The sequence below is a fragment of the Desulfobacula sp. genome, assembly GCF_030145145.1.
In the GTDB taxonomy this organism is placed as follows: Bacteria; Desulfobacterota; Desulfobacteria; order Desulfobacterales; family Desulfobacteraceae; genus Desulfobacula.
Map to the genome: position 1 here is coordinate 57,672 of NZ_JAQYWD010000020.1, position 48,776 is coordinate 106,447.

Annotated in this window: 44 protein-coding genes, 1 tRNA gene and 2 riboswitches; of the genes, 10 read left to right on the plus strand and 35 right to left on the minus strand. The window is 46.8% G+C overall.

Annotation, left to right across the window (positions count from 1 at the left end; translation table 11 throughout):
- Positions 1-118 precede the first annotated feature (118 nt).
- The 12 genes from Q1Q15_RS12845 to fdnG form a co-directional block, all read right to left on the minus strand.
- Entirely contained in the window at positions 119-1,063 is a 945-nt protein-coding gene (locus tag Q1Q15_RS12845) for a LysR family transcriptional regulator (RefSeq protein ID WP_300460462.1), read from the minus strand.
- Between the two features lie 213 nt (positions 1,064-1,276).
- On the minus strand, positions 1,277-2,875 hold the full coding sequence (locus tag Q1Q15_RS12850; protein WP_300460465.1) for a CoA-transferase: 1,599 nt from the start codon (positions 2,873-2,875) through the stop codon (positions 1,277-1,279).
- A gap of 408 nt (positions 2,876-3,283) precedes the next feature.
- Complete coding sequence (locus tag Q1Q15_RS12855) at positions 3,284-3,715, minus strand: hypothetical protein (RefSeq protein ID WP_300460468.1); 432 nt, start codon at positions 3,713-3,715, stop codon at positions 3,284-3,286.
- Between the two features lie 184 nt (positions 3,716-3,899).
- Positions 3,900-5,459 (minus strand): peptidoglycan-binding domain-containing protein, encoded by a 1,560-nt coding sequence (locus Q1Q15_RS12860; RefSeq protein ID WP_300460470.1) that lies wholly within the window; start codon positions 5,457-5,459, stop codon positions 3,900-3,902.
- Positions 5,452-5,802, minus strand: a complete 351-nt coding sequence (locus Q1Q15_RS12865; protein ID WP_300460472.1) for a hypothetical protein — start codon at positions 5,800-5,802, stop codon at positions 5,452-5,454. Before Q1Q15_RS12865 ends, Q1Q15_RS12860 begins: the two co-directional genes overlap by 8 nt.
- Before the next feature lie 11 nt (positions 5,803-5,813).
- Positions 5,814-6,089: a hypothetical protein gene (locus Q1Q15_RS12870; RefSeq protein WP_300460475.1), complete on the minus strand. Its 276-nt coding sequence runs from the start codon at positions 6,087-6,089 to the stop codon at positions 5,814-5,816.
- A 177-nt stretch (positions 6,090-6,266) separates the two neighbouring features.
- Positions 6,267-6,770 (minus strand): cupin domain-containing protein, encoded by a 504-nt coding sequence (locus Q1Q15_RS12875; protein ID WP_300460477.1) that lies wholly within the window; start codon positions 6,768-6,770, stop codon positions 6,267-6,269.
- A 225-nt stretch (positions 6,771-6,995) separates the two neighbouring features.
- Positions 6,996-7,592, minus strand: coding sequence for a peroxiredoxin (locus tag Q1Q15_RS12880; protein ID WP_300460479.1), 597 nt, complete (start codon positions 7,590-7,592; stop codon positions 6,996-6,998).
- Entirely contained in the window at positions 7,585-8,193 is a 609-nt protein-coding gene (locus Q1Q15_RS12885; protein WP_300460481.1) for a redoxin domain-containing protein, read from the minus strand. Before Q1Q15_RS12885 ends, Q1Q15_RS12880 begins: the two co-directional genes overlap by 8 nt.
- Entirely contained in the window at positions 8,174-9,052 is an 879-nt protein-coding gene (locus Q1Q15_RS12890; protein ID WP_300460483.1) for a formate dehydrogenase accessory protein FdhE, read from the minus strand. The genes Q1Q15_RS12885 and Q1Q15_RS12890 overlap by 20 nt, the downstream gene beginning before the upstream one ends.
- A 74-nt stretch (positions 9,053-9,126) precedes the next feature.
- Positions 9,127-9,840 (minus strand): 4Fe-4S dicluster domain-containing protein, encoded by a 714-nt coding sequence (locus Q1Q15_RS12895; RefSeq protein WP_300460486.1) that lies wholly within the window; start codon positions 9,838-9,840, stop codon positions 9,127-9,129.
- 16 nt (positions 9,841-9,856) lie between these two features.
- Positions 9,857-12,949 (minus strand): formate dehydrogenase-N subunit alpha, encoded by a 3,093-nt coding sequence (gene fdnG, locus Q1Q15_RS12900; protein ID WP_300460489.1) that lies wholly within the window; start codon positions 12,947-12,949, stop codon positions 9,857-9,859.
- 301 nt (positions 12,950-13,250) lie between these two features.
- Here fdnG and Q1Q15_RS12905 point away from each other — a divergent pair, with 301 nt between their 5' ends.
- The 3 genes from Q1Q15_RS12905 to Q1Q15_RS12915 are packed head-to-tail and all read left to right on the plus strand — an operon-like array spanning position 13,251 to position 17,576.
- Entirely contained in the window at positions 13,251-14,201 is a 951-nt protein-coding gene (locus Q1Q15_RS12905) for a MoxR family ATPase (protein ID WP_300460491.1), read from the plus strand.
- Between the two features lie 7 nt (positions 14,202-14,208).
- Positions 14,209-15,564 (plus strand): DUF58 domain-containing protein, encoded by a 1,356-nt coding sequence (locus tag Q1Q15_RS12910; RefSeq protein WP_300460493.1) that lies wholly within the window; start codon positions 14,209-14,211, stop codon positions 15,562-15,564.
- Positions 15,565-15,614: 50 nt separating this feature from the next.
- A complete protein-coding gene (locus tag Q1Q15_RS12915) occupies positions 15,615-17,576 on the plus strand; it encodes a transglutaminase-like domain-containing protein (protein WP_300460495.1) in 1,962 nt (653 codons plus the stop codon).
- On the opposite strand, the gene Q1Q15_RS12920 is transcribed toward Q1Q15_RS12915, so the two are convergent.
- On the minus strand, positions 17,543-18,202 hold the full coding sequence (locus Q1Q15_RS12920) for an MBL fold metallo-hydrolase (RefSeq protein WP_300460497.1): 660 nt from the start codon (positions 18,200-18,202) through the stop codon (positions 17,543-17,545). The two genes, Q1Q15_RS12915 and Q1Q15_RS12920, sit on opposite strands and share 34 nt — an antisense overlap.
- Before the next feature lie 193 nt (positions 18,203-18,395).
- On the opposite strand from Q1Q15_RS12920, the gene Q1Q15_RS12925 reads away from it, so the two are divergent.
- The 4 genes from Q1Q15_RS12925 to Q1Q15_RS12940 all read left to right on the plus strand — a co-directional run bounded on the left by Q1Q15_RS12925 (position 18,396) and on the right by Q1Q15_RS12940 (position 22,562).
- Complete coding sequence (locus Q1Q15_RS12925) at positions 18,396-19,049, plus strand: S24 family peptidase (protein ID WP_300460499.1); 654 nt, start codon at positions 18,396-18,398, stop codon at positions 19,047-19,049.
- Between the two features lie 69 nt (positions 19,050-19,118).
- Positions 19,119-19,439 (plus strand): hypothetical protein, encoded by a 321-nt coding sequence (locus tag Q1Q15_RS12930; RefSeq protein ID WP_300460501.1) that lies wholly within the window; start codon positions 19,119-19,121, stop codon positions 19,437-19,439.
- Between the two features lie 95 nt (positions 19,440-19,534).
- Positions 19,535-21,169: a sensor histidine kinase gene (locus Q1Q15_RS12935; RefSeq protein WP_300460503.1), complete on the plus strand. Its 1,635-nt coding sequence runs from the start codon at positions 19,535-19,537 to the stop codon at positions 21,167-21,169.
- 13 nt (positions 21,170-21,182) lie between these two features.
- A complete protein-coding gene (locus Q1Q15_RS12940; protein WP_300460505.1) occupies positions 21,183-22,562 on the plus strand; it encodes a sigma-54 dependent transcriptional regulator in 1,380 nt (459 codons plus the stop codon).
- A 74-nt stretch (positions 22,563-22,636) separates the two neighbouring features.
- Here Q1Q15_RS12940 and Q1Q15_RS12945 read toward each other — a convergent pair whose 3' ends face one another.
- Positions 22,637-24,595: a TonB-dependent receptor gene (locus Q1Q15_RS12945; protein WP_300460507.1), complete on the minus strand. Its 1,959-nt coding sequence runs from the start codon at positions 24,593-24,595 to the stop codon at positions 22,637-22,639.
- 124 nt (positions 24,596-24,719) lie between these two features.
- A riboswitch (cobalamin riboswitch) is annotated at positions 24,720-25,007 on the minus strand.
- A 108-nt stretch (positions 25,008-25,115) separates the two neighbouring features.
- Between Q1Q15_RS12945 and Q1Q15_RS12950 the strand changes: the two genes are divergently transcribed.
- On the plus strand, positions 25,116-25,298 hold the full coding sequence (locus Q1Q15_RS12950; RefSeq protein ID WP_300460509.1) for a hypothetical protein: 183 nt from the start codon (positions 25,116-25,118) through the stop codon (positions 25,296-25,298).
- An 80-nt stretch (positions 25,299-25,378) separates the two neighbouring features.
- Here the strand turns inward: Q1Q15_RS12950 and Q1Q15_RS12955 are convergent, their stop codons facing one another.
- The 19 genes from Q1Q15_RS12955 to Q1Q15_RS13045 form a co-directional block, all read right to left on the minus strand.
- Positions 25,379-26,263, minus strand: a complete 885-nt coding sequence (locus tag Q1Q15_RS12955; protein ID WP_300460512.1) for an RnfABCDGE type electron transport complex subunit B — start codon at positions 26,261-26,263, stop codon at positions 25,379-25,381.
- A complete protein-coding gene (locus tag Q1Q15_RS12960; protein WP_300460515.1) occupies positions 26,260-27,072 on the minus strand; it encodes an Rnf-Nqr domain containing protein in 813 nt (270 codons plus the stop codon). Before Q1Q15_RS12960 ends, Q1Q15_RS12955 begins: the two co-directional genes overlap by 4 nt.
- 78 nt (positions 27,073-27,150) lie before the next feature.
- A complete protein-coding gene (gene rsxE, locus Q1Q15_RS12965; protein ID WP_300460517.1) occupies positions 27,151-27,774 on the minus strand; it encodes an electron transport complex subunit RsxE in 624 nt (207 codons plus the stop codon).
- Entirely contained in the window at positions 27,774-28,451 is a 678-nt protein-coding gene (locus tag Q1Q15_RS12970) for an FMN-binding protein (RefSeq protein ID WP_300460520.1), read from the minus strand. The genes rsxE and Q1Q15_RS12970 overlap by 1 nt, the downstream gene beginning before the upstream one ends.
- 1 nt (position 28,452) lies before the next feature.
- Entirely contained in the window at positions 28,453-29,445 is a 993-nt protein-coding gene (locus Q1Q15_RS12975) for an RnfABCDGE type electron transport complex subunit D (RefSeq protein ID WP_300460522.1), read from the minus strand.
- A 16-nt stretch (positions 29,446-29,461) separates the two neighbouring features.
- Positions 29,462-30,829, minus strand: coding sequence for an electron transport complex subunit RsxC (rsxC, locus tag Q1Q15_RS12980; protein WP_300460525.1), 1,368 nt, complete (start codon positions 30,827-30,829; stop codon positions 29,462-29,464).
- 65 nt (positions 30,830-30,894) lie between these two features.
- Positions 30,895-31,791, minus strand: coding sequence for a universal stress protein (locus Q1Q15_RS12985; RefSeq protein WP_300460528.1), 897 nt, complete (start codon positions 31,789-31,791; stop codon positions 30,895-30,897).
- Between the two features lie 153 nt (positions 31,792-31,944).
- On the minus strand, positions 31,945-32,886 hold the full coding sequence (locus Q1Q15_RS12990; protein WP_300460530.1) for a patatin-like phospholipase family protein: 942 nt from the start codon (positions 32,884-32,886) through the stop codon (positions 31,945-31,947).
- 12 nt (positions 32,887-32,898) lie between these two features.
- Positions 32,899-35,754, minus strand: coding sequence for a transporter substrate-binding domain-containing protein (locus Q1Q15_RS12995; protein ID WP_300460532.1), 2,856 nt, complete (start codon positions 35,752-35,754; stop codon positions 32,899-32,901).
- Between the two features lie 131 nt (positions 35,755-35,885).
- Positions 35,886-37,082, minus strand: coding sequence for a tetratricopeptide repeat protein (locus Q1Q15_RS13000; protein WP_300460535.1), 1,197 nt, complete (start codon positions 37,080-37,082; stop codon positions 35,886-35,888).
- On the minus strand, positions 37,082-37,768 hold the full coding sequence (locus Q1Q15_RS13005; RefSeq protein ID WP_300460538.1) for an energy transducer TonB: 687 nt from the start codon (positions 37,766-37,768) through the stop codon (positions 37,082-37,084). The genes Q1Q15_RS13000 and Q1Q15_RS13005 overlap by 1 nt, the downstream gene beginning before the upstream one ends.
- A gap of 4 nt (positions 37,769-37,772) precedes the next feature.
- Positions 37,773-38,192: a biopolymer transporter ExbD gene (locus tag Q1Q15_RS13010; protein WP_300460540.1), complete on the minus strand. Its 420-nt coding sequence runs from the start codon at positions 38,190-38,192 to the stop codon at positions 37,773-37,775.
- 33 nt (positions 38,193-38,225) lie between these two features.
- A complete protein-coding gene (locus Q1Q15_RS13015; RefSeq protein ID WP_300460542.1) occupies positions 38,226-38,825 on the minus strand; it encodes a MotA/TolQ/ExbB proton channel family protein in 600 nt (199 codons plus the stop codon).
- Positions 38,826-38,828: 3 nt separating this feature from the next.
- The gene (locus tag Q1Q15_RS13020) at positions 38,829-40,268 is read right to left on the minus strand and encodes a MotA/TolQ/ExbB proton channel family protein (protein WP_300460545.1); all 1,440 of its coding nucleotides are present in this window, start codon (positions 40,266-40,268) and stop codon (positions 38,829-38,831) included.
- Positions 40,265-41,101 (minus strand): DUF3450 domain-containing protein, encoded by an 837-nt coding sequence (locus Q1Q15_RS13025; protein ID WP_300460547.1) that lies wholly within the window; start codon positions 41,099-41,101, stop codon positions 40,265-40,267. Before Q1Q15_RS13025 ends, Q1Q15_RS13020 begins: the two co-directional genes overlap by 4 nt.
- Positions 41,082-41,921 carry an ABC transporter ATP-binding protein gene (locus Q1Q15_RS13030; RefSeq protein WP_300460550.1) on the minus strand — a complete coding sequence of 280 codons (840 nt, stop codon included), beginning with the start codon at positions 41,919-41,921 and terminating at the stop codon, positions 41,082-41,084. The genes Q1Q15_RS13025 and Q1Q15_RS13030 overlap by 20 nt, the downstream gene beginning before the upstream one ends.
- Entirely contained in the window at positions 41,918-42,925 is a 1,008-nt protein-coding gene (locus Q1Q15_RS13035; protein ID WP_300460553.1) for an iron ABC transporter permease, read from the minus strand. Before Q1Q15_RS13035 ends, Q1Q15_RS13030 begins: the two co-directional genes overlap by 4 nt.
- Positions 42,918-43,805: a helical backbone metal receptor gene (locus tag Q1Q15_RS13040; protein ID WP_300460555.1), complete on the minus strand. Its 888-nt coding sequence runs from the start codon at positions 43,803-43,805 to the stop codon at positions 42,918-42,920. The genes Q1Q15_RS13035 and Q1Q15_RS13040 overlap by 8 nt, the downstream gene beginning before the upstream one ends.
- Positions 43,783-45,834: an adenosylcobinamide amidohydrolase gene (locus tag Q1Q15_RS13045; protein ID WP_300460557.1), complete on the minus strand. Its 2,052-nt coding sequence runs from the start codon at positions 45,832-45,834 to the stop codon at positions 43,783-43,785. The genes Q1Q15_RS13040 and Q1Q15_RS13045 overlap by 23 nt, the downstream gene beginning before the upstream one ends.
- A gap of 144 nt (positions 45,835-45,978) precedes the next feature.
- A riboswitch (cobalamin riboswitch) is annotated at positions 45,979-46,170 on the minus strand.
- A 178-nt stretch (positions 46,171-46,348) separates the two neighbouring features.
- Between Q1Q15_RS13045 and Q1Q15_RS13050 the strand changes: the two genes are divergently transcribed.
- A complete protein-coding gene (locus Q1Q15_RS13050) occupies positions 46,349-47,491 on the plus strand; it encodes a methionine aminotransferase (RefSeq protein WP_300460560.1) in 1,143 nt (380 codons plus the stop codon).
- Between the two features lie 207 nt (positions 47,492-47,698).
- Positions 47,699-48,172, plus strand: coding sequence for a hypothetical protein (locus tag Q1Q15_RS13055; RefSeq protein WP_300460562.1), 474 nt, complete (start codon positions 47,699-47,701; stop codon positions 48,170-48,172).
- On the opposite strand, the gene Q1Q15_RS13060 is transcribed toward Q1Q15_RS13055, so the two are convergent.
- Positions 48,073-48,351 (minus strand): hypothetical protein, encoded by a 279-nt coding sequence (locus Q1Q15_RS13060; RefSeq protein WP_363320966.1) that lies wholly within the window; start codon positions 48,349-48,351, stop codon positions 48,073-48,075. The two genes, Q1Q15_RS13055 and Q1Q15_RS13060, sit on opposite strands and share 100 nt — an antisense overlap.
- A gap of 59 nt (positions 48,352-48,410) precedes the next feature.
- Positions 48,411-48,503 (minus strand) — tRNA-Ser (locus Q1Q15_RS13065).
- Between the last annotated feature and the right edge of the window lie 273 nt (positions 48,504-48,776).

The window sequence follows — 48,776 nt, forward strand, 5'->3', positions numbered from 1 at the left end:
TTTAATATTCATAAGGGTTTCATTGTCTTTCGGGCTCCGCACAAAACCATTACGGGTAATGCACGCGGAAATAGTGCGTAATGACCGTGATTTGTAGAAACCTGGATTGCGGTGACCTTCATCTGGACGATTCCGTTTCGTCGGCAGCACCGTCAGGAAAGACATGTGTCTTTAATGCATCCCAGGCCGTTCTGGCGGCTCGTGAAAAATACCGTTTTTCGACCTGCGCTGCAAAGCGTTGCGTCATGGAAAAATCTTTCGGCAGGCTGCAGACAAGGCATGACTCACGGATGCGGTCGGGCACTTCGCTGTCCGGCACGAGGGCCATGGCCTGGAGCCCGCTTTCAAGCAAAGCGAGCATGGTTTTACTGCTGGGGCTATCCATGATGATGTGCGGGGCGATCTTGTGGGACCGAAAGAGTTCTAAAACTTGTTTGTGTAAGCCTCCGCCGCCATGTTTTCGCAAGATAATCAACGGTTGCTCGTGGAGCGCCTCTATTTCCAGTGGTTTGTTTTCCTGCACCGCCCTGGTGATCGAATCCGTAGCAATGGACCGTGGAACAACCAGACAGGGGCGGAAAGCGGGAAGAGGAAGACAGGTAAGTCGCTCATCTTCCGAAGAACCTGCCATGATGCAGAAATCAAATGCATGCTCCAGAAGCTTTATCATCAGGGCGGCGCTGTCTTCCACAATCAACCGGATGGAGATGTTGGGATAGTTGCGGTTGAGTTCGGGGATGAACTGTTCTAACAAAGATAGGGCGAGCGTTGTACAGCCGATGGTGACCATCCCCTCGACTTCTTGTTTAGACGCGTGAATCTCTTCAGGGATATCGTTTACCAGGTCGAGAATGTGCAGAGCCCTTTGGTAAAGCACCTTACCTTCCGTTGTCACGCTCCAGTTGGTTCCTGTGCGCTCGATGAGAGTGACACCAAGGTCCTCCTCCAACTCTTTGAGCCGCTGGCTCAGTGGGGGTTGAGACATGTGCAGAACCCGTGCTGCGCGACTGATCTGTCCCTGTTCCACAATGGTTTTGAAGTACAGCAGTTTATTGAAGTTCAATGCCGATGCCTCTGATCGCTTGTTTCCGCAGGTATATCGAAACAATATACCGCAGTGTGCTTGCCGGAAGTTATCCTGATATTCCAGACAGAGACAAGTGTATACCAAATAGGTATAATTGATCAAGACAAATGGTATGTCTGATTGACTCTTTCGAGTCCCTTAATGGCCAACCCCGAAAGAGTACCAGTTGAGTTATTGAACATCACACCTTTAAGATACCAGTTTCATCTTCTGTTCATTGTTAGCAAAATATTTAAATATCGAATCATTTGTATCAATCATTCTGGCAGGATTAAAAATGGCCGGATTCATTACGGTCAACTCATCCGCCAGCACGGGTTCAAATTCCATTTGATTCAAAATGTCTTTTTCGAGATCTATACCCGGAGCGATTTCAGTCAGAACAACTTTTCCGTCTCTCAACTCAAAAACCGCTCGTTCAGTAACATACATAACTGTTTGACCCTTTTGGGTTGCATATTCTCCACTAAAGGAAATTTGACCGACTTTACTGACGAATTTTTTTTGCTGACCCTCTTTCAGGATTTTTAACCTGCTATCTTTAATTTCAACTTCAAGTCCTTTGTTGGTAAAAGGGCCGCAGAAGACAACTTTTTTTGCGGTTTGTGAGATATCAATAAATCCACCGCTGCCAGGTATCTTATTGTTCAATCGACTGACATTCACATTACCGGACTGATCCATTTCTCCCATGCCTAAACATGAAATATCCAAACCACCGCCATGATAAAAATCGAATTGCGAAGACATGCTGTGAATACATTCAGGATTCCATGCTGCTCCAAAAAGGACCCCTTTTGTGGGAACCCCCCCGCTGACTCCCATTTCAATACTAAATGTAAAGTCATTGATAATGTCCTCTTCAGCAGCAATATTGGCCACACCATCGGCGATACCGATTCCTAAATTGACAACCGCATTCTTCTTTAGTTCAAATGAAGCCCGCCTGGCGACTATTTTTCTCACTCCAAATTCAAGCGGTGGAATAGAATTCATCGGGGTATTGTTAAGGCCGCACACACTGAAATTATGTTCCTCGTAACTTGTTTGCCATTGTTTTTCATCCTGTACCACAGCGGTTACCATAAATCCTGGAACTCTGACCATACGAGGATTCAATGTCCCCTTTTTTGCCAGCCGCTTGACTTGAGCGATGACAATCCCCCCACTGTTATAAGCCGCCTGGGCAGATGATAAAATATCCAAATCAAGCCCTTCGAGTTCTGTTGAAATGTTACCATCCTCATCAGCAGTGGTCCCTCTGATAATCGACACATTTATGGGAAACGTTTTATAAATTAACATTTCTTCCCCTTGGAAATTAACCCGATCAACAAGGGATTGAACTGCGCTTTTATTAAAACGGCCGCCTTCATTTTTGGGATCAATAAAGGTATTCATCCCCACCGTTGTTAAGACACCGGGCCGGCCCGCTGCAATTTCACGAATCAGCAGTGTGAGTATCCCCTGTGGTAGATTATACGCTTCGATCTCCTCATCAACGGCTAACTTTGCCATTCGTTTAGACCATAACCAATGCCCCCCGACGACTCTTTTCACCAGGCCTTTGTGGGCGAAACACCCAACCCCGCTCTCATCTCCACTACCCACACCCGTAACATGCATCAACGTTAAATTATTGGGCTTCCCCGTTTCTAAAAACCTTTTTTCAATACCGCGGTATAGGAAATCAGCTTCCATGTAACCACCACCAGAGGCCATAATATTAACGGTGTCATTGTTTTTGATTAAATCAACGGCTTGATCCAGCGAATGTAATTTTTTCATGGTTTAGTACTCCAATGGTCTAAAATTGATTCTTTACCTGAGGGCCGAGGCATACCCGCCGGCTCAGGCCTGGCGGCATTGCAATCGTAGTGCATCATGATTTGTGACCCCCAATTTAAGTCGTCCCCGTATAAAACAAAAATGAATTGAACCCAATGGACAATAGTCAATTTTTTCGGAGACAGGAAATACTATTTTGCGAAGCAGGTTATACCGAAAAAATATGCCGCAGGTTTATTATGGATTATATTGATTATGGGTTATTATGGGGTGGATTATGGGGTCGGGCCAGGCTAAGTATCTGACATTTTGTGAAATGTACACCATTTGTATGCGATTTTTTGGGCTATTTCAACGGTTTCAGCATCAAAATCAACGTTATAGGACAAAGTGATCTATCCTTGTTCGTTAAATATCAAATAGTTTATTCGTTTTTACATAATCAGTAAACTCTTTTGACCAAGGTAAATCAATTGTCATTTTTTGCGGGTCATTGAGTCGTAGTTGGCAGTATTCGAAATCGATGGGTGGTTTATTTGATTTGGATAACAACGGTGTGCTTAAAATACTATTAATTGAATGTGTTGTATCTGAAAAAACAATTTCCAGCACTTTAGCCCAAGGTATTAATGCTGAGGAAGTAAACCAGTTTAATGGTATTGTATCGGAAAAAACAACCCCTTTTAGGGAAGGGGATACTTTTTGCGTTCTAATTTGATAGGCATTAGCGGTAGAAAACCTGCATTTACCGATAAGATACTTGGGGAAGCTTAGTTCAAAATTCATTTGAATTTTTGTAGAAAGCCTGTATCTATTTTTAACAATTGTCCAGATATTCATAATAGACCTTTCATCAGAGTGAATGTGTAGCTGAAATCTCCAGACTTGAGGGTCCAGTCCCGGAAATCAGTCTCAAAACAATTGCGTTGAACAAAAAAGGTAATTTATAACTGCAACATTGCCAATTGTACAGAATTATAAATTTGAATTTGCTCATTTCATCGGGAATTATCCTATCGACAGATCAGCTGACTGGGTTTGAAAAAGGAGATTGGGCCAGTTCCACCTCAAACGCCAGCACCGCTTTAACTTCCTTTGTAATGTCAGCAATCCGGCGTCCCAGGCGCGTCAACGCCAAAAGGATACTGAACCATCCAGCAGTACCGGCGGCCAGCCGGATCACAACGCCCTTGAAAATAGCGGTCAAATGACCCAAAATTCTGCAGGCAGCTTTAAAACATCTGGATTCCAACCTTAGTTGCCTGAGAACCCTGCGGGTTCTTGTGGGGTCTCCCCTGGAATTGGCGATGGCCTTCATGTCAAAATCCTTGTCATGAAATATCAGCATGTGTTCAGGCCTTGACGCAGGGAATATCTGCTGCCGGAAAAAAACAACGCCTCTGTGAACAATTTCAAACGCTTTTCTTACAAGTTGGAAATGAATGCTGGCCCGTCGGGAAATATACCGGGCTAAATTTTTTAAAGTAGAGGTCACTTTTGAAAACAGTTTTTTGATGCCTTGAAAAATCCAGCGGGTAACCCTTTTTATCCCATCCCAGATACTGGTGGCCACCTCTTTAATCTTTGCCATTAAATCCTGTTTCTGGCGGATCGAAAATGAACAGACCTGGTCTACAATATTCGGATCGACCGATTCCGGCTTAGCATCAACCCCGTTTTCAAGCATAATAAGCCGGGTAAAAAAGGAAGGTGTTATTTTCTTTCGCCCCGCGGCCTTGGGTCTTTGTTTCTCGGGCTGCTGCATCCAGAATTCTTCCAGCGCCCGCGACAGACCAAGACTTCTCTGTTTTTTATCATTGCTTTGGCGTTTTTTCAGTCTGACCAGAGGATTCCCGACATTTACATCAAATCCCACCAGCCAGAGTTCTATTCTGGCAATTGCCTCGATAAACGGCTTGCTCTCAGCAGCATTTACAATTTCAGGATGGGTTGCAATGCCTTTGATGAGGTCATCCTGAGAAAATAAAGGTCCCATCGTTTCAAGAGAAATTTCTGGATCAAGGCGTTCCTTTGTTAATCCCAATTGCCAGGCCATCTCAAGAAACTTATCCAGCGCCTGTTTGAAGTGAGGGTTGGTATGAATTGAAATATCAGTGTTATGCATTAGTTTTTCCGACCAGCTAAAAAAGCCTAGAACATAGAGCCGCAGATATACGGCGCGCAGCAAAGCGGGGCTGCCAAATCCCATTGGGTTTGTTGGCATGAGAACCTGCCAGGCGCCGGGGTTCTGTTCCTCCTCAAAACTGACCAGTTGCTGGAGACAATTCCAGGTCAACGGTCCTGCCCATTTATCCCGCTTCAACCCCGCATCTGTTTGAAAATGACCCAGTGCATTTCTAACGTAGGGGTCCATTTTTGATTTAGACCGGTTTTTAGTTGTATCCCGAAGATATCCCAGATCAATAAGCCGGGAGACCAATGCGATAATATAGGCTTTTGAACTGGCCAGATTAAAATCCTGTGTCTGCTCAATTTTCAGACCGGGATCCGGCAGGTATCCTTTTTGTGACGTCTGGTCCAGGGCTGACCCCAAGTCGTCGAATATGGCCGTGGGATCAGCCACTGATCTTTCCCACGGCAGTTTTGATCCCTTCCTTAAACAGGTCTACCATGGCCTGACGATTACTCCTTGCCGCTTCCACCAAACCATTGTGGGCATCCATTTCTTCCTGGGAGATCTCTTTATCGTAGAAGACCTGGGTATCCCCATCCAGTTCACTTTTTGTGCAGGCGGTAATCCTGAATTCTGCATCAGCGGCGGCCCCTTTTATTATGGTGGCAAAATTAATGGGGTGTGCCTTATCCGCTGTCACCGTTATCCGCCCCTTATAAGAGACCACCTCCAGCGAGGCCATGTCCTCTGCTGCTTTTCCGATTTTTTCAAACGCAGTTTTAAATGCACTCATCATTTTCTCCTTTATTTTTTGGGGGTGAATATTTGAATTTTTTCACGAATGACTGACAATACGGTGCGAGACGCGTCTAAAAAGCAAACGCCATTGAAATGGATGGTTTGATCTAAATGGATCTGATCAGGGACTTTTGAAATGGCCTGGGCTAAAATGTCGGAAGCAAAAAGGCGGATGCGGCCCGGGTGAATTCTGCCCCTATAAACCTTGAGATCAAACCCATTCATCTTCCGGGCCTGCTTCTCTTTATCAAGCAGGGCAATGACAGCTTGTTTAAAATTCATGGGATATATACTCCAAAAAAATTTATCAGCCGCGATCAAGGCGATTAATCAAGGTTGTATTTTTGTTTATCCTTGTCGAACCAAGTTAACACAAAGCTGAGTGGTCGAAAGATTTATGCCGACACTGTTGTGAGTCCCTCAGCAGCAACCGATCCACTCAGGCGAATTGTTAACAGTTTATTTCTTTTTTAACCGTTCTTTTGGCCACTGATTCTTAACATTTTTCTCTCCAGTATAATAGGGCACTTTTGATCCTTTTTGAAAAATGTCCATTGCAGGCAGGATATTAATTTTTTCTGAATCAGGATATTCACACACATCAATATTCGCTTTTGTACACAGATCTATGTAGCGTAGTTTGTCATCGCTGTGATTGTAAAGTTGATGTGCACCAGAAGACCCTTCTTCAAAAAAAATAATGTCTCCTTTTGATATTGTCTGATAGCCTTCAGGAGAACGTAAGGTGCCTGTCCCTTCTAAAATCACAAAAAGTTCTTCGGCATTTCGATGAAAGTGATAAGGGTAAGAAAACTTACCAGGCAATAACGATTTTATATCAAAATGCAAATACTTTGATTTGGATATTTCGCCTAATGGCCGACTCGCTTCCCAAGAAAAATCAGGAATTGGTGATTTATTTTTTTTAAATTCTATTTCAGAAATTTTGTGTATCAACGGCATTTATTTGTCCTTTTTTTAACAGAACGTTTAACTCAATTAGCGAATCCTTTTGCGGTCAGCTGGAGCGCCTGGGTTTCCCTATTTGTATGTTATGATTTTCTAACTAAAAGCGGTTTATCAATCATCCGTTTATCAGTGTAAGGCTGTGGCAATCATCAGCGGGTGATGTTAATTTCGGTGGGATATCGTTCAGATTACTTGTTCCGATGGTGCAAAAAGATACGATCAATTTAGTTTTTTTAATTCATTCACAATCATTCCCAGATCAGGGCGAAGGTTGATATCCCCTACATGAATAAACCGGAGGATCCCTTTTTTATCAATCAGAAAAATGGCCCGCTCAGACACGCCATCGGTTCTTAAGACACCATAGGTGCTGCTGACCGATCCATGGGGCCAGAAGTCCGACAAAACATCAAACCAGAGTCCGCCCATTTCCCGGGTCCAGGCAAAAAGGGTGGGCAGGTTGTCAACACTGATACCAATCAGGCTGGTGTCATATTGGTCGAACAAGCCTTTTGCAATGTTATATCCTGGCCATTGATCCGAGCAGACCGGGGTCCAGGCAGCAGGAATAAAGGTCAGCATGACGTTCTTTTCTCCAAGGAAACTGCTCAATCGAACCGGTTTGCCCGAGAGGGAGGGCAGGGTAAAATCAGGGGCTTTTTCACCGATTTTTACGGTTAACCGGCTGTCCACGGGTTTTAATTGTCCCGGGTTATAGAGTCTGTTTCCATAGACTGCAGACCCGGCAATGGCGGATTCACTAAATCCGATCAAAAAAATAAGGATACCTGCTATAATTATACGGATATCATTCATGGCTGTTTTTTAACCCGGAGTCTTTTAAAAGTGTTTCAAGAAATTTTTCAGGATCAGAGACCTCTCCGGATTGAGAATAAAAAATCGTATATTCACAATCTCCCTTTAGGGCCAAACCAAAAAAATGGGGGGTTCGAACCTCCCCGATTTTTTTATGGATGGAGAAGTCAGTGTCACTGAAAAGAGGGAATTTAATGGTATATTTTTCTTTGAAAAAATCAACTTCAAAATCGGAATTGCCGGCACCGATACCGATCAACTTGACTTTTTCCCTTAGCGAACGGTTGTTTTGAATCAGATCAAACAAGGTGTTCACGTTGGCTGCCTCACGCTGGCAGACGGGACAATACATGGAAAAAATTTCAATGATCACGATCTCGGCTTTGATCTGTCCCAGGGAAAACCGGTCATCCCTGGTCAGCCCCAAATAGGTTTTGTGGTCCGCATTTTTCGGGGCAGAAAGGGTGAAATCAAGCGGTTTCTCCTTGTCCGTGCACCCCCCCTGCCCGGGAAGACAAAGGTTCCCAAAGAACAGAAAACAGATAAGCACCAGGGGGTGCAATCGTTTTTTTAACAAAAAGTCATTCAATAGAATCCTCATTGGTCAGTGCTCCTGAATCAATATATCCTTTTTCCCTGGCTTTTATGTCAAGGTGAAGGGTTGTTATCTGTTCAAGTCTTGGATAAAATGCGCGGTCCATTTGTCTCAAATCAACGACTTTTATATAATGATGGCAATGGTCGCACAGGTTTACCCGGTATTCTTTTTCTTCATCCGTGAAAAAATAATGCTGCAGTTCCGGGTCATTGTTCCCACAAAAGGCACATCCTATCCGTTTTGTTGCCCATTCATGGGCGCAAAAACAGCATTTTAAATGGCGTTTGCCTTCTGAATCCAGAAATGCCATATCCGGATGATGGCCGCAGATGGGGCAGTATCCTTTTCCCAGCTCCGGCATACCGGTCAGATAGGGGGTAAGCTGTTCTGAGCAAACCTGGATACTCGGGGCAATACTGGTATACCCCAAAAAGACAAGGTCGTTTTCAGGCACATTCAAGCGTTTGGCCAGATCCTGCAGGACTGCGTCCTGGTTATCACGGATCGCTGAAAAAAGCGCTTCCAGATCAAACGATGATGAAGATGTGGCTGTTTTAAGGCAACGGGCGCTGGATGACAGTTTCGGTGCAAATTTAATCGCCAGATCGCAGATCGTATCAAATAATCGACCGGCTGCTGTTACGTCAATTAAAAATTCGGATGGATCAATTAAAGGCAGGTTGTTTTTTTGTTTTATCCGGAGCAGATCCGGTTCAATCACGATAGGGGACAATACAATGTCCTGCCGGCTTTGTTCCTGGGCAAGAAAAACCTTGTCATAGAAATCAAGAATAGGTTCATAAGTGGGTCTGATTTTTTTAATCCGGTCAGAAGACTGTTTCAATTGTTCTAGGGTTATCATGTCCGTATCCTTGGGGAAAAGGCCCGGGAGATCCGTCTTAAAGGTCTCCCGGGCAAATAGATGATCTTAACCGCTTATACCTTCAACAATTTGGCAAAAGGTCCCATCATTTTACGAAGGGCCACACCACGGCTCAAACCGCCCCTGTCCGCACTGGCCACGGCATATTCCGAATAAAGTTTCGGGTCAAACGCGACCAGATAGATCACATTCACCTCATTCGGGTCCAACAGCATGGCTTTTGGAAATTTTTGTCTGACTTTTTCAAGGCGTTTGTTTGCAGAGGCCAGTATCTCATCCCGGTCACCGAATGTCATTGCACCGGTGGGGCAGGCAGTGACACAGGCGGGTTTCAGGCCGTTGCGAACCCGGTCATTGCACATATCACATTTCCCAAGGGTGCCGTCTGCAGCTTTCCTGGGAATGTTATAGGGGCATGATCCAATGATCTCATCAGCGTCAAGCTGTTTGGTGTTCCGGGTATATAAAATTGCACCGGTGGCAGGATCGCGATAGATGGCTGTCTCGTCAAATGCGGTTTCAAGACAGGGCGCATCCACACAATGCCGACACTGATCCGGGAAAAACAACCACTCAAGTCGGCCGTTAATCATTTCTTCAGTCATCCGGACAAGCTTGTAGGTGGAAAAAGAAAGATCCGGGGGATTTTGAAAGCTTCCCATGTTTTTCGTCGTTTCCGCAGGCAGGTCATGCCATTGCTTGCAGGCAACCTGGCATGCTCTACAGGCCGTACAGATACTGGTATCGATAAATATTGATTTAGACATGTCGTCATCACCTCCCTTAAAGCTTTGTTACATTGACCATGAAGGCCTTGGTTTCCGGAATCCGGGTATTGGGGTCTCCGGCCGGTGGTGTCAGAAGGTTGGCACTCTCTTCTGTTCCGGTGGAAGGCCAGCGCCAGCCATAATGCCAGGGAATGCCCACCTGGTGTACGGTGGAATATCCAATGGTAAAGGGTTTAAATCGTTTGGTGACCATGGCGGTGCACTCAACACTTGCCCTGGCACTGGAAACATTTACCCGCTCACCATTTTTAATTCCCCGGAGTTTGGCCAGTTCTTCGCTCATTTCCACAAACATATTGGGTTGCAGTTCCATGAGCCATTCCTGGGGTCGGGTCATGAGGCCTGTCTGCCAATGCTCTGAAACACGATAAGTGGTCCCCACAAACGGGAATCGTGGGTCACAGGTGGCATGGGAATCTGCCTTTGTACTGTACACTGCTGCCGTGGGGCTGATCATCCGGGAACTGAAATAGTTCTTTTCCACTGGACATTCAAGGGGTTCATAATGTTCCGGGAAAGGACCATCAGCCCTTCCGGGGCCAAAGATTTGCCCATGCCCGTGTTTCTGCATGATAAAGGGCTGTTTTGCATCTGCTCGTTTGGACCCGTCCGGATTTTCGAGGGGATACCATCCACCATCCGGCACATCTCCCAGCCATTTATTGGAAACATATTTGCCGCCGACTTCCTTACCGGCAAATTTGATGACCCAGTCTTTCTCATCCCAGGGACGGCCTTTGGGATCCACCGATGCCCTGTTGTAGATGATTCTTCGGTTGACCGGCCAGCACCATGCAAATTCCGGGTAGAGACCGATGTTGTTGGCAGCATCCTTCTGGCTTCTTCTGGCAGCCATGTTGCCTTTTTCCGTATAGGAGTTACAATAGAGCCAGTTGCCTGAAGAGGTAGATCCGTCCGCCTGGAGAAAGGCAAAGCTGGGGACCAGGGTGCCTTTTTTGTAGAGTTTGTCTTTGATGGTAATGTCTCGTGTGAAATACCCGTTAATTTCTTTGGCCGCTTTATGGGGATCATAAACGCCATTGGTGTCATAATCCCATTTTAAATTAACAATGGGCTCTTTAAAGACACCGCTGGAAGTCTTGTAGGCCTCTTTGATGCGATGACCCAGTTCCATGATGATGTCTCCGTCAGGGCGGCTGTCACCCAGGGGCTTGGGCCCTTGATAGCGCCATTGCATCCAGCGGCCGGAATTGGTGATACTGCCTTCTTTTTCAACAGAAACAGCTGCCGGAAGCATGAAAACTTCGGTTTTGATCTTTGAGGCATCCGTACCGGGTCCTTTCCAGAAAGAACCGGTCTCATTGTCAAAGAGGTTGACGTTGACCATCCAGTCCAGATTTTCCATGGCTTTCCTGATTTTTGAGGCATTTGATCCGGAACAGGCCGGGTTCTGTCCCCAGGCGAAAAAGCCCTTGATCTCCTCCTTATACATGGCATCAAACAGATCAAACCAGGAATATACGCCGTTGTCATCCACTTTGGGCAGCCAATTGTATCCAAACTGGTTGGATGGAGTGGCGGCCTCGCCAAAGAAAGATTTAAGAAGGCTCACAGAATATTTGGGATAATTGCTCCACCAGTTGGCAGACAAGGGATCATTGGTTTTGGGGGTCCATTTGGCATTGTATGCGTCAAGGCTGTCATTGGACGCCCGGGGGGTTTTAAGGTAACCCGGCCAGATATGCCATAACAGACAATGGTCCGTAGACCCCTGAACATTGGATTCCCCCCTGAGTGCGTTTACACCGCCGCCGGCCATTCCCATGTTGCCCAGCAGCAGCTGGATCATGGCCATGGTACGAATATTCTGGGTCCCCACCGTATGCTGGGTCCATCCCATGGCATACATGATGGTACCGGCTTTGTCGCGTTTTCCGGTTGCGGCATAGGTTTTGTAGACGGTCAACAGATCTTCTTTCGGGGTTCCGGTCACCTTGGAAACCGTATCCAGATCATACCGCTTGTAATGGGTCTTCAGGAGCTGGAACACACATTGTTCGTGGGTCAGGGTCCTGTCCATTTTGGGAACCCCTTTGTCATCCATTTCAAAGGCCCATTTGGATTTGTCATAACTTCCCAAGGATGGCCCTTCTTCGTTTTTCTGATAACCGGAAAAGAGACCGTCTTCAAATCCATATGATTTTCCCACGATAAACGGTGCATTGGTGTAGGCTGCCGTATATTCTTTATTGTAAAGGTCATTGTCTAAAATGTATTTAATCATGCCGCCCAGAAAGGCAATATCGGTTCCGGATCTTAAAGCGGTGTAGATATCGGCCTTTGAAGAGGTCCGTGTGAATCTCGGGTCTACATTGATCAGTTTTGCCCCTTTGTCCATGGCCTGGGTAACATACTTAAAGGAGATGGGGTGGTTTTCAGCGGCATTGCTGCCCATGATGAGAATACAGTCGCTGTTTTTAATATCGATCCAGTGGTTTGTCATTGCGCCGCGTCCAAACGACTCTGCCAGAGCCGCTACCGTTGCACTATGTCAGATCCTGGCCTGATGTTCGATATAGACCAGCCCCAGAGATCGCATCAAGCTCTGATAGATCCAGCATTCCTCATTGTCCATGGCAGCGGATCCCAAAGAGGCAATACGGGTGGTCCGGTTGACGGTCTGGCCCTTTGCATTGGTTTTTTCAAAGGTCATATCCCGGGTTTTTTTGACTCGGTCGGTAATCTTTTCAAGGGCCCAGTCCCAGGAAACCGTCTGCCATTTGTCCGAGTAAGGTGCCCTGTACATGGGTTCGGTCAGACGGTTTTCATTTTCCGTGAGTTGTTTGAGTGCAGACCCTTTGGAACACAGGGAACCCCGGTTAATGACGTGGTCAGGGTCTCCTTCAATGTTGATGACCCTGCCGTCCCCCCGTTTGCTGGTATGGACAATGGCACCACATCCCACTGCACAATAGCAGCAGATGGTCGTGGTTTCCTTGGCATACTGGGTTTTCAGCATGCTGGCATGGGATTTGACCTGTGACAGGTCAAATCCCAAACCGCTAACGGCAACACCGGCAGCCGTGGCACCTGAAATTTTGATAAAGTCTCTTCTGTTGAGTTCCATCGAAAAACCCCTCCTTGGCGAATGAGTAAGATTAAAATGAGTTGTTGTTATTTCATCAGACTTTAAAAACCACTCGATTTTTAAAAAGGAGTGCCCGTGAAAGGCGATTAAAAAAAGAGTACTTTTCACAAAACCCAATGAATCCTCTTTAATTTCTTAAACTCAATACCACAAGGGGGTTACAAAAAGGTTACAAGCCCTTTCATCCCCTGTAAATTACTTTTTGGTGATGTTGTGGAAGCCATTGAAAAATGATAATTTAAACGGACGTGGTGCATTGTTTTGTTCAAAGGAAACGCATATGGAAGAATCAAACATCCGCTGGGCCCATGACATTTTCAACCGATTATCCGTCAACATTGAAACGGTTATTAAAGGTCAGAAAGCCTGTATACGATATATCCTGGCAGGATTTGCCAGTGGCGGGCATATCCTGTTAGAGGATAACCCCGGCACCGGAAAAACAACGCTTGCCAAGGCCCTGGCAAAAAGTATTGATGCCGATTTTAAACGAATCCAGTTTACGCCGGACCTGCTGCCATCCGATATTCTGGGGGTGTCGGTTTTTGATCCGTCTCAAAAGGTATTCACACTTCATAAAGGACCGGTGTTTACCCATATTCTCCTGGCGGATGAAATCAACCGGGCTTCGCCGAGAACCCAGTCTGCCTTGCTGGAATCCATGGCAGAAGGACAGGTGAGTATTGATGGAAACCAGTTAAACCTGGCCGGGCTGTTTTTTGTCATTGCCACCCAGAACCCCATTGAATCCCGGGGGACGTATCCGCTTCCCGAAGCCCAGATGGATCGGTTCGCCATGCAGCTTCAACTGGGATATATCGCCAGGGAGGATGAAGTGGCGGTATTAACCGAACAACGACAAACCCATCCGATTCAGACCCTCACCCCATGTGTAAGTCTGGAAGAGGTTTCAAGACTTCGCCACATGGTCAATCAGGTGTTTATTTCCCGGGAATTAAAGGAATACATGGTTGACCTTGTCACCGCCACCCGGGAAGCGCCGGGGGTTCTGCTGGGTGCGAGTCCCCGGGCATCCATCACGTTAATGCGGACCGCGTCTGCCCTGGCGCTTTTTGATAACCAGGCCTTTGTAACCCCGGACCACATACAGGAGATTGCCGTCAGTGTTATTGCCCACCGGTTGGTGCTGGATTCCCAGTTACGGTTTTCCGGGGTGACCGCCCGGTTTCTGGTGGAAGATATTTTAACGTCCATACCCGTGCCGGTATAGGCCCTTTATGCTGGCACGATTCTTATATGCCGCCTACAAAAGGGGGTATGTCTTCACCCGATGGCGTAAACGGCATGTTACGCCCCCGGGTGTGACCCTGGTGGCCATCAGTGTTTTGGCCGGCATCTTCGGGGTGAATATTTTTAAGACGTCCCTGTACCAGATCATGGCAGCCGGGGTTTCCGTCATGGCAGTTTCTCTTCTGGGAAGTGTGGTGCCATTTCGATTAAAGGTCAGAATTCATCGGATACTGCCGGATTATGCGACATGCGGTGACCCGGTAACCTATGAAATCGACATCACAAATTTATCATCAAAGCCCCAAAAGGGACTGATACTTTATGAAGATATCCAGGACCCGAGGCCGGATTTTGAAACATTGTTGTCTAAACGAGAACCCTTTGAGCATCTCAGAAATGCCTGGGACAAGAACACGTTATATTACAGATGGTTGTGGCTGTTACAAAAGAACCAAAAAGCCCGGTTCCGTCAGGTTTCACTGCCGGATCTGCCGGCCGGTGGAACCACCCGGGTAACCGCTGGTTTCATTCCCAGATATCGGGGATATGTTCATTTCTCAGGCGTTACCTTTGCCCGGCCGGATGTCATGGGGCTGTTCTGCCGGTTGTTTCAGATTAAAAAAGCCCAAACCGTTCTGGTGCTGCCAAAGCGTTATCTGCTTGCCCCCCCGGACCTTTTGTCAACCAGACACTATCATCCCGGTGGAATCCGCCTGGCCTCTTCCATTGGAGATTCTGACGAATTCATGTCTTTACGTCAGTATCGTCCGGGTGATCCCCTGCGCAATATTCACTGGAGAACCTTTGCCAAAACCAATGAACTTGTGATCAAGGAATTTGAAGATGAATATTTTGTAAGGCATGCGTTAATTCTGGACACCTTTTCACCCCCGGGCAATGAGCGAATTTTTGAAGCGGCTGTCAGCATTGCATCTTCCTATATCGCTTCATTGCAGATCCATGAATCCATTCTTGATTTGATGTTTGTGGGCAACCTGAGTTATTCTTTTTCATCGGGCAGGGGGCTTGCCCATTCCGGGAAAATGCTGGAACTCATGGCATGTGTGGAACCGTGTGAGGATAAAACCATTTTTGAACTGGTGCCGGCCTTACAGGCCAGTATAAAAAAAATTTCCTGTTCCATTTGTGTTTTTTTAGGGTGGGATGCCGGTCATAAAAAAATTTATCAGATGTTCAAACAATTCCGGGTAAAGGCGTTTATCATTGTGGTGGCAGTGGATAAACTTAAAATGGAACAAAAAATGGTTCAGGAACTGACCGCCACCGACCGGATAACGGTTGTGGAAATCGGTCAGATCCAGGAAACACTGGGGGCTGAATGAAAGCGCCACCCTTTTTTTTAGGTGCGATCCTTTTGTTTTGGGGGGGGCAAATGAAGACCCTTTGGTTTGCCCTGATCGTTGCTGTCATACTGGAATCTGCCCGTTTGGTGAAGGTCAAATTTGAGCTTACCCCTTCTGATGTGAATAAATTTGTGGATATCAGTATTATTCTTTTAGCCGGGACCATTGTGATGGCCTTAACCATTGAAAACCAGAAAGCCTTATCCATACTTTTAAAATGGCTTCCCCTGATTTTTTTCCCGATAATGGCCGTCCAGCAATTCAGTACAACCGGTAAAATAGATCTTCGGTCCTTTTTTCTTGGGGGTCGAAAAAAGGTGGAAGACCTTTTTTATGAGCCCAAAACAATTGATGTGTCTTATATTTACAGCCTTTTTTGCCTTTTTTCTGCGGGAACGGCAAAGCCGGAAGGACTTGTGTTTTATAGTGCGGTCTCTTTGTTCTTTACCTGGGCACTGTGGCAGGTCAGATCAAAACGATTCTCTTGCTGGGTATGGGCAGGCTGCATTCTGGGTATCCTTATTTCCGGCTATGGTGTGCAAAAAAGCCTTCGCATGGCCGCTTGGACGATCAACCGATGGATGATACAGTATTATGCCGATTATTATACGACCAATCCGTTTAAGACCCATACTGCTTTGGGTGAAATCGGAAAATTTAAATTATCGGACAAAATTATGTTACGGGCATGGAGTGACGCGGTTATGCCCGGTGAAACCTTTCTGCTCCATACGGCAACCTATAATAAATTTATCCTTTCAAACTGGTTTATCCGGTCCCGGTTTGAATCCATTGTGCCCTCAGAAGATTTCCCCAGCCTGTGGCAGATACATCCCCCGGTAAACGAGACAAAAAAAATGACGATCTATTTTCGCCAGGGTCAGAAAACAATCGTTTTAAGTCTGCCTTTCGGGGTCATCTCCATATCTGAAATGAAGGTTGGCCAGTGTGAAAAAAATGAACTCCAGGTCATCCGAATAGCGGGCGGGCCCTCCCTGATCAAGGGGGTTGTCTCGTATACGGGTCAACTGACCTATGATGCCCCCCCGGATGACCATGATTTTCTGATCCCCAAAAAAGAAAAAAACGCTTTGGCAGCCATCGCAGCAGAACTGTCCCTTGAGAATAAATCGGACGAGGAGATCTTAACCTGTATCAAGCAGTATTTTTTAACGCACTATACCTATTCTCTGGATTTAAAAGGAAAAGGAGAGGCACAAACCCCGCTGTTGAATTTTTTACGCCATACAAAGGCAGGGCATTGTGAGTTTTTTGCCACGGCAACCGCACTCCTTCTTCGCCAGGTCAATATACCGGCCCGGTATGCTACAGGATACATGGCCCACGAATATTCCCGGCTGGAAAACCAATTGGTGGTAAGGAAAAGAGATGCCCATGCCTGGGTAAAGGTCTATGTTGATGGCCAATGGAAAAATTTTGATACCACACCCCCATCGTTTATAAAGATTGACAGCCAAAATATAGCTGTCTCCCGGGTCACAGACCTATTTTCTTTTTTGGGGTTTAAATTATCGCAATTGAGACATGAAACCGGGGAAAAGCTGATGAATCAGTATGGGGTCTGGTTGATTGTTCCCCTGGCAGGGATATTGTTTTTCCGGCTGAGAAAAACGAACCGAATCAAGCGCGCCAGGATGCCGGGTACGCCTGGGGAAAATAAAAAGCAGCGCCCTGGTGACCTCTCTTTTTTTCCGGTAGAAACCCTGCTGTCACAAAAAGGGTTTCCCCGGTATCCCCATGAAACCTATTCAGCCTGGTTTGGGCGGATTGATCCCTATTTTGGCAGCAGGGACATCATGGATCATCTTCAGCCGGTTTTGTTGCTTTTAAACCGGCATCGGTTCAGCAAACACGGGCTCAACAAACAGGAGAAAAAAAAATTTGAATCCTGCCTGAACCGCCTGTTAAAAACAGTAATCCAAGACCTGCCCCTGGCTCAAGTGGACGGGGATATAAAATCCGTAATATAGATATTTTCTTTTATTTCCCGCCCAATGGTTGAAACCGGCGTGGGGCCATAATCATGCCCGGGATAAACAATGGTATCCGGGGGCAGGGGAACCAGTCTCTGATGAATGGAACGGATCAGGGTATGAAAATTTCCGCCCGGCAAATCTGCCCGGCCCGCACTTTCCACAAAAAGGGTGTCCCCGGAAAAAAGGCAGTTGTTGATATGCAGGCAGACAGAGCCGGGTGTATGTCCCGGCGTATGGATCACCTTTACCTTGAGGGTTCCCACGGTAAGAACATCATCGTGATGAAGGGCGATATCAATGTCATATGTCTTCCGGGTTTCAGGCGCCTGGGATGCCGCCCGGTCCTGGAAAAAGGTTTTATCATCCACATGCATGCACACGGGTATGTCATAGTGGGTGGATATGGCGACATTGGACTGCACATGGTCACGGTGGCCATGGGTGTTGATGAGGTATCTGGGATGGATGTGATGGTCCTCTATGACGCGATGGACCTTTTCATCCTCTCCCCCGGGATCAATAATAATGCCCTCCAGTGTTTCGGGGCAGGCAACGATATACGTGTTGACTTCATAGGGACCGACATTCAGTCGTTGAATGAACAGAGGGTTGCTTTGCATGGTATCCTTTTTATTTTCAGGTCAATGCCAGGTTTTTTAAGTGTGGAATAGTTTAAATTAAATGAAAGGGTTTGGCAATCCTTGGAAGGGGTAAGGCGGCTCCCCAAAAAAAAATAAATAAATGTTGCAATTTTTCATCATGTGTGGAAAAAAGGAAAAAGATCGGGTGTAAATGGACAATTGAAAGGGTAATATGGCTGAAAATAAAATAGATGCCTTAATAAAGCGAATTCTTGATGCGACGGGTATCAGTTCTCAATCCGATCTTGCAAAGGAACTTGGCATTGACCGGTCTGGAATTACGCATGCAAGAAACAAGAATAAATTGCCGGACAAATGGATTGTCAAGCTGTATCGGAACTTTGGTTTCAACCCCCAATGGATTGAAACCGGCATCGGTAATGTGTTTCTCCGGACCCATTCAGATGATGATGTCGAATTTAAATATATTCCAAGAGTGGCGGCACGGCTGTCAGCGGGTACCGGCTCGTTTGAGTGTGATGAACGTGTAAAGGATTACCTGTCCTTTCAGACAAAGTGGCTGGCAGCCAAGGGGTCGGCCAACACCATGGTGGCCATGGAAGTTTTCGGGCAGAGTATGGAACCGGTTATCAGGGAAGGAGATACGGTCCTGATTGATCAATCTCAAAAGAATATCCTTGCCGGAGCGATCTATGCTGTGGGTGTGGAAGATACGATCCTGGTCAAACGACTGGAAAAACATCCCAATAAACTGGTTCTTTGCAGTGACAACAAAGACTATGCCCCCATCTACCTGGAAAGAGAAGAGGCAGATAAAATAAGGATTATCGGTAAGGTTATCTGGAGTTGCCGGGAATATCGATAGATTTTTTTTGATGGGTGTGTTTACTTTTTTCAACAGTAAGTGATTTTTTTAAAAAAAGGAGCGTATAAAATGCAACAGATTAAACGAACAGTGTATGAAAAATGTGTCACTGGGGTGACAGGAACCGTCTGGATTGCAGGGTTGCTTATTTCCGGCAGTGACAGCCCTTATATGCCTTGGCTTAATGGGATGGGCCTGTTCTTGTTTCTGGGAGCGACCCTTTTACTGGGGAAGTGCCTTCAACCGTCTCATCATACTTCCGGCACCAGGGCAGATGCCAATGTTTATAAGGAATTGAAGGTCACTGCCAGGGTATCACAGAAGATAAATTGCAACCTGCCTATCCCATGTGAGAAAAATTTTTCTCAGACCAAGCCGGTATTTTTTTAATGAAAAAAAAATGTGGTTTTTCCTTGTCATTAAGGTAAAAAACAAATAATCAAAGGGGGACTATGTTAATATTGTTTGGCCTGTAAGGATTTTTTGTGGAGAAAGACTTAAAAACTAAGAAAATTGAACGTCTCAACCTTATTTTGAGAACCATCAGGGATGTTGGAAGACTTTTGATCAGTGAAAAAAACAGGGAAAAATTGATTAATGGGATCTGCCGCACCCTGGTTGAAAAAAGAGGATATTATAATGCCTGGATCGGCCTGTTCAACCCTGACAAAACCATTGATCTCATTGCAGATTCCGGCATGGAATCCCAGTTTGAAATTCTTAAGAAAAACATAAAAAAGAATCAATTTACCCGGTGTATCGAACATACGCTTTTTTCAGAAGTGGTTTTTTCGGCCAATGATCCGGTTCAAGAATGTAGGGACTGTCTTTTGTCGAAAAATTATTCCCACAGGGGTGCCCTGGCTGTCCGGCTGACATATGAAGCGAAGAACTATGGATTCATGGTGGTGTCCATACCCAAGGAACTTGCCTCGGATGAAGTTGAAAAGAATATTGTAAAAGAAATTTCAGATGATATTGCATTGGGTCTGTATCGACTTGATTTGGAAGAAAAAAGAAAATTTGCAGAACAAGATCTTAAACAAAGCCAGATTCGTTTTAAAACCCTGATAGAAAATTCCTTGAACTGTATCTCTATTATCCAGGATCATAAAATTGTATATCAAAATAATGGGGTTAGAAAAGTTCACGGCCTCATGGGCGAGGTGTTTGAACCGCCCCGATTTTCAGGGGTGTATTCGGATGATCGTTCCCGGATAAAACAAGCATATGCCGAATTGCTGTCCAATAAAATTCAGCGGATTGAAACCGATTTCCGATACTGTCTGTCCAGTAAGGATACGGCAACTCCTGAAATCCGGTGGGCATTGGTCAGTGCGACAAAAATCGATTACCTGGGGGTGGAATCCATACTGACCAATATCATGGACATCACGGATTCCAAAGAAGTGGAGAACTTTTTAAGGATTCAAGACAAAATGACCTCCCTTGGACGGGTCACTGCCGGGATTGCCCATGAAATACGAAATCCGTTATCCGGCATCTATATTTATCTCAAAGCCCTGAAAAAAATATACAATCAAATGGGGGATATCACAAAAGTGGTATCGATTATTGATAAAATCGAGCTGGCGTCCTATAAAATTGAATCCATTATCAAACGGGTAATGGATTTTTCAAAACCCAGCCAGCCGCAATTTATCATGACCAATTTGAATACATATATTGACGAAGTGACAAAATTGACATCGGTTACGTTAAGGAAAAACGGGATCCGGTTTGAAAAATATCTGGATCCGAATATCCCAAAATGTTTTGCAGAACCCCATTTGATAGAGCAGGTCATATTAAACCTGATCACCAATGCTGCGGAAGCAATGAAAGACGTTCCCAATGAAAAACGAATCGTCTTGAAGACCTTTACAAGAGACAATCATGTGGTGGTCAGTGTCAGGGACACGGGCCCGGGGATTCCCGTATCCATGCAATCAAAAATATTTGACCCCTTTTATACCACAAAAACCAATAGTTCCGGCATTGGATTGAGCATTTGTCACCGGATTATTTTAGATCATGGGGGATCATTAAAATACCATACACCGAAGAGCGGGGGTGCACGGTTTATGATTGAACTGCCGTTAGAACGTAAAGAATTGTGATCAGGGGGATTTGATGAAATATTCCATTGCCATTGTTGATGATGAAGCGCTTATCCGGGATGCGCTTGATATAACCCTTTCCGATCAATATGATCTTTATCTTTTTGAAACGGCAGAATCCTTTTTAGCTGCCATTGAACGAACCGTGCCGGATTTGGTTTTAATGGATATTGGGCTTCCCCTGATGACCGGCATTGAGGCCCTTGAAATCGTGAAACAAAAACATAGTGACCTTCCTGTCATTATGATTACAGCCTATGAAGATATCAATATGGTCATCCAGTCCATGAAAATCGGGGCATTTGATTTTGTTTTAAAACCCCTTAACCCTGATATCCTTGAACTTACCATTAAAAAAGCGGTTGCCTCCATCGCATTGATCAAAGAAGTTAAAATCCTTCAGGAAAAGTATCTTCAGGAGAATCACCCCTGTTTTATCGGAGAAAGCAAAAACATTGAAAATGTAATGGACTTTATTCATATGGTATCAAAAAGCGCGGATACCCCGATTATGATCCTGGGAGAGACGGGCACGGGAAAAGAACTCATTGCAAAGGCAATCCATGCCCGAAGCCCCGTTTTCAAGGGACCGTTCATTGCGGTAAACTGTTCTGCATTCCCCGAAGACCTGATTGAATCAGAGCTGTTCGGTTATGAATCCGGGGCGTTTTCCGGGGCCAGCAAGCAGGGAAAAAAGGGGTTTATAGAAGCGTCGGATGGGGGCACGCTTTTCCTGGACGAGGTGGCGGATTTGAGTCTGGCGGGTCAGGCAAAACTGTTGCGGTTTTTAGAGAACGGTGAATTCTACAAGATCGGTGGAACCAAAAAATATACGGTTCAAACCCGGGTTGTGTCGGCAACCAACAAAAAAATCGAAGCGCTTGTCAATGCAGAAAAATTCAGAAAAGATCTTTATTTCAGGTTGTGTGTGATCAAGGCTGAAATCCCATCCTTGAATGAGAGAAAAGAGGATATCCTTCCCCTGGCCAAACATTTTCTACATGAGTTTAATCAAAAATTTTCAAAAACCATCAAGGGATTTTCTGAAGCAGCCGCAGATCATCTCATGTCCTATGAATTCACCGGCAATGCCAGGGAATTAAAAAATATGATTGAACGGGCAGTGCTTATTTCAAAAACAGACCTGCTGGAGTTGGATAAGCTGAAAGGCGTATCCACGTCATTTAAGGATCGAAATGCTGCCAATATTTCCCCATATTCGGATCTCGGTCCTGAAGGGATTAATCTTTCCCAATTACTTGAAAATACAGAAAAAAAATTCATGGAACAAGCCCTGTCACTCTCAAAAGGCAATGAAAGCAAAGCCGCAAGATTGTTACAGATGAATCACCACACCTTCCGATATCGATGGAAAAAAATCTCTAATAAATAGGTGAAGAGCCGGGATAATGGCCACTTGTTTTGATACCACCATCCCGGACGCTTCAGGTCTCTTTGACATGTGATTTAAAATCGAATGCGAATCCCGGCAAAGTATACGGCTTCGGGCATGGGATAAAAACTTTCCCAGCCTGGAGCCGTATACCCGTCATAGTATTCTTCGTTCAACATATTGGTGGCTGTGGCAAACAGCTCAACGGTTTTATAGGTGTAACCGGCATACATATCCACTGTACCGGCACTGTCAAGCTTGTCAAGGGTATTGCTGTTGTCGTTGCCGGCATAGCGGGATCCCAGGTAGTTGTACTGGAACCGGTAAGAAAAACCGCAGTCAAACTTGAGTTCAAATCCCGCACTTGCTTTGAATTCAGGTACCAGGGGAATTTGTTTGCCGTCATTGGTGCCTGCGGTGAATTGGGCATCTGTGTATCCCAGGTTGCCGAACAGGTTAAGCAGATGGGTGGCCTGGAATTTTAAGTTGAGTTCTGCCCCCTGGTGACGGGTTTCATCCAGGTTTTCATTTTGCCATAAAATCCCATTCCAGGCGATTTCATCATCCACATCAAAGGTAAAAACCCTGGCATTTGCTGCGAGCCGGTCATCCATACCAATAAACCGTGTGCCCATCTCGTATCCCCGGGCGGTTTCGTGCTTGAGTCCCGTATTTACGGCGCCGCTCCAGAGGACCATGAATTCGTCCACCCTGGGAAACCTGAAGGCCTGATAGGCCCTGGCATACAGTTTTGATCCCGGCATAAAGATATAGGCCATCCCCAGGTTCCAGGCCCATTCGGTTTCATCAAGATCGCTGTCATTGCCCAGGTTGGAATCCAGGGTGGTATCAAACTGTTCATACCGGGCCCCCAGGTTCAGCACCAGGTCCGGCATGAGGTTGATTTCATCTTGGACATAAAACCCCATGGTTTTCTGATCATGATCATAATTGTTTGTGTTGACCAGGGCTTTTGACGGCCCTGATCGGGCAGTATAATCCGTATCATAGAATTCCATACCAATGGTCAGACGGTTTTCTTTTTCTGCAAGGGACGAGTTCAACACATATTGGGGGTTAACCCCGATGGTGTCATAGTCATAATGATAATAGCTAAACCAGGAAGGCATGTCATCATCCCGGCTGTTGTCTCGATAACTCAGGTTAAGATCAAGCGTTCCATAAGCACCCCAGTCCGTTTCAATGGCCAGCACATAATAGTCATCCTGGCTTTCACCTTCATCTGCCAAGTTACCCGCCTGTTTTCTATCCTGTGCGATTTGAGCGGCGGTAAGACCGCCCGGGTACTGGTAGTCTGCCGATGTGGTGTTGGCCTCCAGGGAGACGGCCAGGGTATCTGTGGCATGGAAGGTCAGTTTGCCGTAAATACTGGTCCGGTCGGCCTTTGATCGATCCCGGTAACCGTCTGTATCATATTGAACGATGCCAAGATTACCGTCAAACCGGTCCAAGCCAAACGTTAACCCTGCGGTTCCCTTGACCGTATCATAGGACCCGAAGCCCACTTCAGCAGAACCGTGAATGCCGTCCTGGGCATCTTTGGTGATGATGTTGATCACCCCCCCCATGGCATCCCCGCCATAAAGGACAGAGTTGCCACCGTGAAGGACCTCTATTTTTTCCACATTTTCAATGGGAATGGAGAGAAAATTAACGCCGGAAATATCGATGGTGTTGATTTTACGACCGTTCACAACAATGGCGACATGGCGGTCAGAGGTTTCTCCGAAACCGCCCATGTCCACTTTTTGATTGAACCCGTTTCCGTTTAAATCGGTCACAATCACCCCGCCGAGATTGCGCAGGGCATCGGGTACGGACTGGGCACCGCTTTCCTGGATATCTTCTGCCGTGATGACGGTGATCTGGGCGGGAATTTTTTCGGTTTTCTGTTCCAGCCTGCTGCCGGTTACCACCATGTCATCTACGATGAGAGGATCCGTTTCTGCTGCCATTGCCGGGGTTGTGGTCAGGAATAAGACTCCCAAGAACCACAGGAAAAATTGTTTCATGTGCTGCCTTCCTTAAAAATAATATTTTTTTGCAGTCAGGCATAAAAAAACCCGAACCGCATATATACGACCCGGGATTTCCCAAACTATCCGATAGATCAACGTAGTTTCTCTGTCCACGAGAAATACGGCACTCAGTTCAGGCAGGTCTTCTGACTCTCCCTCCCTTTCAGCAGCCTTCCCACCCTGAATCAATGTAATGTGCCCGGTCCAATGGCATTTTTAAGGACAGGAGTTTATTACATTCAAGGGCAGTGACATTCTTGGCTGAAGGGTTCTCCTGCCGTCTGGCAGGAGGGGGACTACAGCGGCGGGCCCGTTCCCGATTTTCACGGGATTCCCTATTCCGGGTGACGGATAAATTCTATTGGCCACCCTAGCTCTTATGAGCACCTGAACACTATTTCGAATACACCTAATCATCATTTGCAGCTCTTGTCAACAGGGATCGAAAGCGCTAATGTATAAAATGGGTGGCTTTAAATTTTCCCCACCCCAAAAAATGGAGTTGATGACGAAAATGCAGGATAAAATTGAGGACATAAAGAAGAAAATGGATGTGCTTGAAACGCTTATCCGGGAAACCAGGGCACGTCTTCCGGCCCATTCCACCAAACCCCCAATCATGATGGAACTTCTTGACCTTGAAGATGAATATGATATCCTGCTGGGAAAGCTCAATGAATTGACTGTAGAAAAATAAAAAAAGCCCTGCCGGCGGTGGCAGGGCTTATAGATATCATGATACGGCAGGATCTTGTCTTGATCGGCTATGTCAGGGCATCACATGTATCGGTCCAGGTCTTCTGATTCAAGGTCACTGATGGTCCCCCGGACATCCATTTTTTGTTCAACGCGTTTACCGATGAATTGGATGCAGTGTGTGGGGCATTTCTCTATTGCTTTTATGGCCTCTTCTGCATACGTATTAGAATAATGGTCATAATCACATACGGATAGGTTGTCCGTGATTCTGAAAATGTCTGAAATTTTAGAACACGCCTTACACCCCACACAGGCGGCACTGCAGACGGCTTTTGCATCCTTTGCCTTATCTTTATTGGAACAGGCCACCGTGGGGATCAGGTCCTCCTGGAATCCTGTGATGCTGATAATGTCTCTAGGGCAGACCTTTGAACAGGCGCCACACCCCACACATTTTTCATAATTGACCGTTGCAAGACCCTCCACAATATGGATGGCATCATAGTTACAGGCTCTGACACAGTCGCCAAAACCAAGGCACCCAAAGGTACAGCCCTGGACCCCTGCCACCTGATGGGCAGCAGCACAGCGCTTTTCTCCGCGGTATTCGGTTAATTGAAGGCGGTCGCCGCTGTGGGCACCGCAATGGACAATGGCCCGAACCGGAATGGTTTTACCGACCTCAACCCCCATAATGTTAGCGATACTGATGGCACAGGATTCCCCACCCACTGTACATTTGTTGACCGGGACATCGTCTGTAACAATGGCAACGGCATAGTCACTGCACCCGAGATAGCCACAGCCGCCGCAATTTGCACCCGGGAGGGCCTCTATTACGGACTCGATTTTCGGATCAACCTCAACCTTGAATGTTTTATTTGCCCAGCCCAGGATATACGAGAAAATAACGGCCATTAGCAGCATGGTGCCGGCTGCTATGGAAAGGGTAATGACGATCATGGCACCCTCACTTGGCAGGTAAGGGTTTGGGAATCCACAAGGACGGAAACATCAAATTGTCCAGAAAGATCCGGTTGAAGGGGAATCATGGTTAAGGCCTGCTCTGCCGGAGTGGGCATGACAGCCTCCCGTATACCGGAATCCACCCCGGTAAATCCCATGAAGGCTATGGCAAGGATACCGCCGATAACAAGGGTTATTGCAGCACCCTGGAACGGTTCCGGAATATCACAGAGTTCCAGTTCTTCCCGGATACCCGACATGATCACAATGGCAATGGTGAATCCCACACCGCCGAAAAACGCCAGGGCAATGGCTCTTCCTAGGTCCCATGCATCTTCAGGGTTTTCAACCCCCACCACATGGCTCATGATGGTGAGGCAGGCAAACAGGATGGCACAATTGGTGGTGATAAGGGGAAGAAAAACACCAAAGGACCGATAGAGTAACGGGAAAAATTTTCTGACATACATTTCCACAAATTGTACGGAAGACGCAATGGAAAAAATATAAACAATATAGCTGAGTACGGTAAGATCAATGGCTTCCGCTGCTTCTTTCGGGAGAAAAAATCCGGCAATAAAGGAAGACAGGGGGGCTCCGGGTATGAGCACCATTGTGGTGATGCTCCAGCTGATCAAAGCGGCAATACTGATGACAAAGGTGACGGCACATCCCATGCCAAATGCCATCTCCACTTTTCTTGACACCCCCACAAACGGACAGATGCCTACAAAATAGTAGAGTACGAAATTGTTAATAAGAGCTGCTGTCAGAGCGATCAGCATTATGTCCAGAAAATACATCATAAAAACCACCTATACCTGTTTGAGCATCTTGAGATGATCTGTTTCCAAAATTCAGTCATTGACGTCTGAGAAAGCCGTTTAATCATTGACAGACCTCCGCGATTTAATGATACCGATCCAGTTGACAAAACCAAGCAATAACCCCAATGTAATGAATGCACCGGGCGGCAATACCATGATGACCCAGTCCGGCCATGCCGACGGCAGAACCCGCATGCCGAAAAACATGCCCGTGCCCAGGATTTCCCTGACCGCAGCAATACTTGAAAGGGCAAGACCAAAGCCGATGGCCTGACCGATAGCATCGGATGCTGCCGTACCCACCGACTGTTTGGAGGCGCATACCTCGCAGCGGCAGATAATAAGGCAGTTAACAATAATTAAAGGGATATAGGGTCCCAGGGTTTTGCTCATCTGAAACAGATAAGCAGCAAGAAAGCGGTCAGCTATGGTAACAAAGGTCGCAATGGTAAGGGTAAACACAACAATTCGCAGATGTGGTTTTAAAAGATTCCGGATCAGGCTGATGACGATATTGGCACACAAGAGCACAAAGGCAACTGAACAGGCCATGGTTATCGCAGGTTTCATTCCGTTGGTGACAGCCAGGGTTGGACAAAGGCCTAGAAGTTGACGATATACCGGGTTTTCAGGCAAAATGCCCTGGACAAATCTTTCAAAGGCTGTGGGTTGATCCGCCATCACTTGGTCTCCTTGATGTTACCATTTTTACTTTTTGGGGTCCCGCTCTTCCGGGATGCGATAAGCTGGGCTTTTACATCAGCAATGGTTTTGTTTACAATGCCGGTAACGGCCCTGGACGAGATCGTTGCCCCGGAAATGGCATCAATCTCATATGCCTTTCCTGCCTTTCCTTTTACAACCACAAGGCGTTTGTTTGAAGATTTATTCAAAAACTGATCCCGCCATGGTTTTTCCAATATCCTGTTTCCAAGCCCCGGTGTCTCTTTCTGGTCCAGAATAAAGAGGCCGGTGATGGTCTCTGCACCGGCATCCAGACCCAGCAGCACCTCAATATTATCTGCATAGCCCTGGCCCGAAGCCTTGGCCACATGCCCTGCCATGGAACCGTCTTTAAAAAGCGCATCATAAACGGTATAAAATTTTGTACGGCCATTTTTTTTGATTTCAATCACCCGGGGTTCAATCGCAAGGAAATCTTTCTGACGCATTGTTTTCTCTGCCTGATCTTCCCCCAGGACAAGGGAAGGAATTCTTTCCATGGTTTCCTTGATTTTATTGTTTTCAATTATGGGTCCCAGCTTTGACTGAATGCCGGCAAGGGCAGTGCCGAAAACAGTGGCAAGCACCAGCACCAGCCAGGCCTGGAACAAATTGCTGTTTCTAAGTCTTGACATATCAGGCTTCTCCCATGGGTTGAGGACTGGTCCAGCGATTAATCAGCGGGGTAACGGCATTCATCATGAGAACAGCAAACATTACCCCTTCAGGATAACCGCTGAAAAGCCTGATGACCATTATTAAAATACCGGTACCAAGGCCGAAATACCATTTTCCTTTTGCTGTAAGCGGTGATGTGACCGGATCAGTTGCGATGAAAAATGCCCCAAACATAAGGGCGCCGCCAAACAGATGGTGAACGAGGAATACGCCTGAATAGGACCCTGTAATGTCTGTGATGCCGGCAATGACGGACACCGTTAACAGGATGCTCAGGGGGATTTGCCAGGAGGCTGTTTTCCGGATAACAAGAAATAGCCCGCCCAAAAGGCAGGCCGCTGTACTTGTTTCTCCCAGCGATCCATTGGTTTTTCCCCAGAAAAGCGGTGCAATATCCATGGTCAGACCGTTGAATTTTAACGCGCTTAGCGGCGTTGCCCCTGAAACAGCATCCACAAGACCGGTCATGTTTTCATAGGAGCCGGCGCCCATTAACTGGGCAAAGGCGATCATGACAAAGGCCCTTCCCACCATGGCAGGATTAAAAATATTCATGCCAAGGCCACCAAAGATAATTTTTCCGATGCCGATGCCCACAATTGAGGCAAGAACACCAACGAACCAGGGGGCTGACCCCGGCAGTGAAAGGGCAAGAATAATACCGGTTACCGCAGCAGAACAATCGCTAAGGGTGATGGCCTTGCCCCGCATCCATACAAACAGAAATTCTGAAGCAAGACAGGCAATAACACAGATGAACAGCTGTTTTACGGCATAGAGTCTAAACAGGTAGACAGACATCAGCACAATGGGTAACAGTGCTATCATGACATCGATCATCATGCGTTGTGTGTCGGTGCCGGTATTTTTTATATGGGGAGATGGCGCCACATGAAGACCGGCCGTCTCGGTTGGATCCTTTGGATCTGAATTTTTCATTGTATCTGACACGCATTGATTCCTTGTATTAGCGGTTTTCCCAGGCGGCCACCAGTCTTTTTCCCGTTCGAATCAGCTGAACCAGATTGATTTTCGCAGGACAAACATATGTGCAGCACCCACATTCAAAACAGGCGTTAATATGGTATTGGCTGGCAATGGAGGGATTATTATATCGGGCTGCCAAAGCCAGCCGTGTGGGCACAAGATTCATGGGGCAGGCATCAACACAACGCCCACACCGGACGCAGGATGTTTCTTGTTCATTGGAGATTTCATCATGGGTCAGCACAGTGATACCCGAGGTCCCCTTGGTGACGGGTGCGGTAAGATCTGAAAAGGAAAATCCCATCATGGGACCGCCGGCAATAATTCTGGCAGCATCCTGTGTTATGCCGCCGCAAAAATTGATCACCTCACCCATGGAAATACCAATGGGCACGAACAGATTTTTAGGGGTTTTTATCCCTTTACCGGATATGCTGATCACCCTGTGGGTCAACGGAGACTCCTTGATGACTCCCCGTGCCACTGCGGCCACTGTGCCAACATTACTCATGGCCACACCCACATCCGACGGCAGGCCTCCCAAAGGAATTTCAAGACCCAGAACAGCTTGTACAAGCTGTTTTTCACTTCCCTGGGGATATTTGGTCTTTAATACGGCAATTTTTATGACCGTCTGTTCTGTGGCTTCCCGCAGTTTTGTAATGGCCTCGGGTTTATTGTCCTCCACACAGATAACAATTTCCTTAGCCGACACGGCCCGTCCCGTTAAAAGAGCACCGGTAACAATGGACCGGGATGCCTCCTTCATCAGTCGGTAATCGCAGGTGAGATAGGGTTCACATTCACAGCCGTTGATCATGAGCGTGTCGATCATCCGTGTGTCATTGGGGGTGACCTTTACATGGGTGGGAAATGCTGCCCCCCCTAACCCGACGATGCCGGAATCGTGAATGATTTTAACAATGGTTAACGGATCATAAATGGAAATGCAGTCCCTGGGCCAGTCCTTTGAGGTCATTTCTTCCCATAATTTTTCCGGGGGGATCTGCTCACCTTCTGCGTGAATAGAGATGGCCGTCAGACGCTTGCCGTTTGGTAGGGTAACCACCTTCATCTTTTTCACTTTTCCTGCAATAGGCGAATGAAGGGCCGCAGAAACAAAGGCTTCGCCAACCCCGATAAGTTCACCATACCTGACGGTCTGCCCCGACTTTACAATGGGTTTGCATGGCACACCCAAATTCTGAAGCAAAGGTAATGTGACGGTTTCAGGTGTGTCCATCACTTCAACTTTTGATTCATATGACAAGGCTTTATTATCTGGAGGATGGATCCCGTGGCGAAAACTGCCGGTCCCTGGAAACCCTTTAAACCTGAACAAACTCATAACCCCATATTTACCTTTCTAAATAGTTCTATTAATTTTTAAATGGATTCAAACGATGGGGAAAATTACTGAACGATCCAGACAACATGATTGTCTGCATTTCTGAAAATTTTGTTGCCAACCCTGTTTAAAATCATTTGTTTCATGGCCGTAAGACCCCGTCTTCCAATGACGATGGTGTTGTAATGACCATATTTGGCTTTGTTTAGAATACAATCTGTTGGATCTTTTTCATCCTCGATAATTTCAGAGGAAATTTGATCTTTGGAAAAACCGGCTTCCAAAAAATAGTCCAGCGGCAAATCAAACATTTCCGAGGGCGATTTTTTGGGGGATTTGTTGAACAGACCCTGACGTGGTTGTGAATGGCATAACAACAATTTACACCCTTTTGTGTTGATCAGGGAACTTATTGATATGATGGCTTTCATCACCTCTCTGGTCCCATCATAGGCAATAATTATTTTTTTATGGGAGGGGTTTTTCCCGACAACAACCAGGGGAATATTTTTAATTTTTCCCAATAGTTTAATGGGCAGACTATCCACGAGAAGGTCTTTTATCCAGCTGTGTCCCTTCCGTCCTATCACCAGTGCATCATATCCCTTATGCGATTCTTCGACAATATCCCGGACGATTCCCTGATTCTTTATATGAATCATGGGATGAATTGAGCTTAATGGAAATCCCGAATCCAGCAATAGCTGTTTTGCCTTTTCCATGGCAAGATTGACCGTTTTTTTTCTTGTCGCAATGCTGGCCCTGATTTCAGGTGTTTGAAACCGGAAGTCCATTTCCTTTTCCATATGCCAGAAGGACCGGGGTATTTTAGTTTCCACATAAAAAATAACAACCTGAGTCCTGTCACGGGGAAATGCATCTCTGATATATTGCACTGCATCCAAGGCCAGATCTGAACCATCATAGGCAAGTAGAATCTTGATTTCTTTTTGCTCTGTCATGAACCAATACTATCCTGTTTTCGTTTTAGGCATGAAGGGATTTTTTTAACCGTTTTAAAAAAAATCACCATCTTGATCCCTTTCTTTAAATCATCCAAAACGGCAATATCATTTTTCAAACTAGTTTTCAAGGACATTATTTTTCATTCATCACTAGTTTTTTACGGTACATCCCATAAGCATCTTGATATCGTTGATTTTGCTCCGGGTGGCAATGTATCCTTCTTCAATGGCATGCTCAACCTGGTCATAATCCAGCATTTTGAGGTCGCCCAGACGGGGGGTGATGAGAATATCCGGTGGATTGACAGCGAAATTGACCCGGGTGATGCGCTCCTGCATGAGTTGAATGGCCGCGTTGATCACCTGCCGGGTGCCGGGCGGCTTGGGTTTCTTTTTTTTTTGACGTTCCAGACGGTTCCGAATTTTTTTTTCCACAGCATCATAACGGGCGGCCAGGTTTGTTAAAAATTCGTTCCGGACCGGCGGTGGGGGTATCTCAGGAATAGCCTCGGCTTTCTGATGCCGCTTGCGCGAGATCAGTGCAGAATCCAGATTAACGGCGATCACGATGTCTGCACCCATTGCCCGGGCCACACCTACGGGAACCGGGTCAACCACTGCGCCATCTATCAACCATCGGTTTTTGTAGGATACCGGTGAAAACAGACCCGGGAAAGACAGGGATGCCCGGAGCGCCTTGAGCAGGTCTCCAGAATCTAACACCACCTGGTCGCCGGAATGCATGTCCGCAGCAACCACTTTTAACGGAATTTCCAGTTCGTCAAACGTTTTTTTGTCGCTGTGCATGCAGAACAGTTCCCTGAGTTTTTTATCACCATCCAGGAGCCCTGATCGTATAAAGGTCAAGTCTGAGAAAGAGAACATGCTTTCCCCGTCCATGTCAATGACATATTTTTTCAACTGCTCCAGACCGCCACTGGCAAAGATGGCACCAACAAAAGCACCAACGCTGCACCCGGTCACAACATGGATGGGGACGTCTGCATCCTGCAGGGCCTCAATGGCCCCGATATGGGCCCATCCCCGGGAAGATCCGCTTCCCAGAACCAGTCCGACTTTATAGGGGGTCATGGTGCTGTTCCTTTATTTTTTTAAAACGTCACGTATCAGTGTTGCCATTGTTGTCATTGAAATCGGTTTTATCGCATAGGCAGAGATCCCCGTCGTTTTTGCCATGTCTTCATCCAGCAGCGAACTGTGACCTGTGAAGATGATGATGGGCAAATCCGGTCTTATTCTTTTTAATGTTTTTGACAGTTCCATTCCATTTATTTGTGGCATGGTCATATCGGTTATAACCAGATCAAAAGAGAACGGGTTTGCTTCAAATTCTTGAATCGCTTCTTCGGGCCGGGTTCTGCCTTCAACCTGGTAACCGAGTTTTTGTAATAGTTTTAATGTCATTTCAACAATCGCTTTGTCATCGTCGACAAACAAGATCCTTTCTGTGCCTTTGGGTATGATGTTTTTTAGGGGAGCTGGCCGTGCCGGTGTTTCATGTTTTTCAACTGCCGGGAAAAACACACTAAAAGAAGCCCCTTTACCCGGAAGGCTGTCGACAAAAATTGATCCACTGTGATTTTTTATGATCCCATGAACAACAGCAAGTCCCATACCCGTTCCCTTCCCAAATTCCTTGGTGGTGAAGTACGGGTCAAAAATTTTATTGTATATTTTGGGATCAATACCGGTCCCTGTGTCTTTTATAATCAGTTCCTGATAGATTCCGGGTACCAGATGATTTGATTTCCCCTTTCTCCTTGTTGCCAGATTTATATCCTTTAAATGGATTTCCAGGTTTCCCCCTTTTTCCGACATGGCCTGGGCAGCGTTTGTGCACAAATTGATAATCACCTGATGGATCTGGGTTGCATCCGCGAGAATCCGGTTTGACGTTGCAGAAATTTTTTCAATAATCTGGATATTCGCGGGAAAGGATGATCGGAGCAGCTTTACAGATTCTTTTATCAGCAGCGACAAGTTTTGGGGTTTTCTGGTCAGTTCAGTTTTTCTGCTGAAATTTAACAATTGACTGACCACCTCTTTGGCGCGCAGGCAAGCTGTATTAATTTCCTGAAGATTCTTTTTTCCAGGGCCCCCATCCGGCGTGTCAATCAACGCCAATTCTGTATTCCCCAGTATAATGCTTATAATATTGTTAAAATCATGGGCAATGCCGCCGGCCAAAGTCCCGATAGACTCCATTTTGTGGGATTGACGAAGTTCTTCTTCCATTTGTTTGAAATCGGTTATATCGGTTGCAATTTGAAGTTTAACGGATCGTCCATCTATCCATTCGATGAGTCTGTCATAATTGATATACCATCTGCCCGTCTTGGGATTTTCTGCCTGCCAGACATGGACATCGCCGGATGGCCCATTTCTATCGGTTAATTGATTGATGGGGCAATGCGAACAGGGTTTGGATTCCCCCCTGAAAGCTTCATAGCAAATTTCACCGGTCATGTCCCTGCCAAACGTTTCGATCATGTTTTTGTTCATAAAAAGAATTTCATGGGTCTGTATGTCTGCAACATAAACGGTGGCATCAATGCTGTCCAGTATCGTAATAAACGTTTTGTGCATTTTTTTGTGGGCTGTTTCCGCAAGTTTGCGTTCCGTAATATCGCTGATAAAGCCTTCTATAATGGATGACCTGCCCGCATCCTTTTGGAGGATTATGCCTTTTTCCCATACCCATTTCTGATGCCCGGTTTTATCCTCAATTCGATATTCCAGGGTAAAAGACCTGTTTTTCTTCACCGCGTTCTGGATTTCCGTCCAAATAAAGTGGCGGTCTTCCGGCACTATCAGGTCATTGTAGGATACCCGGTTGTTTGATATGATTTCAGAAGGCGTATAGCCTGTCAAGCTTTCACACCCGTCACTCAGGTATAGCATGGTCCAATTTTCATCGTTCAAACACCTGTAGGCCATTCCAGGTAAATTTCCAATTAACGTGGATAGTTTTCGCTCACTTTCTTTATGGGCGGTTTCAGCGGCTTCCTTTTTCAAAATTTCTTTTTGCAGTCTTCGGTTCCATGCGAAAATCAATATAAAAATGATGGTAATCCCCAGACCGATCCCTGAAGACCATGCCCAGACAAGCTTCATATCAACACCGGGTTCATATTCAACCCGGATCCATTGGCGGCTGATCCGATCTTTTTCCGCTTGCGAAATGGAATTCAACACCTTTTCAATCATTCCTTGAAAGACAGGCCAATCTTTACGAATTCCCATGGACAATTGAATGTCATCTAAATCTAAGGGTGCGGCAACCTTAAGGTTGGTCAGGCCCTTTTTCTGGGTATAGTAACTGGCAGCGGCCAGACTGATGATACATGCATCTGCCCTTCCTAATGATACGGCTTCTAAATTTTCAACCGCTGTTCTGGTGAAGACATATTCAAGATTCAAGTTTGAATATTCGTTTTGTATTTTACTGAACGCGACCAGGTGTTTGGCAACAGCAAGCCGTTTTCCTTTCAGATCATGCATCCCGCTTATCATCGGGGTATCTTTTCGAGCGAGGATCACCATGGGATAGGAAAGATACGGCGCTGTGAAAAGTAAAAATTTTGATCGTTCAGAAGTTTTTGATACACAGGGGAAAAAGTCAATCTGCTTATTCCTGCCCCGGGCCAGCGCTTCATCAAACGGGATATCAAATACGATCTGCATATCCACTCCCAATCGTTCCTTGATCAGGGTTAGATAATCTGAAACCATTCCTTTAAAATGGTTCTGACCGCCTTTTTTTTCAACCCACATATAGGGTGGAAAGGCGACACCCACCCCCAGGCGGATTGTCGGGTGATGTTCAAGCCATGCTTTTTCCTCATCAGACAATGGAAAGGGCGCAGTATAAGCTTGGACAACCATTGCCTGAAGCAGAATGAATAGTAAGGGAACCAAGAGCCATCTTTTTTTATACATATGCACCTTAAGTCAGTAAATAGTTGAATTTTATAACCAGCATGGCTTTTACCCAGCTGATGCAATCAGCAGGAAGGCGGGAGCATACAGAAAAATTTAGTTCTATTTTGATGATCTGTCAAATGAATTAATTACTTTGTTTCACTTTTAAAATAAAATTTCAACTGGTCATGGATGTCTGCAATTTTTTGAAGGTCTCCTCTGGTATAAAGGACATGGGCTTTGAGTTTTAGCAGCCTGGGGTCTTGATATTGCGCAAGCCCTTTTTCGATCCAGGCCAGGGCGTTTTCTTGATCATGGGCCATGGCAAAGGCCTGGCTGATTCTTAAAATACTGTCAGGGGTGGGAGCGGCAGTTATGGCATTTGCGTAAAACCGGGCCGCCTTTGCCGGTACGTTCAAGAAGAGGTAAAGATCGGCAGCCAGCATCTGTTCTTCCCGGGTCATGGGGGCAAGATACCCGTAAATGATGAGGGCTGACAAGCCCTGATGGACGCGCTGGTTGTTCAGGTGGATGTGGCAGAGCGCTTTCCACCATTTGGGGTCAAGGGGGTCGGTTTGGGTTAGAAAATCAGCATAGGCCAAAGCGCGTTGATCCATATTCAGGGAAAGATACTGGTGGAGAAGGATCTCCTGCCATTGTTTTTTTTTGGGGCCTCTGGATTCTTTTGCAAGGTCCTTTATATACGGCAGGGCCTGTTGATGGGATTCAAGGGAAAACAGGATATGGACAAGGGTTTCCTTGTATGAAAGGGAAATCGCTTCCGGATGGGCCCTTATCAATCGGTGAAAGACCTCCAGCGCCTTTTTGGAATCTGTTGCCTGGAAATAGCAGACAGCCGCGGAATAGAGATATTCCGGCTTTGGGGCCTGGGACGTGTTGTAGCCTTGCACAAAGGCGGTAGCAGCCTGGGCAAAGGATTCGGATTCATATTGGGCTTTTGCCAGGTTGAGCCAGCCCTGGGCAAATAATGGGGTTTGCTTGACGGATGCCTGGTAACAGACGGTTGCGCGCCGGCAAAGTTGCCTGCTGTTTTTCAGCTGGTCTTCCCGGCCGGCCAGGGTGAGATAATAGTTGCCCAGAAGGAAATGAAGATAGTAGTGATCAGACCCTTTTTTCCCTTTTGATATGAAGGCTTCGAGCAGGTCAATGGCCTGATGCATCTGACCGTTTTGAAACAGAACCTGGGCCTTATTGATACAGATGCCCGCGGCCAGGGGGAGCTTGACCTTATCTGTTGTTGTGTCGGATTCCCCGGCCACCCCGTTTGATGTCAGGACAAGGACCAGGATCAGGAAAAAAATGACCCCAAAGCATTGTTTTCTCATCATCGCTCCAGCTTGAACCGGATGGTGGTTCGGGCCAGGGTGGCAACCGGTATGCCGTCCACGGTTCCGGGCCTGAATTTCCAATGGGCGACACACTGGATCACATTTTTATCAAATATGTTTTTTGGCTCGGCTTCAATGATGGTGACCGCTTGCACAAGTCCCTGATCTGTTACAAGAAATTCCACGGTGACAAATCCTTCAATGCCCCTGCGGGTGGCCCGGATGGGATAGATGGGCGGCAGTTTGACCAGGGGCGTAAGCTGGGAATCAAGTTCATCCATGGTATACTGGCTTTTGAGCACTGGCGCTTCCATGGAAAAATGCGCCAGGTCCGGTATGACCAGATCCAGGGGCGCCGTCGGCAGATTCGGGTTCAGCGCAAAGGCAAGCCTGGGTTTCAGATTTACAGATGTTGGCTTGATAATGGTGTTTCGGGAGGGGGGTACTTTTTTCAGGGGCTTGGGGGGGGGGACTGTTTTTTTGGGCGCTGTTCGTTGGGGCGGAGGCGGTGTTTTTTTTGCCCGGATAACCTGGATCGGTTTTAAGTCATCCAGGGTTTTTGGTTTGTCCGGCAGGCCCTGGATAAGTCCCGGCATGAGCCCGAAGAGGCTTATGTTCAGAAGGATAGAACCGACCAGGGCAATGGTCCAGCCCCAAAATGTTCTGGCATGGGCATGCATCATTGCGTTATTCTCCCGGCCCCAGGTTTGCGGCAATGGAGACCGTTCCGGCACCGGCCAGTTTGCAGGCATCCATGACAGTGATAACAAGGCCGGTGAGGCTTTCCTTGTCGGCCACAATGACCACACTGCCGTCGGGATTTTCCGCCAGGGCCCGTTCCACATTGGTCCGGACCGCACGGATATCCACCTGGCGGCGGTCAATTTGGATGGTATTGTCCTTTGTGACACCGATGAGGATGGTGGTCTTGGTTTTGCTCACTGCAGTGGCAGCTGTGGGTCTTGAAATGTCCACACCCGTTTCTTTTACAAAACTGGTGGTGACCAGGAAAAAAATTAATAGTATAAATACCATGTCAATCAGAGGGGCAATATTCAATTCAAGGTTTTTTGCGTTTGCCCGTCGAGCAGCTGAAATATTGATCATGGGGTTTCTCCTCCCTTTGGGGATAACATAAGGTTATAAAAACCGTTTCAAATACATGCCCGTGGCAGCGATCCGGTATTTAAGGTTCCGGGCTCTCCTGTCGAGAAATCCGCTCATGTAAAGGCCGGGGATGGACACCATGAGCCCGGTCTGGGTGGTGATCAAGGCGATGGAAATTCCGCCGGCCATGGCTTTAGCATTCCCGGTTCCGAAAATGGTGATCACGTCAAAGGTGTCCATCATGCCGGTGACAGTTCCCAGAAGTCCTAACAGCGGGGCAATGCCTGCCAGGATCCGGATGGTTGCCAGATGGGGGTCCATGGACGAAATCAGTCGGACCACGGTTTCATCCAGAATAAAGTCATCCAGTTCTGGATCATGACTCCGTGCTTTTAGAAATTCCCGGACCAGGAGGGAATTGGCCCCCTGAAAGGTTTGATCCGGCTCCCGGTTGTTTTTAACCAGTTCCCCGGCCATGTCCCTGGAAATATTCCGGATATACAGCCGTCGAAAAAAGAGTACCCGGTTAAGGATCAGGAGCCACATGAAAAAAGAGATGGTAAGGATCGGGATCATGATGGTCCCGCCGGACTGCAGATAACGCTCTATGGAAAATAAAAGATCCTTGATCATAATTTAATATCGCTGTGCACTGGTTTTAAAGACCATATTCACAAAGGCCACTGATTTTTCTTCCATTTTGGAAATCTGGGTTTCCACCCTGCGGCTTAACAGGGTATGGGCAAGCATGATGGGGATGGCAACGGAAAGCCCCAGCATGGTGGTGACGAGGGCTTCGGAAATCCCGCCGGACATCATCCGGGGATCGCTGGTCCCATAATAGGTGATCACGTGAAACGTATTGATCATTCCTGTAACGGTGCCCAGCAATCCTAACAGCGGGGCGATGGCGGCCAGCATTCCCAGGGTGGATAAAAAGCGTTCAATTGCGGGAATTTCTCCCAGTATGGCTTCCTGGAGGGCATTTTCCATTTCCAGTCGGGTTCTGTCCTTCAGGGCCAGGGCGGTTAAAAGGATTTTAGGGATGACCTTAGAGCGCCGGGCCTCAAGATAGGCTTTACAGCCATCCCAGTCATCTGCCAGGATCATTTCCCTCAGGGTGTTCATCAGTTTGTCTGCAGGCGTCCGACGTCGCGTGAAAAAAAGAAGTCTCTCGAAAAGAATGAGAACGGCCAGCACCAGGATACCCAGTATGGGCCAGACAATGGCCCCGCCTTTGGGAACCTGTTCGACCAGGTTGAGCTGGTGGACCAGCTGCCGTATGGCAGCCCCTTTTGAGATATCCATATAAACGGCATTGCTCCGGCCGTTCAGGTAGGCCGTGATCGTTTTGGTGATCCTGGCAGACGGCAGTTTGGAAAGGGCAAAAAACCGTTGGCTCTGATCTGAATATAAAAGGAAACCGATTTCATTGTCCAGCACATATATGCCGGTGAAGTTTCCCAGGATCAGGAGTTTGGCCTGCTGTTCCCGGCCCTGGCGGTCAATGATGTTTCCCGTCGTGACCTTTACCTGGCCCGAGGCATGGATCTCGTTAAAGAGAAGGTCGGACAACAGGATGATATCCTCCATGGAAGGAAATGTCTGCTGGAGAAGCATGGGTTCCAGAAACGTCTGCCGGTCCGGCGTCATGCCGGACTGGAGGCTCTGTATCAAAAGGGCCTTTAATTCCCGGGCATTGCCAAGGACAAATCCGGAAAATTCCCGGTTGACCGCACGGGTTGCTTCAAGGTCCCGGGTGAGGACGTCTGTTTGTTTTTTCAACGTGATGATCTGGTCTTGAATGGTTTTGTTTTCTGTTTTCAGGTGGTTGATATTTTGTTTAAGGTCTGAGATGGCTTTTTTCAAGACTTTTTTATCCGTTCTTATCTGCTGTGCCTGTTCGGCTGCGGCTTTTTCAGCGGTCTGTTTTTCTTTGAGGGCCCGCACCACAAGCGCCTGCCGCTGTTGTTCAAAGGCCTTGTAATCCTGCCTCATATCGGTTGCTGTCCCGGCCATGGCATTGGGGCCGGCAAAGCAGCAGATCAAAATAGCCACGATAAGGTTGTTGATCATTGGGTCTCCTCCCCCACGGAAAGTTTTCCCAGGGGCAGGGATAACAATTCCACAGATCTGTGTTTTTGACCGATTTCCACGGCGGATCGGATGGCCATAAGATTGTCTTCCGGCAGGGGCTGCCATTGTTTCTGCGACACATTATAATAGGCAGCCGCTTTTTGATCCAGGGTTAAAAAGAAAAGGGACACCCGGCCCAGGCGAAAAATATTGCCCAGCACTACTTCGGTCCCCAGGGTAATTTTATCCTGGTAAACTTCAATGGTGGTGCCATATTCTGCTTCAATAAAAACAGCCTCCATTACGGTACGGTATTTTTCTGCAATGTTGATTTCAGGATCATGGAGTGTTTTTTCAAGGATCTTGAGCCGGTTTCTCCGCTCTTCTTTTAAAAAGGGTGGATCATTGGAAATAAGTCTGTCAAGCCGGGCATAAAGGTCCTCTGTAAAGGGAAACAATTCTTTTTGGAGTCTGGCGGATGCCTGTTTTTGCTTTGACAGGGTAAGGGCCAATGCTTGCAGGGACATTTTTTTTGATGTCAGTTCCTTGTTGTCAGACAACAGGGTTTCATTTTCTTGCTGCAATTGCTCATATGCCCTCAAAAGCTGTGTTCTTTCCTGCTCCCATTGGTCCTGTTCTTTCTGGCTTTTCTGAAGGCGTTGGATGGATTGCGTCACCGGCTGTTTTATGTCGGTCACCGTGCCGGTCTGGCACCAGCCGGTGAACGGAAATGGGAAAACAAACACCATACAGCAGAGTATTTCGACCCATATGGCGGTTATCCGGTTCCTTGGGAGGATCATGACATTCAATTTAAAGCGGTTCGTCTTCATTTCTTTTTATCCTAGGGTCATTTTCATTTGCCTGTTGATTGACTAAAAAAATCCAGGGTTTTTTCGATACCGGGTTGGGCTGTATTTTAACCCGGGTATGGTAAACGGTTTGGATGGCGTTTTCCGTTAAGACTGTTTCAGGTCTCCCGGTGCTGAAAACCCGGCCATTTTGTTTGTTTAAGAGCACCAGCCGGTCAGAGTATTCCGCAGCCAGATTCAGATCATGGAGGACCATGAGAACGGTCAGGGAGAGGTCTCGTTTCAAGGTGTTGATCAATTCAAGAATTCTGGCCTGGTGGGTGATGTCCAGGTGAGAGGTGGGCTCATCCAGGACCAGGAGTGTCGGTTCCTGGGTCAGGGCCCGGGCAATGGAGGCCAGTTGCAGTTCGCCGCCGCTGATTTCATTAATCCTGGCATCCGCCAGGGGTACCACCCCTGTGAGGCGCATGTATTTTTCTGCAATCTCTTCATCCTTCCGGGTTTCAAAAAACTGGTATTTTTCGAAAAATGGCAGTCGCCCCAGTTGAACATACTGCCTTACCGTCATGGCCGCCGGGTTGATGGTCTGCATGACCACGGCCACATACCTGGCAAGGGCCCTGTTGGACAGGTGGCTCAACTCATGGCCCTTGATGCGGATCATCCCGGTTTCCGGCTGGATACTGTTTAAAATTGTTTTGATCAGGGTTGTTTTGCCGCAGCCGTTGGGTCCGATCACCGCTACAAATTCTCCGGGATAGATACAAAAGGAGATGTCCTTGAGGATCACCTTTTTTTTGTACCGAAAATGGATATGGCTGACCTCTAAAACCGGTTTCACAAGGTCACCTGTTTCCTTGAAAGCGCCCAGATAAACATGACACCGCCGATAATGCCGGTGATAACACCCACAGGCAGTTCAAGGGGTGCAATAATGACCCGGGCGATGACATCGGACAGGGTCAGGAATGCTGCCCCGGCCAGAAATGAACCTGCCAGCAGGATCCGGTGATCCGGGCCTGTCATCATGCGGACAAAGTGGGGAACAATGAGCCCGACAAACATGATGATGCCGGCAACGGCAACGCTTAAACCTGTTAAAAAAGAAGCTGTGATAAACAGGATTTTTTTGGTCCGGGTGGTATTGATGCCTAAACTTGCGGCTTCTTCTTCTCCCAAGAGCAGGGCATTCAGATCCATACAGAAAAAATAAGAGATGAACAGACCGGCAACCGAGCCGGCGCAGGCAAATTTGATCAAGTTGAGATTGGGTTCATCCAGGGTCCCCATGATCCACAGGACAATGTTCTGGAGATCATCACTTTTTGAAAGGGCCATGAGCAGCATGACAAGGGAGGATGCCACATAGGAAATCATGACCCCGGTCAAGAGCATCCGGTTGGACTGGACACTCTGTGTTCTGCGGTTCAGGTTGTAGACCAGGAAGATCACAAGGCTTGCCCCCAAAAAGCCGGACAAAGGGTAGGCAATGATGCCGATCACCGCATGGAACTTGAACAGGATATTCATACAGACCCCCAGGGAGGCACCGCCGGAAATCCCCAGGGTATAGGGTTCCACCAGGGGATTTCGGAACATGCCCTGGAGAAGGGTCCCGGCAAGGCTCAGGGCACCGCCCACCGCCATGCCCAACAGGATCCTGGGCAGCCGGATGCCCATCAGGATGCTGTATTCGGCTGTATCCCGGCCCTGCAGCAGAATCCGGGGGATGGTTTTGATGTCAATGCCGGCACTTCCAGTGCACAGGGCAAGGATGCCCACTGCCAGCACAAGTCCTGACAGGCCCACAAGAATCAAACTCCACTGCCGGATTTTATCATTCATTCACACCCCCTCCCGCCAGTTCAGGATGGATAAGGGGTAAAAGGGATGTTAATCCCATCACAAACGTGTTGGGTGTTGGACTGCAGATCATCTCCGGGTCCAGCACAAAGACCTGGTTGTTTTTAACGGCATTCATGCTTTTAAAGGTCATCCACCTTTGTTTTTCAAGTTCACCTGATTTTCTGGAGGTTCCCATGGTGGCGATGAGAATAACATCCGGATTTTCCGTGATGACCTTTTCCCTGCTGTAGATACCGGACGACGCATTCCCGGCAATATTGATACCACCGCCATACCGGATATACTCATTTATGAACATCTCCTTGTTGGCGGAATGTAAGGGTTTCAAGCCGATCTGTAAAAAAACCCTTGGTTTTTCAAGGCCCCGGGTTTTTTCCCATATGCCGGCCACTTCTTTTTGGGCGCGGTCTACAATTTGACGGGCGGCCTGTTCTTTGCCCAGTTTCTGCCCAATGGTCAAGGTCATGTCACACATCTGGGAAAAGGTTTTTGGATTTTGGGCCCTTAAGATGCGGATGGACTGACGTTCCAACATGATGAGCTGTCTTTCCCGGGAAAGGGCACTGGCAATGACCAGGTCCGGCCGCAGCCGGATAATTTTTTCAACATTCATCTGGGTGACGGATCCGATTTTTTCTTTCAACATGGCCGCTTCCGGGATATTGCAATAGGTGGTATTGGCAATGAGCCGGTCCTGGGCACCCAGCAGGTAGATGGTCTCTGTGATGATGGGGGATAAGGAAATAACCCGCTGGGGGATGCCCGGACCTGCCATGGCCGAAGCCGTGAAAAACATTAACAGGCTGACTAGGGCCGGAACACGGCTGAACCCTTTTTTAAGGCGTGTCATTCGCTTCATGTCTCAATTTTTCCAATACGCCTGTAAATATGGCGTTGAGTGCTGTTTTAAGGGGGAGGGGAATCGTATCATCCATCACAAGATTTTCTATGACGGAAATTTTTTGGCCGGCAATCTGGCCGGCAACCCCCCGGCACCAGTCTTGATACGAGGATAACTCTTTGATCAGGCCTTTTTCATATGCATCACTTAACGCAAGGGCGGATGCTAAAAATCCGGCATATTCCGGCGCCAGCAAAAGATGTTCCACCCGTTCGGCAAACTTGTTTTTTGAGATGGATGTCTGGTTCATGCACTCACAGACCACCCCTGATGTCAGCTCAAAAAGGGAAATTTTCCGTTCTTTGAGGCGTTGAAAAATTGGGCGGCGGGGGGTAATGTGGTTCTGTTTTAACACGGCCTCCTTTACCCCGTCATAAACGGCTTTTGCCACCAGTTCGCCCATTTTTGAATGGCCCCCGGTAGTGTCGATGGGGATGCCCGTGCCTTCAACCACCAGGACATTATCGGTCCCTGTGCCGGTTGCCCCATGGATCAATGGTGTATAGCTGCTCCGGATATCCATGTCTTCCAGGGCCGCGGTTTTGGCTTCGGTGGCTGCAATGATGGACCGGGTCATGGCCCTTTTGGAAAGGCGGGTATTGGTCATGAGCAGGATGTTTATGGTACCGGGTTCATAAAAAGCACCGATATCCTTTGACATGCGAACCGCATTGGACATGACACCGGCCGTGACCAGGGCCACCACCTTCAGGTCCTTAAAGGTTTTTTCCGTTACGCTCAGGTGATCCATGTCTGCGCCGGTTATCAGAAAAGACGTGGTTTGTTTTTCTTTGCTCAATGCCGTCAGGATGGATGACCGGATATGATTTATGCCCCGGTGATGTCCCGGGCCCCAGGTGGGGGGAGGGGAGTAGTGATTTCCCACGGTCAAGATGTGGTGCCGCTCGCCTTCAAGGGTGGACACAATGGTTTGCTCGTCCGTGAAATCAATGACCAGGGTTTTGTTCTCAAAGTCATATATATTGGTATAGTTGATACCGGCGGATTTGATATAGTCAAGGGGAATATCGATGGGTCTTGTATGGGTTGTTTCCAGGGGCAGAAGCGTGTTTTCAGACCGTGAAAATTCATCCGTGTACACCATTGAAGCCAGCCAGGAGACAAAATAACCGGAATGACTTGCTGCCCTGCAGGTCAGTTCACAGGGGAAATAAAAAATCTGCTGCTGTTTCACGGCAGCCACATCTTTCCACCCCGGCTGTGCGAAAAACGTGTCCGCCGCTTTTTGGTCCCCGGTGCAGCCATAGATGACGTCAGGGTTAAATGCCATCCATTCTTCCTTTGTGACCGGTACCACCGGGCCCTGTTTTCCGAAGTCCGGGGGAATGCCCCCGGCCAGCCGGATCAATTCATTTTGAAAGGACGTATTACCCGGTGTCATGATCTGGTCCCTTCCCATGAGCCGGATTACCCGTTTTCGCTTGCCCGGGACTGCCCGGGAAAGTTTTTCCTGTATATGCGCCATTTCCTGCTGGTTCTTTTCAACAAGTTTCCTGGCTGAAGCGTCACGATTCACTATCCTGCCCAGCGTCAGAATATTCTGATACGCGTGTTCAATACTGATTGTGTCATAAATAAAAAGGTTACAATCCGTGCCTTTGAATCTGTCAATGATGTTTTTGTGAAGGCGGGACAGGATAATCAAATCCGGGTCTGCCTGGTTTATCCGTTCCATTGATGGCAGGAAAAACCCCCCAATAAGCGTTTTTTCCGATGCCCCTTCCAGGGTCGTGTCATGATAGGTGAGGGCCACAACCGCATCTTTGGCACCCATTTCAAACAGGATTTCAGTGGCCGTGGGCACCAAAGAGACGATCCGCTGGGGTGGGCGGTTGAACGTCACTGGATTGTTTTGTGAATCCTTTACCACAAATGCCTGTGCAAGTGTGGCTGACCCGACGAGCCATCCGGATAGAATCAATAGAGATAGAAAATATTTTACCCTGTTTTTTTGTGTGTTTTGCATATGCAGTTTCCAGTGCTTTTTTTTGTCACCAATTTGGTTTATGTTCCCGTGTCTTTACACAAAAAAAAATCCGGACCGATTTTTCAATCGATCCGGAGTGTCCCTTTTTTTGCCCAAGATCTTGCCTATCCTTCTAGCCAAGAAAGATAATCAAACGATTCAGGCAGGTCTTCTGACTTTTGGATCTTCCTAATGGCTGTGCCTTCCCGTCAATATCTATATTGATAGTGGCATGCTACAGTTTTCGTCCCCAATTACAGCGGTGGGCCCGTTCCAGATTCAAACCGGATTCCCTATTATACCTTTTTTAAAGGTACCTGAATATGGTACTTTATTCAAAAATCAAGCGGATATGTCAAGTAAATAATTTTATTGCCCTGGTTCATCCCATCCTTTTTTTGATCAGGCCCATGTCTCATTGGGCTTGACAGAATATCCAGGTAAAATTAGGATGGCCAAAGTTTCACGGGATAGTCGGCTATACGCACACATAACTTTTTTTAAGAGCAGGGTAATGAAATTAAAATCAAAACTTCCCAATGTGGGGACAACCATATTTACCAAAATGACCCATCTTTCCAACACGCATAACGCCATTAACCTTTCCCAGGGGTTTCCTGATTTTGATGTCCATCCGGAGTTGATTCATCTTGTGGAAAAATATATGCGCAATGGGTTTAACCAGTATGCCCCCATGCAGGGGGTATTGCCGCTTCGTGAAAAAATAGTCCAAAAAGTAAAAAAAATATACGATAAAACGTGTGATATCGACACGGAAATCACCATCACATCCGGTGCGACGGAAGCCCTTTTTGCGGCCATTACCGCCTTTGTTCATGCGGGTGACGAGGTCATTGTCTTTGACCCGGCCTATGATTCATATGAGCCGGTTATTGAGCTGTGCGGCGGTAAACCGGTTCATTTGAAGCTGATCCATCCTGAGTATGCCATTGACTGGGACCAGGTCAATAAACACTTGTCCTTGAAAACAAAGCTTCTCATCCTCAATTCCCCTCACAATCCCACCGGTTCAGTCCTCGGCCGGGATGATATCGTCCAACTCAAGCAGATCATTGACACCCATGACATCCATATTTTGAGCGATGAAGTCTATGAGCACATTATTTTTGACGGGAGAGAACATGAAAGCATCTTAAAGTACCCGGAACTTGCCGCAAAGAGTTTTGTGGTCAGCTCTTTTGGTAAAACCTACCATGCAACCGGCTGGAAAATTGGCTACTGCATTGCACCGGAAGACATGACAGAGGAATTCAGGAAAATCCATCAATATCTTACGTTTTCTTCAAATACGGCGGTGCAATATGCTTATGCAGATTTTCTGGACCATGAAAAAGCGTATTTAGAACTTTCTGAATTTTATCAAAAAAAAAGAGACCTGTTTGTTTCAAAATTAAAACATTCCCGGTTCAGGGTCATTCCCAGTCATGGCACCTATTTCCAGCTACTGGACTATTCTGACATTACCCGTATGCCGGACACGGAATTTTCCCGGCAACTCACCATTGAACATAAAGTGGCTTCGATTCCCCCTTCTGTATTTTATAAAACCAACGATGACCACCACGTACTGAGATTCTGCTTTGCTAAACGCGACGAGACCCTTGAGGCGGCAGCGGTTAAATTATGTGCGATTTAATACAGGTTTCCGTATTATTTTTTTTATTTAACCACCGTCCTATCGTCCATACCCAGTCTTGATGTCTTTTTAGCCTGTTTTATTATGGTCTTTTTTTATTTATTTCCGAGTCCCTAAACGGCTTAAATTCTTATTGTTTGCTTTTCATTGAGATAAGCGCCTAATAAAAATTTCAACCTTGGCGCATAAATTAAGGAGGACGTTAAAATGAGTGGGATTACCCAAAAGATAGGGTTGGTTTTTATGGTTCTTATTATCGTTGGCGGGAGTGCCTGGGGCGGTTGGTTCACATTTGAGCCCAATATTATACTTTTAGATGGGACTGCTGTAGCTCTGGAGCTAACGGATATTGAAAAAGAAAGTGCTTACATCGAAAAAGGAGATATGGCACAAGCAAATCAATTAATAAAAGACAGTAAGGTCCATATCATTAAAAGTGGAGAAAGTCAGGACCGTGTTGAATATGTCAGCTATAAAGAATACGAAGGCAGTCTTTTTGTTAGAGTTAAAGATGAGAGCGGGAACAAACTTTGGGCAAACATGACTGGCCTTGCTTGTGAATGTGAGGGGCAAGGTGGGGATCAAAGGAATATCACTAAGCAGGATGTGATCAAAAAAAATTTTAAGCCCTTGTTTTTGAATAAAATTATTCCACCTCGTCCTCCCATCATGGTTTTGTAAGAGGTGAATGTAACAAAATCACCATATGGTACTGGGCTTGGAATTACTTTTGCTGCCACTAATCCCGCCAGATGTGCCATATCTACTAAAAAAAAGGCAGATACTTCTTCGGCAATCTCGAATATTTTTTGATAATCGATAAAATGATTACTAAGATTTGATCTGGTATTATTGATAATCCGAGCACCTTATGACAGTTTCCATTAGGGGGATTATTGTTGAGTCCTGAGGCCTTGTTTGGCGGGGAGGGTGGGATTCGAACCCACGATCCCGGTTTAGCCAGGATACTGCTTTTCGAGAGCAGGGCCTTCAGCCACTCGGCCACCTCTCCGCGTCAACGAACAAAAGTCCACCAAGCGATGTACATCTAAATAATTATGGGAGTATTGTCAAGAGACTCAATGGTTTTTGGCTCATTCTTTGTCAAAACTATCCACAACAATTGCACCCATAGATGCTGGCATAGTTATAACTATAATGCGTTTCAACGATGTTATCGGGTCGTCCAGTACAGGCAGTTTATCCAAGCTGTTAAGCAGCGCGCTAAATTAAACAAATGAAGTACGAAATTTTCAAAATAAATTGACCATTCTGAAAAAATATC

What these genes read in the sequence shown, in the direction of transcription:
- Q1Q15_RS12850 (WP_300460465.1), bottom strand. Translation starts at nt 2,875, where the DNA reads ATGAAAAAATTACATTCGCTGGATCAAGCCGTTGATTTAATCAAAAAC.
- Q1Q15_RS12855 (WP_300460468.1), bottom strand. Translation starts at nt 3,715, where the DNA reads ATGAATATCTGGACAATTGTTAAAAATAGATACAGGCTTTCTACAAAA.
- Q1Q15_RS12865 (WP_300460472.1), bottom strand. Translation starts at nt 5,802, where the DNA reads ATGAGTGCATTTAAAACTGCGTTTGAAAAAATCGGAAAAGCAGCAGAG.
- Q1Q15_RS12870 (WP_300460475.1), bottom strand. Translation starts at nt 6,089, where the DNA reads ATGAATTTTAAACAAGCTGTCATTGCCCTGCTTGATAAAGAGAAGCAG.
- Q1Q15_RS12875 (WP_300460477.1), bottom strand. Translation starts at nt 6,770, where the DNA reads ATGCCGTTGATACACAAAATTTCTGAAATAGAATTTAAAAAAAATAAA.
- Q1Q15_RS12880 (WP_300460479.1), bottom strand. Translation starts at nt 7,592, where the DNA reads ATGAATGATATCCGTATAATTATAGCAGGTATCCTTATTTTTTTGATC.
- Q1Q15_RS12885 (WP_300460481.1), bottom strand. Translation starts at nt 8,193, where the DNA reads ATGAGGATTCTATTGAATGACTTTTTGTTAAAAAAACGATTGCACCCC.
- Q1Q15_RS12890 (WP_300460483.1), bottom strand. Translation starts at nt 9,052, where the DNA reads ATGATAACCCTAGAACAATTGAAACAGTCTTCTGACCGGATTAAAAAA.
- Q1Q15_RS12895 (WP_300460486.1), bottom strand. Translation starts at nt 9,840, where the DNA reads ATGTCTAAATCAATATTTATCGATACCAGTATCTGTACGGCCTGTAGA.
- Q1Q15_RS12905 (WP_300460491.1), top strand. Translation starts at nt 13,251, where the DNA reads ATGGAAGAATCAAACATCCGCTGGGCCCATGACATTTTCAACCGATTA.
- Q1Q15_RS12910 (WP_300460493.1), top strand. Translation starts at nt 14,209, where the DNA reads ATGCTGGCACGATTCTTATATGCCGCCTACAAAAGGGGGTATGTCTTC.
- Q1Q15_RS12915 (WP_300460495.1), top strand. Translation starts at nt 15,615, where the DNA reads ATGAAGACCCTTTGGTTTGCCCTGATCGTTGCTGTCATACTGGAATCT.
- Q1Q15_RS12920 (WP_300460497.1), bottom strand. Translation starts at nt 18,202, where the DNA reads ATGCAAAGCAACCCTCTGTTCATTCAACGACTGAATGTCGGTCCCTAT.
- Q1Q15_RS12925 (WP_300460499.1), top strand. Translation starts at nt 18,396, where the DNA reads ATGGCTGAAAATAAAATAGATGCCTTAATAAAGCGAATTCTTGATGCG.
- Q1Q15_RS12930 (WP_300460501.1), top strand. Translation starts at nt 19,119, where the DNA reads ATGCAACAGATTAAACGAACAGTGTATGAAAAATGTGTCACTGGGGTG.
- Q1Q15_RS12940 (WP_300460505.1), top strand. Translation starts at nt 21,183, where the DNA reads ATGAAATATTCCATTGCCATTGTTGATGATGAAGCGCTTATCCGGGAT.
- Q1Q15_RS12945 (WP_300460507.1), bottom strand. Translation starts at nt 24,595, where the DNA reads ATGAAACAATTTTTCCTGTGGTTCTTGGGAGTCTTATTCCTGACCACA.
- Q1Q15_RS12950 (WP_300460509.1), top strand. Translation starts at nt 25,116, where the DNA reads ATGCAGGATAAAATTGAGGACATAAAGAAGAAAATGGATGTGCTTGAA.
- Q1Q15_RS12955 (WP_300460512.1), bottom strand. Translation starts at nt 26,263, where the DNA reads ATGATCGTCATTACCCTTTCCATAGCAGCCGGCACCATGCTGCTAATG.
- Q1Q15_RS12960 (WP_300460515.1), bottom strand. Translation starts at nt 27,072, where the DNA reads ATGATGTATTTTCTGGACATAATGCTGATCGCTCTGACAGCAGCTCTT.
- rsxE (WP_300460517.1), bottom strand. Translation starts at nt 27,774, where the DNA reads ATGGCGGATCAACCCACAGCCTTTGAAAGATTTGTCCAGGGCATTTTG.
- Q1Q15_RS12970 (WP_300460520.1), bottom strand. Translation starts at nt 28,451, where the DNA reads ATGTCAAGACTTAGAAACAGCAATTTGTTCCAGGCCTGGCTGGTGCTG.
- rsxC (WP_300460525.1), bottom strand. Translation starts at nt 30,829, where the DNA reads ATGAGTTTGTTCAGGTTTAAAGGGTTTCCAGGGACCGGCAGTTTTCGC.
- Q1Q15_RS12985 (WP_300460528.1), bottom strand. Translation starts at nt 31,791, where the DNA reads ATGACAGAGCAAAAAGAAATCAAGATTCTACTTGCCTATGATGGTTCA.
- Q1Q15_RS12990 (WP_300460530.1), bottom strand. Translation starts at nt 32,886, where the DNA reads ATGACCCCCTATAAAGTCGGACTGGTTCTGGGAAGCGGATCTTCCCGG.
- Q1Q15_RS12995 (WP_300460532.1), bottom strand. Translation starts at nt 35,754, where the DNA reads ATGTATAAAAAAAGATGGCTCTTGGTTCCCTTACTATTCATTCTGCTT.
- Q1Q15_RS13000 (WP_300460535.1), bottom strand. Translation starts at nt 37,082, where the DNA reads ATGAGAAAACAATGCTTTGGGGTCATTTTTTTCCTGATCCTGGTCCTT.
- Q1Q15_RS13005 (WP_300460538.1), bottom strand. Translation starts at nt 37,768, where the DNA reads ATGATGCATGCCCATGCCAGAACATTTTGGGGCTGGACCATTGCCCTG.
- Q1Q15_RS13010 (WP_300460540.1), bottom strand. Translation starts at nt 38,192, where the DNA reads ATGATCAATATTTCAGCTGCTCGACGGGCAAACGCAAAAAACCTTGAA.
- Q1Q15_RS13015 (WP_300460542.1), bottom strand. Translation starts at nt 38,825, where the DNA reads ATGATCAAGGATCTTTTATTTTCCATAGAGCGTTATCTGCAGTCCGGC.
- Q1Q15_RS13020 (WP_300460545.1), bottom strand. Translation starts at nt 40,268, where the DNA reads ATGATCAACAACCTTATCGTGGCTATTTTGATCTGCTGCTTTGCCGGC.
- Q1Q15_RS13025 (WP_300460547.1), bottom strand. Translation starts at nt 41,101, where the DNA reads ATGAAGACGAACCGCTTTAAATTGAATGTCATGATCCTCCCAAGGAAC.
- Q1Q15_RS13035 (WP_300460553.1), bottom strand. Translation starts at nt 42,925, where the DNA reads ATGAATGATAAAATCCGGCAGTGGAGTTTGATTCTTGTGGGCCTGTCA.
- Q1Q15_RS13040 (WP_300460555.1), bottom strand. Translation starts at nt 43,805, where the DNA reads ATGAAGCGAATGACACGCCTTAAAAAAGGGTTCAGCCGTGTTCCGGCC.
- Q1Q15_RS13045 (WP_300460557.1), bottom strand. Translation starts at nt 45,834, where the DNA reads ATGCAAAACACACAAAAAAACAGGGTAAAATATTTTCTATCTCTATTG.
- Q1Q15_RS13050 (WP_300460560.1), top strand. Translation starts at nt 46,349, where the DNA reads ATGAAATTAAAATCAAAACTTCCCAATGTGGGGACAACCATATTTACC.
- Q1Q15_RS13055 (WP_300460562.1), top strand. Translation starts at nt 47,699, where the DNA reads ATGAGTGGGATTACCCAAAAGATAGGGTTGGTTTTTATGGTTCTTATT.